Here is a 54986-nt window from a genome sequence, read left to right as displayed (position 1 = left end):
CGGTGCTCACAACTCCACGTGAGGCGCTGTGAGTTAGGGGCGGGGGCGTTAAGGGGCGCCGACGGGATACACGTACGTTCATGAGTTCCGAGACGTCCGACACGCTGGACCAGGCGATGGTGCGCAGCAGCGGTCTCGACACCCTGCTGCGCGACCTGACCGACCGTGCGGTGCAGGAGGTGCCCGGCGCCGCGGCGTGCAGCATCACGGTGAGCCGTGGCGGCCGGCTGCTCACCCTGGCCGGCAGCGACGGCCTGCCCAGCGGCCTGGACCAGCGTCAGTACGAGAACGGCTCGGGCCCCTGCGTCGACGCCGCCGAGACGGGCGCCGAGCAGTACGCCCCCGACCTGGCCGCGGAGTCCCGCTGGCCGGCGTACACGCGGTACGCGCTCTCCGCGGGCGTCCACTGCGTGCTGGCCGTGCCGATCGCCGTGGAGGGCGAGACGGGCGCCGCGATCAACCTCTACGGCGTGCGGGCCGGGACGCTGGACCAGGGCCGGGACGCGGCCCGCGCCTTCGCCGCACGGGCCGGGGACGTGATCAACGTGGCGCTGCGCATCGAACGCCGCCGCCAGTCGGTGGCCGACGTGCGCACCGCGCTGCTCTCCCGCAGCGTCATCGACCAGGCGATCGGCATCCTCATGGCGCAGGAGCGGATCAACGCCCGTGACGCGCTGGAACGGCTGCGCCGCGCCTCGCAGCACCGGAACGTCAAACTCCGGGACCTGTGCGGCCAGTTGGTGGCGAAGGTCTCCGCCCCGGCCTCAGGCGGCCGGAAGTGACTCGCCCTGCACGGCCTGGATGTCCAGCTCCACCCTGAGCGTCGTGCCGATGGCGGCGATGCCCGCCTGGAGGACCTGGTTGTAGTTCATCGCGAAGTCCTCGCGGTGCAGTTCGGTCGTGGCACGGAACGCCGCCCGGGTGCCGCCCCACGGGTCCGGGCCGGTGCCGAGGTAGGCCAGGTCCAGGTCGACCGGCCGTACGACACCGTGCATGCCCAGCTCGCCGTGGACCGTCCACCGGTCGGACCCGGTCGCCGTCAGCCCCGTCGACCGGTAGGTGATCTCGGGGAACCGCTCGACGTCCAGGAAGTCCGGCGACTTCAGGTGCCCGTCGCGCATGCCGTTTCCGGTGTCGACGGACGCGGCCCGGATCACCGCCTCCACACGCGACTTGGTGACGTCGTCCGGGGCGATCTCGATCGAGCCGGAGAACTCCGTGAACCGGCCGTGCACGCTGGAGATGCCCAGGTGCTGCGCCACGGCGGCCACGCTGGAGTGCACCGGGTCGACGGTCCACGGCCCCGGCGGCGGCAGCTCGGTGCCGCCCTGCCGCGCCAGCGTCACCGTGCCGACCTCGGCCCGGCCGCTCGCCGTGACGATCACGCTGGAGGCCGCGGGCGCATAGCCGACGGCGGTGACGATGACGGTGTACGCCCCCGGCTCCAGCGGCGTCGCGTCCCGCACGGCGCCCTCCGCGTCGGCCTCGGCACGCAGCGCCTGCGCACCGGTCATGTCGGCCACGGTGACGACCGCGTGCGACACGGCCCAACCGTCCCGGGTACGGATCCTCGCGGTCAGTCCCATCTCAGCTAACTCCCGTAAAACAGAAACTCGAAATGAAACCGGCCCGTGGCAGGGGCGCGCCTCCGCTCGGAGCGCGCCCACCGCCACGGGCCGGGGCTTGTCCTACTCGCCGGGGTGGGCGAGTTCGATGTCGTGGGCGTCGGTGCCGCGGCCCGTGACCGTCAGGGCGGTGGCCACCGGCGGGTAGCCCGTGGCGATGACGGTGTACTCGCCGCCGTCCAGGTCGGTGAAGGCGTACGCCCCGTCCGTGCCGGTCGTGGCCGAGCCGACGACGTTGCCCGCCTGGTCGACCAGCGTCACCCGGGCGTCGGCCAGCGGGCCGTGCGGGGCGCGGACGACACCCTGGACGCGGGCGCCCGAGTCCAGGTCGATCTCGACCCGGGTGACCCCGGTGCCGCCCACCTCGACGGGCAGGGCGCGCGGCCGGTACCCGGCGGCGTTCACCGCGACGGTCACCGCACCCGGCACCAGCTCGGTGAAGGAGAACTCGCCCTGCTCACCGGTGGCCTGGGTGGCCAGCAGGTCCCCGCGCACGTCGGTCACGATCACCATCGCGTCCTTGACCGGCTGCCCGCTCTCGGCGGCCCGCACCAGGCCGGTCAGCCCGCTGGTGCCGCTGAGCAGGATGTCGTAGGCGACCGGCTCGCCGTTCACCACGACGGTGGACGCCTGCGGCTGGAAGCCGTCGGCGGACGCGATGAGCACGTACGACCCGGCGCCCGGCGCGTCGAGGGCGTAGGAGCCGTCGGCCTGCGCCACGGACCGGCCCAGCTGACGCCCGGCCAGCGAGATCAGCGTGACCGCGGCCCGCGGCACGGGCGCGCTCTCGTTGCCGCGGACGAAGCCGCGGACCGGCACACCGCCCCCGCCGGACGCGGGCTCCTCGGCCCGGGCCGCCGTGGCGACGGCGGCGAGCCGCTGCGTGCCCTCGGGCCCGGTGCCGTCGGCGGCCTCGGTGTCCGCCACGGCCCAGCTCGGCACGGACTTCTCCGCGGCGGGAACCTCGGCGGCCGCCTCGGCGGGAGCCTCCGCGCGGGCGTCGTCGTCCGCCGCCTGCGCCAGTCCGCCCTTCGTCTTCAACGGGACCTCCTTGATGAACAGCGACACCAGCAGTGCGAGCAGGGCCAGCGGGGCCGAGTAGAGGAACACGTCCGCGACACCGTGGCCGTAGGCGCTCTCCACGACGGTGCGGATCGGCGCGGGCATCGCATTCAGGTCGGGGATGCCGCCACCGCCGGTGCCGGCGTGGCCGAGGGCCGCGCCCTTGCCGCCGAGGTCGGCGAGGCCGTCCTTGACGTAGTCGGTGATCTTGTTGCCCAGGACCGCGCCCAGCGCCGAGACGCCCACGGCACCGCCCAGGGACCGGAAGAAGGTCACCGTGGAGCTGGCGGCACCCAGGTCGCCCGGCTCCACCTGGTTCTGCGTGCAGAGCACCAGGTTCTGCATCATCATGCCGATGCCGAGGCCCATCAGCGCCATGAAGATCGCTATGTGCCAGTACTCGGTGTCGTACCGGATCGTGCCCAGCAGCCCGAGCCCGGCCGTCACCAGCACACCGCCGCCGAGCAGCCACCCCTTCCAGCGACCGGTCCGGGTGATGACCTGGCCGGAGACGGTGGAGGAGACGAACAGGCCCGCGATCATCGGGATGGTCATGACGCCGGACATCGTCGGCGACTTGTCCCGGGCCAGCTGGAAGTACTGGCTGAAGAACACGGTCCCCGAGAACATCGCGACACCGACGAACAGCGAGGCCAGGGAGGCCAGCGTGATGGTGCGGTTGCGGAACAGCCGCAGCGGGATGATCGGCTCGCTCGCCTTGGCCTCGACCAGGACGAACAGCGCCAGCAGCACGACGGAGCCGCCGACCATCGCGTACGTCTGCCACGACACCCAGTCGTACTTGTCGCCGGCGAAGGTCACCCAGACCAGCAGCAGGCAGACGGCCGCGGTGATGAAGAAGGCGCCGGCCCAGTCGACCTTGACCTTCCGCTTCACCACGGGCAGGTGCAGGGTCTTCTGGAGCACGATCAGGGCGATCACGGCGAAGGGCACGCCGACGTAGAAGCACCAGCGCCAGCCGAGCCAGTCGGTGTCGGTGATGACACCGCCGACCAGCGGACCGCCGACCATGGCCGTGGCGAAGACGGCGCCCAGGTAGCCGTTGTAGCGCCCGCGCTCACGCGGCGAGATCATCGCCGCCATGATGATCTGGGCCAGCGCGGACAGACCGCCCATGCCGATGCCCTGGACCGCGCGGAACGTGATGAGCGTGCCGGGGTTCTGCGACATGCCGGCCGCCGCCGAACCCAGCACGAAGATCACCAGGGCGAGCTGGATCAGCAGCTTCTTGGAGAACAGGTCGGCGAGCTTGCCCCACAGCGGCGTGGACGCGGTCATCGTCAGCAGGGACGCTGTCACGACCCAGGTGTAGGCGCTCTGGCCGCCACCGAGGTCGCCGATGATCCGGGGCAGGGCGTTGGAGACGATCGTCGACGACAGGATCGCGACGAACATGCCGAGCAGGAGGCCGGTGAGGGCCTCCATGATCTGCCGGTGCGTCATCGGAGCGCCGCCGCCGGGGGAGCCGTGGGAGCCTCCCCCGTGCTTGGCATGAGCCCGCACACCGGCTGGTGTGGTCGTTGCCATGGGCTTCCTTTTCTTACGTGCTTGCGGGTGTACGGGTGGTCTGTGCGACAGCGGGGGGCGCCACGCGGGGTGCGGGGCGGCAGTCGAAGCTCTCCCTCAACCGCGCCATCAGGTCCGTGAGCCGGCCGACGTCCTCGTCGGTCCAGTCGCTCAGGCGCTCGGCGAGGACCTCGGTGGTCCGCCGGGACAGCTCGTCGAGCTGTGTGTGGCCCGCGGGCGTGAGGCGCAGGATGCGGGAGCGCTTGTCCGCGGGGTCGGGGGAGCGTTCGATCCAGCCCCGGGCCACGACGTGCGCGACATGGCGGCTGGTGACCGACATGTCCACCGCGAGCAGCTCGGCGAGCTTGCTCATGCGCATGTCGCCGTGGCGGCCCAGCAGTGTCAGTACGGCCGCCGAGCCGCCGGTGCAGTCGGCCGGCATGATCCGGCCGAGCTCCCGCTTCACGGCGCCGAAGGCACTGAACTGGCGGACCAGCTCTTCGTACTGTGCCCTCTCGGCCATGACACCTCCCGCTTTCGTTGCTTAGGGCAACCATAGGATCTGTTGGTTGCTGAAGGCAAATAAAGAAGGTGAATGCGGCACAAAAAGTTGGCAAAGGCAAGTATTGCGGTAGTAAATGTGCAGGTGGTGAGGATGACGGCAGGGGTCGTGGGGGAGCAAGCGGAAGGCCAACCCCCACTTGGGGAGCCCCGGCGTTTTCGCTAGGGTCTCGGGCCATGGCTAACAACCAGGCCCCCCAGGGCAACCACGACCCCGCCGGCAGCACCCAGATGTTCCGCGCGTTCGTCGACGAGGCGCCGCAGGGGCGGCAGGCCGCGACGACGAGTGGCGGGCCGCGGATCGGTCTCATCCTCGGCGTCGTCGTCGCCGTCGCGGTTGTCGCGGCGGTGGCTTGGCTGGCGCTGGCGTAACGCGTACGGCTCCGCTCCGCTTGGTGTCGGGCCGGGCGTTGCGCGACTCGGCGCTGTCCGGTTGCCCGGCGTTGTCGCTGGGGCCGGGGCGCCCCCTGGGGGTATCTCCCAGGCCCTTAAGGCACTGGGGGAGGCACGACTGCCCGCAGCGGCGGCCTGCGGCAGCTGTGCGGAAGACCGCGCGTCTGCACCCGGCGGCCCACAGCGGCGACTCTGCGGCGGCCTGCGGCCGGGCGGCGCCACCGCGCGCCCGCACGCAGCAACTGCGTGGGAGGCACCCGCGGCTCAGCCGAGGCGCAGCCGCGGGCGCGTACGGCGAGAAGGGGACGTGTCGGGGGTGTCCGCCCGCGGCGGTTGGCGCGTCAACGGACAGTCAGTCGGTCACCCACCCCATCGCGCCGTTCCGAGGACGGACACCCCCGGGCGCGGCCCCGACCCACCACCCGGCGTCAGGCGCAGCCACCACCGGCGGGCAGGCGGCCCACCATCCGCGGGTCGGCGGCGCATCCCCGGTGGGGGAGGGTGCTCATCACGTGCGGGTAGGCGGCCGAGCATCCCGGCGGTCGGCGCCATCACCTACGGGCAGGCGGCGCATCCCCGGCGGGGCAGGGCGCCCATCACCTGCGGGTAGGCGGCCGATCGCCCTGGCGGTCAGCCGCCCAACACTCCAGCGGTCGGCGAGCCATCACTTCCGGGTCGGCGGCGCACCTCCGACGGGTAGGGCGCCCAACACCGGCGGTAGGCGGCCCACCACCTTGGCAATCGGCGGCCCACCACCCCAGCGGCCAGCGAGCGAGCCACCATCCCAGCGGTCAGCGAGCCATCGTTGGCGCGGCCCACTCCTATGGCCAGGGCCCCATCATCTGCGGCTAGGCGGCCCGCCACCGCGGCGGCCAGCGAGCCATCACCTGCGAGTTGGCGCGGCGCACCCCGGCGGGTAGGCCCCATCGCCTGCGGCTAGGCGGCCCGCCACCCCGGCGGTCAGCGGGCCTCCACCGTCGGGTCGGCGAGCCGTCACCCACCCGTGGGTCAGTGAGCCGTCACCCACCCTCAAGTCGGCGAGCCGTCACCCACCCGCAGATCAGTGAGCCGTCGCCCACCCTCAAGTCGGCGAGCCGTCACCCACCCTCGGGTCGGCGAGCCGTCACCCACCCGTGGGTCAGTGAGCCGTCATCCACCCTCGGGTCGGCGAACCGTCGCCCGCCCGCGGATGGGTGAGCCCCCCGCGGGCCGGCGGCGCGGTCAGTCCGAGATGAGGCCTTCCCGGAGCTGTGCCAGTGTCCTCGTCAGCAGGCGGGAGACGTGCATCTGGGAGATGCCGACCTCCTCGCCGATCTGCGACTGGGTCATGTTCGCGAAGAACCGCAGCATGATGATCCGCCGCTCACGGGGCGGCAGTTTGGCCAGCAGCGGCTTCAGGGACTCGCGGTACTCCACGCCCTCCAGCGCGGTGTCCTCGTAGCCCAGACGGTCCGCCAGCGAGCCCTCGCCGCCGTCGTCCTCCGGCGCCGGGGAGTCCAGCGAGGACGCCGTGTACGCGTTCCCCACCGCCAGCCCGTCGACGACGTCCTCCTCGGACACCCCGAGCACGGACGCGAGTTCGGTGACCGTCGGCGAGCGGTCCAGCTTCTGCGAGAGCTCGTCACTGGCCTTCGTCAGCGCCAGCCGCAGCTCCTGAAGCCGGCGCGGCACCCGCACCGACCACGACGTGTCGCGGAAGAACCGCTTGATCTCGCCCACGACGGTTGGCATCGCGAACGTCGGGAACTCGACGCCCCGTTCGCAGTCGAACCGGTCGATCGCCTTGATCAGCCCGATCGTGCCGACCTGGACGATGTCCTCCATCGGCTCGTTGCGGGAGCGGAACCGCGCCGCCGCGTACCGCACCAGCGGCAGGTTGAGCTCGATCAAGGTGTCGCGGACGTACGCACGCTCGGGGCTGTCCTCGTCGAGCGCGGCCAGCCGCAGGAACAGGGAGCGGGACAGGGTGCGGGTGTCGATGGCCCCCGTGGCCGGAAGGACCGGCGCGGGCTCGGTCGCGAGCTCGGCCGGAACGTCGTCGATGGGGCCGAGTGAGTCGAGAGCATGGGGAGCTGTGTCGCTCTCCGCGAGCGTGAGCACCTTCGAGCTGCCCTGTTCTGCGGACATGCCACCCCCTTTGGGTCGCGGGACGGTCGCGGCGAACGCCCCCGTCTGAGGAACGCAGCCTTCACCTGAATACCGGAGCCGAAGCCCCGGCAAACGCGCTTCCCGCAGAATGTCACATGTCGGCAACACGCTGTAGTGACATGTCGACATCTGAGACGCCAATCCGCCCTGCAAACAAGGGGTCTGACGCCTTTTCGGCCCGCAACCGTCGGGAACGGCCCTGAGGAGCGATTCGCTCGCCAGGGTTACCACTCGCAACTGTTTGCGGTTACGCGTCGATCCGGTTCGCGGACCGCAATCGCTGGAAGCTACGCGCCAGTAGCCGCGACACATGCATCTGCGAGACGCCGAGCTCCGCACTGATCTGAGACTGCGTGAGATTGCTGTAGTACCGCAGCAGCAGAATCCGCTGCTCCCTCTCGGGCAGCTGCACGAGCAGATGCCGTACGAGATCCCGGTGCTCCACGCCGTCCAGCGCGGGATCCTCGTAGCCGAGCCGGTCCAGCAGCCCCGGCAGTCCGTCGCCCTCCTGCGCGGCCTCCAGGGAGGTCGCGTGGTACGACCGCCCGGCCTCGATGCAGGACAGCACCTCGTCCTCGGTGATGCGCAGCCGCTCGGCGATCTCGGCCGTGGTGGGGGTGCGCCCGAAGGCGGTCGTGAGGTCCTCGGTCGCGCCGTTGACCTGCACCCACAGCTCATGGAGCCGGCGCGGCACATGGACCGTACGGACGTTGTCGCGAAAGTAGCGCTTGATCTCGCCGATCACCGTCGGCATCGCGAACGTCGGGAACTGCACGCCCCGGTCCGGGTCGAAGCGGTCGATGGCGTTGATGAGCCCGATGGTGCCGACCTGGACGACGTCCTCCATCGGCTCGTTGCGGGAGCGGAACCGGGCGGCGGCGTAGCGCACCAGGGGGAGGTTGGCCTCGATGAGCGCCCCGCGCACCCGGTCGTGCTCGGGCGTCCCCGGCTGGAGTTCCTTGAGCTCCGCGAAGAGGACCTGTGTGAGGGCGCGGGTGTCGGCGCCTCGGCTCCGCTGGGGAGCCGGTTCCGAGGATGGTGCCTGAGGTGCGGTACTGGCCAGCACGGTCAACTCCACCTTGTCATCCGGCAACCTGTCCGTCGGCTCTTCCGTCAAAAGCGGTCATAGCATCACAAGACAGGTGCACTGTGTGCAAGCACCCCATAACTACGTGTTGAGGGATGAAATACCGCATAAATGCGCATGAGCCCCCCGTCGGAGCGACGGGGGGCTCGAAGCGGCGGGCTCAGAACTCGTAGTCGGCGATCACCCACGTGGCGAACTCGCGCCACAGCGCGACACCCGCCTGGTGGTCGGGATGCTCCACGTACCGGCGCAGCGCGTCCGCGTCGTCGAAGGCCGAGTTGATGGCGAAGTCATGGGCGATGGGACGGTCGCTGACGTTCCAGCCGAGCTCCCAGAAGCGGATCCCGGGGACCGTGCCCTCGAGCGAGCGGAAGGCCTCGACGCCCTTCACGACTCGCGGGTCGTCACGCTCGACACCCTCGTTGAGCTTGAAGAGGACCAGGTGGCGGATCATCACTTTCCTCCGTCGGCGACCCACGTGGCGAAGTCGCCGAGGGCCTGGGCGGCGTCCGATATGCCCTGGAACCCTATCTGGACGTAGTCGGCGGCCTTGGCCGGGTCCGTGACGATCACGTACAGCGCGAAGACCACGACGACGTAGACGGCGACCTTCTTCGCGTTCACCGCCATCGCGGCCTCCCCTGTCACTGGTGTCTCATGCGCGCACATGATCGCACGAAGGGTCGGTCACCCGAAGGGGCAGAACGCACGAAGGGCCCCGTCTGACGACGGGGCCCTTCTCAAGCGGTAGCGGAGGGATTTGAACCCTCGGTGACTTGCGCCACACTCGCTTTCGAGGCGAGCTCCTTCGGCCGCTCGGACACGCTACCGAGGGAGACCTTACAGCAAGGTGCCGCGTGCTTTGAAATCGATATGCGGCGACGGTCAGCGACCGCGGAAGAACTCGGTGAGCAGCCCGGCGCACTCCTGAGCGAGCACGCCCTCGATCACCTCGGGCCGGTGGTTGAGCCGCCGGTCGCGGACGAGGTCCCACAGGGATCCGGCCGCGCCGGCCTTGTCGTCGCGGGCGCCGTAGACGAGCCGGTCGACGCGGGACTGCTGGATCGCGCCCGCGCACATCGTGCAGGGCTCCAGCGTCACCACGAGGGTGCAGCCGGCGAGCCGCCACCGCCCGAGCGCGGCCGCGGCCCGCCGCAGGGCGAGGACCTCCGCGTGGGCCGTCGGGTCGCCGCCGGCCTCGCGTTCGTTGTGCCCGGCCGCGAGCACGGTGGTGCCGTCCGGGGCCAGTACGACGGCGCCGACGGGGACGTCCCCGCCCTGGACGGCCTCGGCGGCCTCGTCCAGGGCGAGTCGCATCGCGGGCCGCCAGGGGTCCCGTACCGGATCCGGCGGGTCCGGGATGGTGCGAGCGGTCAGCGGACGGTCTCCAGGGTCTCCGAGGCGCCGAGGGCCTCGGCGATCTCCGTGACGGCGTCCGTCGCCAGCGAGCGCAGTTCCTTCTCGCTCACGCCGAGGTCGTCCAGGATCTGGGCGTCGCCGACCGGGCCGTGCGGCACGGCCTCGCCGGTTCCGGCGACCGGGTCGCCGTCGTCTGCCTCGTCGTCGTCGGAGTCACCGTCCTCGGTGCCGTCGAGGTCGAGGGCGTCCAGGTCGTCCCCGTCGTCCGGATCGCGTCCGAGCAGCTCGTCGGTGAGGAGGATCTCGCCGTAGCTGCTGCGGGCAGCGGCGGCGGCGTCCGAGACGTAGATGCGAGGGTCCTCCTCGCCGTCCACGCGGACCACTCCGAACCAGGCGTCCTCCTGCTCGATGAGCACGAGCACCGTGTCCTCGTCGGGGGAGGCTTCACGGGCCAGGTCGGCCAGATCCGACAGGGTTTCCACATCGTCGAGCTCCGTGTCGCTCGCTTCCCACCCGTCTTCGGTGCGCGCGAGCAGTGCGGCGAAGTACACCGTGACTCTCCCACTGGTCATAGGCGTGCCGGTTGGGGGTCCCCCCGGCGGAGGTTGCGGGCGGGGAGTGCTCGTCCGAGCCCCACCCACTCGGAATCGTGGCAGAAACAAGGCGTTCAGGGGACGTCTTCGGCCCCCTGTGTCCGGCAGTTTTGATCGCACGCTCGTTGCCGCCACCTGCGGATCGTACGCGGCTTTCCCCCGTTCCACGCACGGTCACCTCGGCAACGTCCGCGCGGTTCGTGATCTTCCCCGGGGGTTTCCTCAGCCGTTTCCTACCAGCGGAACGTGCGCATGCGCATCGCGTGCCGCAGCCGGGCCGTCTTGACGCGGCGCGGCTGGACGCGGTCGCGCAGTTCCCGGGCCTCGGCCAGGTCGCGCAGGAACCGGGCGCGCCGCCGACGGCGCTCGGCGTCGGTCTCGCTCGTCGTCCCGCCCAGCATGCGGGGCGCGTCGGACGTGTCCGCCGCGCTGGGCACGTCGGCCTGCTCGGCCCGTTCGGCCCGTTCGGCCCGTTCGGTCCGGGCAGCCTTGCCGGGCCGCGCGGTCCTGCCCGGCCTGCCGCGCCTGCCGGTCTCGTAGCTCTCTCGGTCCGTCGTGGGCCGCGCGCGCCGCGACGGAACGTCTCGGGATTCCCGGTCGGGCATCAGGTTCACCACCCCCAGTCCGTCCTTCCCGCCTTCCCCGGACGGGCGGTTTGACGCCGGCGAATGGGTGACGGGCGGGAGGCGGCCTCGCCGTGCGGCCGGGGTCAGCGGGCCCGGTTACTGTTGTGGACATGCGTCTCCACGTCGTCGACCACCCCCTGGTCGCCCACAAACTCACCGCGTTGCGCGACCAGCGCACCGACTCCGCGACCTTCCGCCGTCTCGCCGACGAGCTGGTCACCCTGCTCGCCTACGAGGCCACGCGCGACGTGCGCACCGAACAGGTCGACATCCGGACGCCGGTGGCCACGACCACGGGCGTCAAGCTGTCCCACCCGCGTCCGCTGGTGGTGCCGATCCTGCGGGCCGGCCTCGGCATGCTGGACGGCATGGTCCGGCTGCTGCCGACCGCCGAGGTGGGCTTCCTCGGCATGATCCGCAACGAGGAGACGCTCCAGGCCTCCACGTACGCCACGCGCATGCCGGAGGACCTGTCCGGACGGCAGGTGTACGTGCTGGACCCGATGCTCGCCACCGGCGGCACGCTGGTCGCGGCGATCCAGGAGCTGATCCGGCGCGGCGCCGACGACGTGACCGCCGTGGTGCTGCTGGCCGCGCCGGAGGGCGTCGAGGTCATGGAGCGCGAGCTGGCGGGCACCCCGGTGACGGTCGTGACCGCGTCGGTCGACGAGCGCCTGAACGAGCACGGCTACATCGTGCCGGGCCTCGGCGACGCCGGGGACCGGATGTACGGGGCGGCCGAGTAGGCATCCGACCCGGCAAGCCGGCCCTGAGCGGTTCGGCAGCCCTTCTCTCCGAGCTGCTCAGCAGCCCTTCTTCGACGACGGCGCCGGCTCGGGCGTGGCCAGCTTGGTCAGAGCCCGGTCGGCGTCCGGCTTCTTCGCCAGCTCCTTGAAGCCGTCACCGATGACGAGGTCGACGGCAGCGCCCTTGCGGGCCGCCTCGGTACGCCGTTCGGCGCCCGGGAGCTGGGCGCCGAGCACCGGCAGCGCGGTGTCGAGGGCGGAGGTGGGGCCGAGCAGCACGCCGGTGCCCTTGACCTTCTTGTCGTACTGCTTGGGCGCGTTGCCCACGTCGCCGATCTTGAAGCCGCGCTTCTTCAGCTCGTCGGCGGTCTTCTTGGCCAGGCCGCTGCGGGTGGTGGCGTTGAGCACGTTGACCGTGATCGCGCGCGGTTCGGGCAGGGGTTCGGCGCTGGGCGAGGGGCTCGCCTTGGTCCGGGCGGCGCAGTCCGTCCCGCCGCCGGCGGCCGAGGCCTTCGTGCCGCCGCCGGTGAAGACGTCGACGAGCTGCCACGTGCCCCAGCCGCCCACGCCGAGCACGGCGGCGGAGGCGACGGCCAGGACGACGAGCCTGCCGCGCCGCCGGGGCCGGCGCATCCGCGGGTACTTGTTTCCCTTGATGCGGTATTTGCCGCCCATGCCGGGGGGAGTCAGCATGCTCATGAGCGCAGCGTAGTGCGCCTGGGCGACGATGCCTACTAGATGATCATTCGACGTCGCCCAGCGGAACCCGAAAGGGCCAACCCGTGACCGGCGGGGCTCAGTCGAGCTCGAGCACGCGCGCGTGCAGCACCTGGCGCTGCTGGAGCGCCGCCCGCACCGCGCGGTGCAGGCCGTCCTCCAGGTAGAGATCGCCCTGCCACTTCACGACGTGCGCGAAGAGGTCGCCGTAGAACGTCGAGTCCTCGGCGAGCAGCGTCTCGAGATCGAGCTGCTGTTTGGTCGTCACGAGCTGATCGAGGCGGACCGGGCGCGGCGCGACGTCCGCCCACTGCCGGGTGCTGTCCCGGCCGTGGTCGGGGTACGGCCGGCCGTTTCCGATGCGCTTGAAGATCACACGGAAAGCCTACCGGGCGGGACCTTCCGGGCGCAGCCGTGGCGGCGGAGTGCGACGCTGAAAAAAACCCCACAAGGCGGTACGTACCGGGCACAGGGGCGTGAATATGCGCTCCTCTTCCACGAGCTGCCCGAGCTGCCCGAGGCCGGCGACGTCGACAGGCCGGGCTGGTCTTCTTCGCCCGAAAGGGGTTGGCGTCCTCTCGGTGGTGCAGCCGTTCGGGGCGGCGGAGGCGCCGGACCGGTCGCCTCCGCCGTCGCGGGTCGGTCAGCCGCGTTCCCTTTCCAGCGGGTGCCGCTGTCGCTCCCGGGTCTCCGGCTCGGGCTCGGGATGGGGCTGGGGCTGGGGCGGCTTGGGCGCGTTGCGGACGGCTTCGGCGCGCAGGAGGGCGCGCAGAACCGCGTAGGGGTCTTCGAGCATGGCTGTGTTCCTCGTTCCGTATTGCTGCGTATTGCTGCGTACGGGCTGATGGACCGGTGTCCGGTCCTGTCAGCAGCGCAGGACCTCGGAACGCAGGGGCCGAGGGTCGTGGCGCGGGCCCGGCGGCACGGGCACGGGAAGCGGCGCGGCGTACGCGGGCCCGGGGCTCGGGAGCGGGGCGGGGCGCAGGGGGACGGCGGCGCGCCGCGTGCCCCGGGCGGGTGGGCGCGGGGCGGCGTCGAGGACGTCGCACTCGACGGCCGTGCTCTCGCCGGAGACGGTGGCCGCCGGGCCTGTGTGCGCCTCGGCGTGCGCGCCGGGCACGAGCAGGGCGAGCAGCAGGACGAGCACCCGCGGCCAGGTGTGCCGGCGGGTGCCGCGGGTGGCCGGCTGCGGTGCGGGTGCGGGGTTCACGGGAGGTCGTTCCCCGTCGCGCGTATGCCGTTCATCCCACCGGCTGCGAGATCCGCTCGCTCGGCGTACGGCGGCCCCGGATGCGCAGGGCCGTGGCGATCTCGGCGGCGCCTACCGCGAGCAACCAGCAGCCGCCGACGAGGGTGAGGACGGCGACGGACTCGAAGGGCGCGTCGATGAGGACGATTCCGGCGACGACGGTGAGGGTGCCGAGGAAGACCTGCCAGCCCCGGGCGGGCATCGCCGGGTCGTGGGCGGCGGCCAGGGTCTGGGTGATGCCGCGGAACAGCCAGCCGATGCCGATCCAGAGGGCGAGCAGCAGGATCGACTGCATGGGGCGGCGGAAGCAGAACAGGCCGAGCAGGATCGAGAGCGTGCCGCTGATGAACGCGAGGACGCGCAGGGCTGTCGTCCGGTGAGTGCCGAAGGCGGAGGCGAGCTGGAGGATGCCGCTGACGAGCAGGTAGAGCCCGAACAGCACCCCGGCGGCGAACAGCGACGCGCCCGGCCAGACCAGGACGAGAAGCCCCAGCACGAGGGAGGTGACCCCGGTGGCCAGCACGGCTTGCCAGGCGGCGTGGGAGAGCTGGTGCAGGGGGCCTGTGAAGGCGGGCTCCGGGTCACGACTGTCTGAGGGCGGGCTCGCGGTGTGCGTGGCGCCCCGGGGTGCGTGCGGGTCGGGTGACTTGGGCGGGGACGGGGGGTGACCGGGCCGTTCGTGGGTGTGCGGGCCGTCCGGGCCCGGGCCCTGGGAGACGTGGGGTTCCAAGCCCTGGGGCGGTCGGGGCACGCCCCCGTGTGCGGGGCCGCGCTCCGGCTCCCAGGGGGAGCGGCTCGGTGGCTCGGTCATGGTCCATGCTCGGACCGGCCGCGAGGGGCTCGCCACCTGGGGCGGGCCGTGCGGTTGATGTCGATTGTCCGGAGTGGGCCGTGCGGCTGGCGCCCCCTGTGGCCGACGCCCCGGGCAGGTCACGGATGTCCGCCGTCCGCGGCGGGCCGTGTCAGCCGGTGCCCGTGTCCCGCAGGGGGCTACTTCCCGGTTGCCTTCGCGGCCTTGGCCGCTGCCTTCATCTCCTGTTTGTGGGCTCGTACCTTGGCCAGCGACTCGGGGCCGGTGATGTCGGCGACCGAGCGGAAGGACTTCGGTTCGCCGTAGGAGCCCGCCGCCTCACGCCAGCCCGTCGGCTGGACGCCGAGCTGCTTGCCGAGGAGGGCGAGGAAGATCTGGGCCTTCTGCTTGCCGAAGCCGGGCAGTTCGGCCAGTCGTTTCAGCAGTTCCTTGCCGGTGGCGGCGTCCTTCCAGACGGCCTCGGCGTCACCGTCGTAGTGCGCGACGAGGTACTGGCAGAGCTGCTGGATCCGCTTGGCCATGGAGCCCGGGTAGCGGTGCACCGCCGGCTTCTGGGAGAGCAGCGCGGCGAAGGCCTCGGGGGCGTGCGAAGCGATCTCGTGCGCGTCCAGGTCGTCCGTGCCGAGCCGCTGGGCGATGGTCGCCGGACCCTTGAACGCCCACTCCATCGGGATCTGCTGGTCCAGCAGCATCCCGACCAGCGCGGCGAGCGGACTGCGCCCGAGCAGCGCGTCGGCCTCGGGGTCCTGGGCGAGGTGAAGAGTGACGTCCATGCCCCGATCATCCCTCGGGGCGGGCCGGGCCGCGTCCGGAGGCCGGCCCGCCCGGGCCTACGACGCCGGCCGCCAGTAGCCCAGCGCGTTCACCCGCTGCTTGGGCAGGCCCAGTTCCTTGCGGACGTAGGCCGCGAGCGACCGGGTCGTCGCCGTGTCGCAGGCGATCCAGACGTACGGGTCCGAGGTGCCCTGGAGCAGGCCGGGAAGGTCCGCCTTCACCTGGTCGACCAGGTGAGCGCCGGAGTCCTGGCGCGGCACCTTGCGCAGCTCGTGCCGGGCGGGGTCGGTGCGGAACGGCAGATCGTCGTCGCCGCCCTCGAACCAGACGGTGGCCTGGGCGGAGCCCAGCGCGTCCAGGAGGGAGTTGATGGCCGGCAGCGAGGCCGGGTCGCCGACGGCGAAGACGTGGGAGGGGGCGGGGTCGGGGTGCTCGAAGCCGGTGCCCTGGACGGTCGCCTCGATGGTGTCGCCGGGCTTCGCCGCCCTGGCCCAGTCGCTCGCGCAGCCCTCGTGCAGGGCGAACTCCAGGCTGAACGTCCCGGCCGCCGGGTCCGGGTCGACCAGGGTGTAGGCCCGCTGGTGGGGCCTGCCCGCGTTGTCGAACCACAGGCGGACCCACATGGTCGGGTGCACGCCGGCCGCCGCGAGCAGACCGCCGTCGGTGAAGCGCAGCCGCCGGTAGTCCGGGGTGACGTCCTCCGCGCCGGTCACGGTGAACACGAAATCCTTCGCGCGCAGCAGCTTGAGGACCGCGCCCTCCCAACCCCGCCCCTGCCCCATCCCGTATTCACCCTTCGCGTACGATTCCGCCACAGCTCTGACTTAGGCAAGGCTAACCTAAAGGAAAGTAGAGGCACAGCGTGGCCACCGAGATCTACCGCGACGCCTGGGGCATTCCGCATCTGCGCGCGGGCAGCGCGGCCGAACTCGCCCACGCCCAGGGCCTCGTCACCGCCCGCGACCGGGCCTGGCAACTGGAGATCGAGCGGCACCGGGCCCAGGGCACCTCGGCGTCCTTCCTCGGCGAGAGCGCCCTGCCCTGGGACCGGTTCGCCAGACGCGCCAGACTCGACGACACCGCCAGACGCTGCTTCGCGGAGCTGGAGAGACGGGACCCCGAGACGGCGGACTGGCTGCGGGCGTACGTCGACGGGGTCAACGGCGGGCTGGCGGCGGGCGCCGACGCGGCCCCCGAGTTCGCCCGCGCCCACCTCAGCCCCGGCACCTGGCACCCCTGGACCCCGCTCGGCGTCTGGCTCGCCACCCACATCCTCTTCGCCGGGTTCCCGGCCAAGCTCTGGCGTGAGCAGGTCGCGGCCCACCTGGGCACGGACGCCATCGGCCTGTTCGCCACCGACGGCCCCGGCACCTCCGGCAGCAACGGTTGGCTGGTGAGCGGCGAACGGACTGTCACCGGGCAGGCGGTCATCGCCGGCGACCCCCACCGCTGGATCGAGGACCCGGGCGTCTACCAGCAGGTCCACCTGTCCTGCCCGGAGTTCGACGTCGTCGGCCTGGCCGTCCCCGGTGTCCCCGGCATCGCCCACTTCGGGCACACCGGCACGGTCGCCTGGGCCATCACCAACGCCATGGCCGACTACCAGGACCTGTACCGGGAGCGGCTGCGGCGCACCGGCGCCGGGGTGGAGGCCCTCGGCCCGGACGGGGTCTGGCGCCGGGCGGCCCGGCACACGGAGGTCGTCGAGGTGGCGGGCGAGGAGCCGGTCGAGGTCGAGGTGATCGAGACCGACCGGGGCCCGGTGGTCATCGGCGGCCCCGAGGGGCTCGACGGCGACCCGTTCGACCCGGCAGATCCGTCCGACGCGCCCGTGGCGATCAGTCTGCGCCACCCGCCCGGCGTCACCGGAGATCTCGGCTTCGGCGCCCTGCTGCCGTTGCTGCGGGCCCGCCGGGTCGCCGACGTGGACCGGGCGTTCGACCGGTGGGCCGAGCCGGTCAACGTCGTCCAGGCGGCCGACACCGAGGGCGGTGTGCTGCACCGCGTCGCCGGGCGGGTGCCGCGGCGCGCCGAGGCCAACCGCCTGCGCCTGGTGCCCGCCTGGGAGCCCGGGCACGAGTGGCAGGGCTGGCACGAGACCCCCCGCGCCGGGCTCACCGACGGCGTCGCCGTCATGGCCAACCAGCGCGGTCCGGCCGAACCCCTCGGTGTCGAGTTCGCCCCGTCCCACCGCCACGACCGCATCGCCGAGCTGCTCGCCGGCAGGGAGCGCTGGTCCGCCGCCGACATGCCCGCTCTCCACACGGACACCCACCTCGCCTCCGCGGCCGCCCTCCTGGACCACGTCCGGAACCTCGACGCCCTCACCCCCGAGGCCTCCGCCCTCCGGGACCGCCTCCTCGCCTGGAACCGCCGCATGGACGCCGACAGCGCCGACGCGGCCCTCTACTCGGCCGTGCGCGGCGCGGTCGTACGGCAACTGGCGGCCCACCCGGCCTTCGCCGCACTCACCGCACCGCCGGCGTATCCGGAGGTGTTCCGGCCCTGGCTCGCCCTCCTCCCGCGCGTGGGCTTCGCCCTCGAACACCTGCTGCGGGCCGAGGAACTGTACGGAATCGACCGCCCGTCGGCCGTCCGGGCGGCGGTCGAGGAGGTGGCCGCCCGGCCGCCCGCCGGTGTCTGGGGCGACACCCACCGGCTCGCCCCCTGGCGGGCCTTGGAGCCGGAGACGCCGTACGACGAACCGGGGCTGTCCGGCGACCACGACTGCGTGCTGTGCACCTCGGGCGTGCCGGGCCTCACCGACCGTGCCGCGCGCGGCCCGGCGGCCCGGTACGTCTGGGACCTGGCCCGGCGCGAGGACAGCCGCTGGGTCGTCCCGTTCGGCGCCTCGGGCGTCCCCGGCTCGCCCCACCACCGCGACCAGCTCCCCCTGTGGCTCGCCGGTGACCTCGTCCCGGTCGTCACCGACTGGACCCTGCTGAAGAAGGAGACCGATGTCTGACCCGTACGCCTCCCGCACGGCCGCCCACGAGCAGGTGACCGACGGCTTCGGCACCGTCCGCGTCCTGCCCCTGGACCCGGAGACCGACGCCGGGACGGTCCACCGCTGGGTGAGCGAGGACCGGGCCGCCTTCTGGGGCATGACCGGCCTGACAGAGCGACAGGTCGCCGAGATCTACGCCCACATGGACACCCTCACCACCCACCACGCCTACCTCGTCGTCCGCGACGGTGAGCCGGTCGCGCTCCTCCAGACCTACGAGCCCGAGGCGGACCGCGTCAGCGAGTGCTACGACGTCCGCCCCGGCGACATCGGCGTCCACCTGCTGGTCGCCCCCGCCGGCCCGGGCGGCGCGCGCTCCGGCTGGACCGCACGGCTGGTGACCGCCGTCGCCCGGTACGTTCTGCTCGGCCTGGACCGCCGGCGGATCGTGGTCGACCCGGACGTCCGCAACGAGAAGGCGATCGCCCGTTTCCTCACCATGGGCTTCACCCCGGGGCCGGTGGTGGTCCTGCCGGAGATCGACCTCCCGGACGTGTACCTGCCCGAGAAGAAGGCCCAGCTCGCCTTCCTCGACCGGGAGATACTCTTCCCCGCGTGACGCCCGACGACCTCATCGCCCACTACGGCCTCGAGCCGATCCCCCGCGAAGGCGGCCTGTTCCGCCAGACCTGGGCCGGCCCCGAGCGCCCGGACGGCAGACCCGAGGGCACGGCGATCGTCGCCCTCCTGACAGCGGGCCCCGACGACTACTCCGCCCTCCACCGCCTGCCGACCGACGAGATCTGGCACTTCTACCTCGGCGATCCCCTGGAGCTCCTCCTGCTCGCCCAGGACGGCAGCACGCGGACGGTGGTCCTCGGACCGGACGTCCTCGGTGGCCAGCACGTCCAGTACACGATCCCGGCAGGCACGTGGATGGGCGGCAGGGTGCACGAGGGCGGTCGGTGGACCCTGTTCGGCTGCACGATGGCCCCCGGCTTCACGTTCGAGGGCTATGAGCACGGGGACGCGGCGGAGCTGACGGCGAGCTATCCGGCAGCGGCTGACAAGATTGCAGAACTGATCCGTCCTTAGGGGCGCGGGGAACTGCGCGACCAGCCCCCACGCACCCGCACCCGCCGAACCACACACACCCACCCCCGGCTGAGCGCTACACATTTCCCATCCGTACATAACCGGGAGCCGTACAGCCCGACCCCGGAGACCCACGTGGAGCGCAATGTCGGACACCCCCGGCGATTCCAAGCCCTGGTGCTGCTCGGCACCGTGCTGGTACTGCTCCTCGCAGGAGCAGTCCCCGCCTCGGCCCACGCCGCCCTCCGCGGCACCGACCCCGACGACGGATCCGTCGTCCAGCGTGCCCCCCGCCACCTCACCCTGACCTTCACGGAGTCCGTCGGCCTGCTCGACGACTCCTTCCGGGTCTTCGGCCCGGACCAGCGCCGCGTGCCCACCGGCGAGGCGCAGCACGCGGACGGCCGCTCCGACACGGCCCGGGTCGCACTGTCCGGGAAACTCGCCCAGGGCACCTACACGGTGGCCTGGCGGGTGGTGTCCGCCGACAGCCACCCGGTCTCCGGCGCCTTCACCTTCTCCGTGGGCAAGCGGTCCGCGACGACCGCGCAGGTCGACACCGGCCCGGACGAGGACCCGCTGACCGGCGGCCTCCACGACGCCGCCCGCTATCTCGCCTACCTCGCCGCCGCGCTGCTCGTCGGCACGGTGGCGTTCGCGCTGCTGTGCCGGCCCGCGGACACGTCCCCGCTGCGCAGACCGCTGGTGGCGGCCTGGTGGACACTGCTCGGCTCGACGGCCGTCCTGCTGCTCCTGCGCGCCCCGTACGAGGCGGGCGCGGGCCCCGCCGCGGCCTTCGACCTCTCCGCCCTCGAACGCACCCTGACCAGCCGCCCTGGCCTGGCCCTGCTCGCCAGGCTGGCCGTCCTGCTGCTGACCGCCGCCTTCCTGCTGCGGCTGTCCGGGCGCCGCGACCACCACCAGCCCGTGATGCGGGCGGCGGGCGCGACCCTGGCCGTCGCCCTGGCCCTGACCTGGGCGGCGGCCGAGCACGCCTCCGCCGGGATCCAGGTGCCGGTGGCGATGACGTCGTCCGTGCTGCACCTGGTGGCGACGGGGGTCTGGCTCGGCGGCCTCGTGGCGCTGCTCCTGACCCTGCGCCGGGCCTCCGTCGACGCCCTGACGGAGGTCGTGCCCCGCTTCTCCCGTATCGCCTTCGCCTCGGTGATCGTCCTGGTCGTCACCGGCTTCTACCAGTCCTGGCGCGGCCTCGGCTCCCTCGCCGCGCTGACCGGCACGCCGTACGGCCGGCTGCTGCTGGCCAAACTGGTCGCGGTGACCGCGCTGTTGCTGGCGGCGGGGTACTCGCGCCGGTGGACGGCCCGCCTCGCGGCCCCGGCGGCCGCCGCCCGGACGGCCGTACCGGAACGGGTCGCGCAGCCGGTCGGCGTGGGGGCGTCGGCACAGGCGGAAGAGCCGGGGGAGCCCGGGGAGTCCGGGGGGTCCGGGGCGTCCGGCGCGACAGGTGATGGCGGGGAGCCCCGGGAACCGCACAAGCCGTCGGGAGCGCCGGAGCCGGCTCCCGGACTCGGCGATGAGGACACCCGGCGGCGCGGCCTGCGTCGCTCCGTCCTCGTCGAAGTCGCCGTCGCCGCCGTGGTGTTGCTGATCACGACACTGCTCACCACCACGCTGCCGGGCCGCGCGCAGGCCGAGGCCGCGCAGCGGCCCCCGGCCGGTGCGCTGCCGCCCACGACCCTCGTCACGGTGCCCTTCGACACGGGCGGAAGCAGCGGCACCCTGTCCGGCCGCGGCACGGTGCAGGTCACCCTGGACCCGGCCCGGGTCGGCGAGAACGGCGTCCAGGCCGTGGTCTACGGCGCCGACAAGGGTCTGGTCGTCGTCCCCGAGGTCCGCATCACGTTCACCCTGCCCTCCCGGAAGGTCGGCCCGATCGACGCCGGGGTCACCGACGTCGGCGGCTACTGGAGCACCAACTCCGTCAACCTGCCCCTCGCCGGGACCTGGACGATGAAGACGACCGTGCGGGTGTCGGACGTGGACCAGGTGACGGTGTCGAAGCAGGTGCGGATCGTGCCCTAGGCACCCTCGGTGCCGCAGCCGGCAGGTCGCCGTCGAGGAGGCGCGTCATGCACTCGGCGGCACGGACGGCGGCGTCCCCGCAGCAGTTGTTGAACAGGACGTGGACCTGTTCGGTCCGCTCGGCCAGCCGGCGCACGCGGGGCAGCCACTCGGCGAGTTCCTCCTCGCCGTACCCGTACCGGAACCGGTCCTCCTTGCTGCCGGTCCCCCAGGCGGTGCTGCGTCCGTGGAACCGTACGACGGACAGCCGGGGCGAGGTGACGGGAGTGACCGGCGGGACGGAGGAGGGCAGGGCCTGCGTCATGTCGACGGCGACCGCGGCCATGCCGTGCCGGGCGAGCAGCGCGCCCGTCGCCTCCTCCCGGCCCGGCTCCCACCACGAGGGATGCCGGAACTCCACGGCGACGGGCCACCCGCGGGTCCGTTCGGCGCACTCCCGGAGGAACGCCTCCGCCCGTTCCCCCGGCCGGAACCACGGCGGGAACTGGAACAGCACGCTCCCGAGCCGCCCGGCCTCCCGCAGCGGCTCGATCCCGGCCGCGAAGCGGGCCCACACCTCGTCGAGCACCGCCGGGTCCCGGTGCTCGGCCGGCAGCCCGTCCGGCATCACCGCCTCCCGGGTGGGATGCCCCGTCAGCAGCGAGAACGCCTTCACGTCGAACACGAACCCGTCCGGTGTCCGCTCGGCCCACAACAGGCTGTTCCGCTCGCTCGGCAGCGCGTAGTACGAGGCGTCGACCTCGACGACCGGGAACCGCTCGGCGTAGTGCCGTAACCGCCCCTCGGCGTCCCGCCGCCCCACCGGGTACCAGCCGCTGCCGACCAGGGCCCGGTCGGTCCAGGAACACGTGCCCACCAGGATCTCGCCCATGGGGGACCGGTTACCCGGGCCGGGCGGCGGCAGGCTTGTCACCGCGCCGGAGACGGAACGGTAAGACCCGTCACAATCGGGGTAATCAGGGGGTAGTGCACATATGTGGAATTACGGCTGATTCCCCCGCGATTTCGCTGCCATTTCCCGGGATTCCCCCGCGAGAGCGAGATGACCGATCATGGAACAGCCCGTCACCGTCGGCCGGGCCACCCGGTCGCCCGGAGCGGAATCGGAGGCCCCCGAAGCCCTCATGGACCTCGGGGACCTCGTCGGTGAGTCCCTCACCGCCCGCGTCACCCTCGACGAGCAGGGCAGGGTGACCGGCTGGAACACGGGCGCCGAGCGGCTCCTCGGATACGCGGCACGGCAGATGACCGGCCGCCGCGCCGCGGATCTGCTGGCCGAGCCGATTCCGGTGCGGGGCGGCCCGCCCGCGCTCGCCGGACTGCCCCGGTGGAACGGCGACGTCGCGCTCAGACACCACGACGGCCGGAAGCTGACCGTCAGGGTCCTCGCCCACCACAGGGCGCCCGGAACCGGCGCCCCCGCCTGGCTCCTCCTCTCCGCCCTGACCCGCGGGCAGCCCCGGCCCGCCCTCGACGAATCCCTCGTGAGCTGGAGCTTCGCCCAGTCCCCGTGCTGCGCCCTGGCGATCTACGACACCCGGCTCCGGCTCAGGCGGGCCAACGAGGGCATGGAGCGGGCCATGGCGCTCACCGAGGAGGAGATGCTGGGCCTGCGCGCGTCCGAGATCGTCGACAACGAGGCGGGTGAGCGGGCGGAGCGGAGCATGGCCCGGGTGCTGCGGACCGGCGAGCCGCAGTACGAGGAGAACTATCTGCGCGCCCCGGGCGAGACCCGTGAGCACGCCTGGTCGGTCTTCGAGTCCGCGCTGCGGGACGCCGAGGACACGATCCGGGGCGTCTGCCTTGCCGCGCACGACATGACGGAGCAGTCCTGGGCCCGCAAGCGGCTCCAGCTCATCGCCGAGGCCGGCCGGCGCATCGGCAGCACGCTCGACGTGACGCGCACGGCCCAGGAACTGACGGACGTGACCGTCCCGGACCTGGCCGACTTCGTCAGCGTCGATCTGCTCGCCGCGCTGGACGACACACCCGAACCGCGCGCCCAGGCCCTCCCGGCGGACGGGCCGGTGCTGCTGCGGCGGGTGGCGCTGCGGTCCGTGACCCCGGGGGCTCCGGAGGCCGTCGTGGCGCCCGGCGAGGTGGACTCGTACCCGGAGGGTTCGGCGCCCTACGAGAGCCTGCGCGCGGGACGGGCCACCCTGCACGAGGTGACCGACACGGCGCTCACGGCGTGGCTCGCACACGACCCCGTCCGTGCCGAGAGGATCCGGGCGTTCGGCATCCACTCGGTGATGACCGTGCCGCTCGTCGCCCGCGGCACCACGCTGGGAGTCGTGTTCTTCGTCCGGCACCGCAACCCCGACACCTTCCGGCACGACGATCTGGTCCTGGCCGGGGAACTGGCGGCCAGGGCCGCGGTCAGCATCGACAACGCCCGCCGCTACACCCGGGAGCGCGCCACGGCCGTCACGCTCCAGCGCAGCCTGCTGCCGCAGCGGCTGCCCCGGCAGGCGGCGGTCGAGGTCGCGTCGCGTTATCTGCCGGCGGGCGGGCACGCCGGCGTCGGCGGCGACTGGTTCGACGTCATCCCCCTCTCCGGGGCGCGGGTGGCCTTGGTCGTCGGCGACGTCGTCGGCCACGGCCTGCACGCCTCCGCGACCATGGGCCGACTGCGCACGGCCGTCCGCACCCTCGCGGACATCGACCTGCCGTGCGACGAGCTCCTCACGCACCTGGACGACCTGGTCGCCCGGCTGAGCGTGGAGGAGGAGGGCGAGGAGGGCGTCGAACCCTTCGGGGACGTGGGCGCGACCTGCCTGTACGCCGTGTACGACCCCGTGTCGCGGCACTGCTGCTTCGCCAGGGCCGGGCATCCGGCGCCGGCCGTCGTGAGCCCCGACGGAAGCGTCGAGCTGACAGAAATCCCGGCCGCGCCCCCGCTCGGCGTGGGCAGCCTCCCCTACGAGGCCACCGAGGTCGTCCTGCCCGAGGGCAGCCTGCTCGTCCTCTACACCAACGGCCTGATCGAGGACCGGGACAGGGACCGGGACCTCGACGCCGGCGTCCACCGGCTGCGGGAGTCCCTCGCCCGCCCGGCGCCCTCGCTGGACGCCCTGTGCGACACCGTGCTCGCCGACCTGCTGCCGCAGCGCCCGGCCGACGACGTGGCCCTGCTCGTCGCCCGCACCCGCGCGCTCGACGCGAGCCAGGTCGCCACCTGGGCCGTGCCGGACGACCCGTCCGCGGTCGCCCAGACCCGCAAGGACGTGGTGGCGCAGCTGGAGAGGTGGGGGCTGTCCGACGCGGTCTTCGTCACCGAGCTGGTCGTCAGCGAACTCGTCACCAACGCCATCCGGCACGCCCAGCCGCCGATCCAGCTCCGCCTGATCCACGACAACACCCTGATCTGCGAGGTCTCCGACGGCGGCAACACCGCTCCCCACCTGCGGCGCGCCCGCACCTACGACGAGGGCGGGCGCGGCCTGCTCCTCGTGGCCCAGCTGACCGGGCGCTGGGGCACGCGCCAGGGCGCCTGGGGCAAGACCATCTGGGCGGAACAGACCATCTCTCTCCAGTGAGGACCCACCGGCCATGACCACACACACTTCCCACCGGGCCGCCGCGGCACCCGTGCAGCGGGCCGCCCAGCTCATGGGCGTCGTCTTCCTCCTGGTCGGCGTGCTGGGCTTCATCCCCGGCATCACCACCGACTACGGCTCGATGGAGTTCGCCTCCCACGAGTCGGGCGCCGAGCTGCTGGGCCTGTTCCAGGTCTCGATCCTGCACAACCTCGTGCACCTGGCCTACGGTCTCGCCGGCCTGGCCCTCGCCCGCACGGCCGGCGGAGCGTACTCGTACCTGCTGGTCGGCGGCGCCGTCTACCTGGTGCTGTGGGTCTACGGCCTGTCCGTCGGCCACGACAGCGACGCCAACTTCGTCCCCCTCAACACGGCCGACGACTGGCTCCACTTCGCGCTGGGCATCGCGATGATCGGCCTGGCTCTGGCCCTCGGCCGCCGCCGTCCGACCCGCACCGGCGCTGAGCGTTAGGCACCCGGACGGGACGGCGTGCAGACCTTTCTCCCCTACCCCGGCTTCCGGGAGTCGGCCCTCGTCCTGGACCGCCGCCGGCTCGGCAAACAGCGGGTCGAGGCGTTGCAGGTGCTGCGCGGCCTGGTCGTACCCGGGTACGGCTGGCGCCACCACCCGGCGGTCCGGATGTGGGCCGGCTACGAGGAGGCACTCGTCCGCTACGGCCTGGAGATCTGCCGCGTCTGGCGCGAACAGGGCCACCAGGACAGCTGCGCGGCCACCCTGGTCGCCGACCTCGCGGCGACCCGCCCGCACGCCCCGGTCCGCGACCAGCACGTCCTGGCGGCCGAGGGCGAACTGCCCCCCTGGCTGGGCGACACCCCCTTCCACCACAGCCACCGCTCGGCCCTCGTCCGCAAGGACCCCGCCACCTACGCGGACCGCTTCCCGGACGTCCCGGACGACCTGCCGTACGTGTGGCCGGCGTCGGACCGGCCCGCACGGGCACTGGTGGAAGGAGCAGCGCCCACCCCGGACGTCACGGATCCCCGCTGACCACCTCGACGAGTCCCCACTGCCCGCCCACCTTCACCGCGGACAGCAGGATCCGCCAGCCGGCCCGGGCCTGGGCGGCGATCTCGGGGCGTACGGGGACCGGGCCCACCACCGGGCAGTCGCCCTCGCCGGACCCCATGTCGTCGTCCCTGAACGTGAGGGACCCGGCGGTCACTTCCCCGATCGTCAGGTACTGGCTGCCGACTTCGCCCTCGATCCGGGACCGGTCGGGCCGGCGCACCAGGTCGTCGTCGCCGAACGCGTCGACGAACTCCTTGAGGGCGGCCCGCTCGTCCATGGTGACGGCGATGTCCGCCAGGTGGTCCCGGGCCGCGTCGGCGTCGATGTACCGTGCGCGGCCAGCCAGTTCAGCAGGTCGGTCACCACACGCTCGGCCACCCGGAGTTCGTCGGCCGAGGCGTGCTCCTTGTGGGGGAGGGTGCTGCTGAAGAAGGCGCCCAGTTCGTCGACGATCCCGGCGGGTGTCATCTCGGCGAACGACGTGTCGTCGTACCAGCCGATACTGAAGTGCAGCGTCGAGATGACCTCGTCGGCGGCCTCGAACGCGTGCATGTCGTCCCACCGCTCGGCCAGGAACCGCGACACCGCGACAGCCAGCGTGGCCTCCTCGCCCTGCGCCTGCGCCCTGACCTCCTCCCCACGGTGCTGGTGGTAGGCCAGTTCGGCGGCCAGGTCGCACGGCACCCCGTCCGCCCGCTCGTCGTCCGCGCCGTACTCATCCACCCATTCGTCGGGCTCGTCCCATTCGACGTGGTGCAGGGCGAGCAGGGGACGCAGCCTCTCCCACAGGTCGGGCTCGTCGGGCGGGCGGCGCTGGGCACGCCTCTCGCGCAGGGTCTCGTCGGCCACGCAGATCCGCACGCGCGACGGCCGGGTCAGCGCCGAGAGCCCTTCCACGACGGCCGTCAACGCCATCTGGTGGGTCGTCACGCCGTTGCCGCTGCCGCTCATCTCGCGATGGTGCGAACCGTAGGTCAGGACCGCGGCCCACCCGCCGTACCCGTCCTCACACCTCCCGGCCGCGTGCAACACGACTTCCCCCGAGGCAAGACCCATCCGCCCTCCCGAAGCGCGCCGAGACGACGCGATGATCTCACCGCGGCGCACCGGGGGGAAGCGCACGCGGAAGGCTCGGCCACCGCGCTCATAATCCACGCTTTCCTGAATTCAGGATTGAATGTACTCTCGTGCCGTGCTGACTGTTGCCCCCGACATCGAAGTGCTGGCCCGCTTCGGCCGCGCGCTCGCCGACCCCATCCGCTGCCGCATCCTGCTCGCGCTGCGCGAGGCCCCGGCCTACCCCGCCGATCTCGCCGACACCCTCGGCATCTCGCGCACCCGGCTGTCCAACCACCTCGCGTGCCTGCGCGACTGCGGACTGGTCGTCACCGTGCCCGACGGCCGCCGCACCCGCTACGAACTGGCCGACGAGCGCCTCGGCCACGCGCTGGACGACCTGCGTGCGGCCGTGGTGGCTGTCGAGACCGACCGCACCTGTGCCGAGGCCGGCGACAAGGGCTGCTGCTGATGACGGCGATATCCCTGGGACCCTCCCCGGCCCGCCGAGACGTACTCGCCCGCCGGATACGCCTGCTGGTCGCGGCCACGATCACCTACAACGTCGTCGAGGCGATCGCCGCCATCACCGCCGGCACGCTCGCCTCCTCGACCGCCCTGATCGGCTTCGGCCTGGACTCGGTCGTCGAGGTCTCCTCCGCCGCCGCGGTGGCCTGGCAGTTCTCCGCCCGTGAGCACGCCGTGCGCGAGGCGCGGGAGAGGACGACCCTGCGGATCATCGCGCTGTCGTTCTTCGCGCTCGCCGCCTACGTCGCTGTCGACGCCGTCCGCGCGCTGACCGGCACGGGGGAGGCGGAACGCTCCGTCCCCGGCATCGTGCTCGCCGCCCTCTCCCTCGCGGTCATGCCGTTCCTGTCGGCAGCCCAACGCCGCGCGGGCCGTGAACTGGGCTCCGCCAGCGCGGTCGCCGACTCCAAGCAGACCCTGCTGTGCACCTACCTCTCGGCGGTGCTCCTGGTCGGCCTGGTCCTCAACGCCACCCTGGGCTGGTCGTGGGCCGACCCCATCGCCGCCCTCGTCATCGCGGCCATCGCCGTCAAGGAAGGCCGGGACGCCTGGCAGGGCAAGGGCTGCTGCGCGCCACCGGCCGCCGCGGCCCCGGTCATCGGCGCCGGGACGGACGGGGCGTGCGGCTGCCGCCCGGGTTGCGACTGCTGTGACTGACCCTCGGCGGAAGCGTCTCGCCCGTGTTTGCCCTACTGCTTGGCCAGGGAATCGGCGTCGGCCTTGACGACGTACACCTCCCAGCGTTCCCGGCCGGGGCCGTGGACCCAGACCTTGTCCTGGAGGGCGTAGCAACAGGTGGTGTCGTCCTCCACGTCGGTGGACAGGCCCGCCTCGCCCAGGCGGGCGGTGGCGGCGTGCACGGCCTCGGTCGTATCGACCTCGACGCCGAGGTGGTCCATGCGGGTCGTCTCGCCCGCGCCTTCGATGAGAACGAGCTTCAGCGGAGGCTCGGCGATGGCGAAGTTGGCGTAGCCGCCGCGGAGTTTGGCGGGCCCGGTGCCGAAGAGCTTCGTGTAGAAGGCCACGGACTCGGCGAGGTCGGGGACGCGGAGGGCGAGCTGTACACGGGACGTCATGGCGAACCTCCTGGAGTGGACGGGGAGTTCAGCAGCCGCCGGAGGCGGTGGTCGGGGCGCCGGTGCCGATCTGCAAGGTGGTGGCCGGGGCGCCGCAGCAGCCGCCGCCCTCGCTGTCCTGGACGGAGTCGGGCTCGTCGAACAGACCGGCCCCGCCGCACACACCCGTCTCCGGCAGGGTCAGCTCCACGCGCTCGGCGGCCTCACGGTCTCCGGCGATCGCGGCGGTGACCGAGCGGACCTGCTCGTAGCCGGTCATCGCGAGGAACGTCGGCGCGCGGCCGTAGGACTTCATGCCGACCAGGTAGACGTCCTGCTCCGGGTGGGAGAGCTCGTTCACGCCGTGCGGATAGACGGTGCCGCAGGAGTGGACGTTGGGGTCGATGAGCGGGGCCAGGGCGGTGGGCGCCTGGAGGCGGTCGTCCAGGCCCAGGCGGAGCTCGGAGAGGAAGGACAGGTCCGGGCGGAGACCGGTCAGGACGATGACCTCGTCGACCGGGTCGAGGCGGCGCCCGTCCTCGGCGGCCAGGACCAGCCGGTCACCGTCCCGCTCGACGGCCTGCGTACGGAACCCGGTGACCGCGTCGGCGTGGCCTGCCTCCACCGCGGCCTTGACGCGCAGGCCGAGGGCGCCGCGAGCGGGCAGCTGGTCGGCCTCGCCGCCGCCGTACGTCGAACCGGTGATGCCGCGGCGCAGGATCCACACCGCGTGCGTGCCCGGCTCCTCCGCCGCCAGGTCGGCGAGGGCGGCGAGGGCGGTGAAGGCGGAGGCGCCGGAACCGACCACGGCGGTGCGCCTGCCCGCGTACCGGGCGCGTACGGCCGGGTCGCCCAGGTCGGGGACGCGGTAGGAGAGGTGTCCGGCGGCGGCCTTCTCGCCGAGGGCGGGCAGACCGTCGGCACCCAGCGGACCGGGGGCGGACCACGTGCCCGAGGCGTCGATGACCGCGCGGGCGCTGATCCGCTCCTCGCGGCCGTCCGCCGACAGGACGTGCACGGCGAAGGGCTGCTCGGCGCGTCCGGCGTCCACGATGCGGTCGCGTCCGGCGCGGGCGACGCCGGTCACGGTGGCGCCGTAGCGGACGTTGTCGCCGAGGACGTCGGCGAGAGGCTGGAGGTAGTCCTCGGCCCAGTCACCGCCGGTGGGGTACGCGGAGCCGTCCGGGCGGGTCCAGCCGGTCGGCGCCAGGAGCTTCTCCGCGGCCGGGTCGGTGACCTCCGACCAGGTCGAGAACAGCCGCACGTGCGCCCAGCCGCGTACGGCCGTGCCGGCCGACGGCCCGGATTCCAGGACCAGCGGTTCAAGGCCGCGCTCGACGAGACGGGCCGCGGCGGCCAGGCCCACGGGGCCTGCCCCGATGACCACGACGGGCAACTGGTCGGTAGTGGACACGCTGCTGATCGGCACGGCCACGAGATTCCCCTTTGATTCGACATCTGTCGATGGCTTGTACGGCCAGCATGGCACTTGCTTCGATGGCCGTCAACATAGACGTCTATCGAATTAGGGGGACCTGGTCCGGTTGGTTCGACGCATGTCAACATAGATGCATGTCGAACACCCAGGCGCTGCCGCTGCTGGAAGCCGATGTCCCCGAGGCCGTGGCGCCGTGCTGCCCGCCCCTCACCGAGCGTCCGTTCACCGCGGATGAGGCCGAAACGGCCGCGCGGATGTTCAAGGCCCTGGGGGACCCCGTGCGGCTGCGGCTGTTCTCGGCGGTGGCCTCGCACGAGGGCGGCGAGGCGTGCGTGTGCGACATCTCCGACGTCGGCGTCTCGCAGCCGACCGTCTCCCACCACCTGAAGAAGCTGAAGGAGGCCGGGCTGCTGACCTCCGAGCGGCGCGGCACCTGGGTCTACTACCGCGTCGAGCCGTCCGTGCTGGCCGCGATGGGCAAGCTGCTGACCAGCACGTCGGCCGCGAGCTGACCGCGCCCTGCGCGAGCGCGCGCTCCAGCCGGTACGTCAGCTCTCCTGCGGTACCGCCGCAAGCCGCCGATCAAGACCCGCATCGAGGCCTTGATCGCCGAGATCGACAGCGAGCGCCGGCGCCGGCGCGGCGACTGAGACCACGCCGGCGGACGCCGTCCTCCTCAGAGACGGAAACCGAGACGACAACGCCGAAGGGCCCCACCGCAAGCGGTGGGGCCCTTCGACATCGTGCCCGGTGAGGCACTGGCGGAGGATACGAGATTCGAACTCGTGAGGGGTTGCCCCCAACACGCTTTCCAAGCGTGCGCCCTAGGCCTCTAGGCGAATCCTCCGCCAGGAACATTACATGACCGAGGGGAGTGCTCGCGAACTCGTTCCCTGCCCCCGACATCAGGTAACCTTGGCGCAGCCCCTCACGCGGCGCTATCTGACTGAACTCCCCCAGGGCCGGAAGGCAGCAAGGGTAGGTTGGCTCTGGCGGGTGCGTGGGGGGCGTTTGCGTTCCGGGCTTCTTGTGGCGGGGTCCGTTGTCAGTGGGCGCCTATAACCTCGTATGCGTGTCGTCTCTCGCTCTGTACCGCCGCTATCGTCCGGAGACCTTCGCCGAGGTCATCGGGCAGCAGCATGTCACCGACCCGTTGCAGCAGGCGCTGCGGAACAACCGGGTCAACCACGCGTACCTGTTCAGCGGGCCGCGCGGCTGTGGCAAGACGACCAGCGCGCGGATCCTGGCGCGGTGTCTGAACTGCGAGCAGGGCCCTACGCCCACGCCGTGCGGCGAGTGCCAGTCGTGTCAGGACCTCGCGCGCAACGGACCCGGTTCCATCGACGTCATCGAGATCGACGCAGCTTCCCACGGTGGCGTGGACGACGCCCGTGACCTGCGCGAAAAGGCCTTCTTCGGGCCCGCGCGCAGCCGGTACAAGATCTACATCATCGACGAGGCCCACATGGTCACGTCGGCCGGCTTCAACGCGCTGCTGAAGGTCGTCGAGGAGCCGCCGGAGCATCTCAAGTTCATCTTCGCGACCACCGAGCCCGAGAAGGTCATCGGGACCATCCGGTCGCGGACCCACCACTATCCGTTCCGGCTCGTCCCGCCCGGGACCCTGCGGGAGTACCTCGCCGAGGTGTGCCAGAAGGAGGCCATCCCGGTCGAGGACGGTGTCCTCCCGCTCGTCGTGCGGGCCGGTGGCGGATCCGTGCGTGACTCCATGTCCGTCATGGACCAGCTGCTGGCCGGTGCCGCCGAGGACGGTGTGACGTATGCCATGGCGACCGCCCTGCTCGGGTACACCGACGGCTCCCTCCTCGACTCGGTCGTCGAGGCCTTCGCCACCGGTGACGGGGCCGCGGCCTTCGAGGTCGTCGACCGTGTGATCGAGGGCGGGAACGATCCCCGCCGCTTCGTCACCGACCTGCTGGAGCGGCTGCGCGACCTGGTGATCCTCGCCGCCGTCCCGGACGCGGCGGAGAAGGGGCTCATCGACGCCCCCGCCGACGTCATCGAGCGGATGCAGGCCCAGGCGGGCACCTTCGGCGCCGCCGAGCTGAGCCGGGCCGCCGACCTCGTCAACGAGGGCTTGACCGAGATGCGCGGCGCCAACTCGCCCCGCCTCCAGCTCGAGCTGATCTGCGCCCGCGTCCTGCTCCCCGCCGCCTACGGCGACGAGCGGTCCGTCATGGCCCGCCTGGACCGGATCGAGCGCGGCGTGAACTTCTCCTCCCAGGGCCCCGCCGGCATGCCTGCCATGGGATACGTGCCGGGGCCCGAGGGACATGGGGCAGCGGCGGCCGGTCCGGTGGCCGCTCCCGTCTCGCCCGGTGGCGGCCCTGCCGCGGCCCGGGCGGCGGTCCGTGCCTCCGGAGCGCCGGGTGGCGCGGGCTCCGGGAGCCCCGGCCCCGCGAGCCCCGGCGGTGGCAGTGGAGGTCATGCGGCGGCCTCGGGCGGGCATGCGCATGCCCCCGCTGCTGCGGGCCAGGGGGCGCAGGAGCCGTCGGCGGCGGGTACGCCCGCTCCCGCCGAGCCCGCACCCACCTCCGCCCCCGCCGACGGCGGGCACGCCCAGCCCGCCCAGGCCCAGCCCGCCCAGCCGCCCCAGACACCACCCGCTCAGGCTCCCGCTCCCTCCGACACCCCCGCAGCCGCCTCCGCCCCGGCCCCCGGCGCCTGGCCCACCGCGGCCTCCGCAGGCAGCGGCCGTCGCCCCGGCGGCTGGCCCACGGCCGCCTCGGGCGCACCCGCACCCGCGTCGACCCCCCCGGCAGCGAGCACGCCCGCTCCGAGCTCCCCGGCACCCAGCACCCCACCGGCGCCGCCCTCGGGCCCGACACCGGCCGCCCCCGCCCCCGGGGGTCTCGACCCCCGCATGCTCTGGCCGAACATCCTGGAAGCCGTCAAGAACCGCCGTCGCTTCACCTGGATCCTGCTCAGCCAGAACGCCCAGGTGACCGGCTTCGACGGCACCACCCTCCAGCTCGGCTTCGTCAACGCCGGCGCGCGCGACAACTTCCTGAGCAGCGGCAGTGAGGACGTACTGCGGCAGGCGCTGGGTGAGCAGTTCAACGTCCAGTGGAAGATCGAGGCGATCGTCGACCCCTCCGGCGGCTCCGCGCCGCAGGCCCCGGGCGGCCCTTCCGGATTCGGAGGCGGCCAGGGCGGTCACGGCGGCGGCACCGGTGGCTACGGCGGCGGTGGCGGCTACAACGCCGGCGGTGGAGGCGGCGGTTACAACACCGGCACCGGCGGCGGTACGGCGACCGCCCAGCGCCCCGCCGCATCCCAGGCGACGGCCTCGTCCGCCCCGCCCCAGCAGTCGAGCGCGCCCGACCGCAGCTCGACCCCGGCCCCCGCGCCCACCGCCCCCGTACCCCAGCCCTCCGCCCCGCCGCCCCGGTCCGTCTCCGTCGAGGACGACATCCCCGAGGACGACGACCCCGACCTCGACGAGTCGGCCCTGTCCGGCCAGGAGCTGATCGTCCGGGAGCTGGGGGCGACGGTGGTGGAGGAGTTCTCGAACGAGCCCTGAGCGGCTTGGCCCCAGGAGGCCGGTGCCGGCCCCGCAAGCCCTGGCCGGGCGGGTCGCCACAACCTCATTCAGAGGAACCTCCAGTCCAAGATCCCCGCCTCCTTCGGCAGCCCGCACAAAGGGAAGCCGCCGCTTCCCGTTAGGCTGACCCCCGTGAAGGTCCTCGTCATCGGCAGCGGCGCCCGCGAACACGCCCTGTGCCACTCCCTGTCCCACGACCCCGACGTCACCGCGCTGCACTGCGCCCCCGGCAACGCCGGCATCGCCGAGGTCGCCGAGCTGCACCAGGTCGACGCCCTGGACGGCGCTGCCGTCACCGCGCTGGCCACGCGGCTCGGCGCGGACCTGGTGGTCGTCGGCCCGGAGGCGCCGCTGGTCGCCGGTGTCGCCGACGCCGTCCGCGAGGCCGGCATCCCGGTCTTCGGCCCGTCCGGGCAGGCCGCCCGGCTCGAGGGCTCGAAGGCCTTCGCGAAGGACGTCATGGCGACGGCCGAGGTGCCCACGGCGCGGTCGTACGTCTGCACGACCCCCGAGGAGGTCGACACGGCCCTCGACGCCTTCGGAGCCCCGTACGTCGTCAAGGACGACGGGCTCGCCGCCGGCAAGGGCGTCGTCGTCACCGACGACCTGGAGGCGGCCAAGGCCCACGCCGCCGCCTGCGAGCGCGTGGTCATCGAGGAGTACCTCGACGGCCCCGAGGTCTCCCTGTTCGCCGTCACCGACGGTGAGACGGTCGTGCCGCTCCAGCCCGCCCAGGACTTCAAGCGCGCGCTGGACGGCGACGAGGGCCCCAACACCGGCGGCATGGGGGCGTACTCCCCGCTGCCGTGGGCCGACCCGAAGCTGGTCGACGAGGTGATGCAGACCGTCCTCCAGCCGACCGTGGACGAGATGAAGCGCCGCGGCACGCCGTTCTCCGGGCTGCTCTACGCCGGACTCGCGATCACCTCCCGCGGCGTACGCGTGATCGAGTTCAACGCACGCTTCGGCGACCCCGAGACCCAGGTCGTCCTGGCCCGGCTGAAGACCCCGCTGGCCGGTCTCCTCATGGCCGCGGCCACGGGCAACCTCGCCCACCTGGAGCCGCTGCGCTGGAGCGACGACGCGGCCGTCACCGTGGTCATCGCCTCGCACAACTACCCCGGCACCCCGCGCACCGGCGACCCGATCACCGGTCTCGACGAGGTCGCCGCGCAGGACGCCCCGCACGCGTACGTGCTGCACGCCGGCACCAAGCGCGACGGTGACGCGATCGTCAGCGCGGGCGGCCGCGTCCTGTCCGTCACGGCCACCGGCAAGGACCTCACCGAGGCCCGCGACCGCGCCTACACGGCCGTCGGCCGCATCCGCCTCGACGGTTCCCAGCACCGCACGGACATCGCCGCGAAGGCGGCAGGGGCGTAACCGGCAGCCCTGCCGCCCCCGGCGACCTGCCGCCACCCGGCACCCCGCCGCCACCCGGTAACCCCGGATCCCGGCGTCACCGCCACCCGGCGTCACCACCACTCGTCAACCCCGCCACCCGGCATCACACCAACGCGGGAAACCGACCCGCTCGGTGAACCTCACAGGCCCCGGATCCGTCTCAGGATCCGGGGCTTGAAGTTTTCGGTATGCCGGGCCCGATCCTCGCTGTCCGTCATCCACCTCTCCCCAAAGCCATTCCATCGAGTGACCGATGGCCTATCCGGCTGACGGGGGGCGGAGCCCCAACTAGGGTGCGGCGCAAGCTTTCCGGCACTTGGCTCACCGGCATTGCGATGTCGGTGGCGGGTGCCACAGTGGGGGAGTGAGCAAGGACAGCGTCAGGTCAACGGGGAGGGGGTGAGGTCGGTCGTGACCGGAATGGGTGTGGAGGCAGGAGCGCAGGCCGCGCGGTCACGGGCGCTCGTCGTGCTGCGCATGCGCAGCCGCGCGCTGGCCGTCGCTCTGCTGCCCGCCGCCGTCGCCGTGATCCTGCTCGCGGGCGCCGCCACCGGCCGCCTCGTCGGCCCCGGCTGGGACGCCGCCCGCTGGATCCTGACGCCGGTCGCGGTTGTCGTGCTGCTCGCCGCCGCGGGTATCGCCCTGGTCGTCGCCCGGGCCCGCCCGGCCATGAGCCCGACCATCCCGGTCACGGAGGAGGCGGCCCCCGACCTGTACCGGTTGATGCGCGATCTCGCCGACCGGCTCGACGTCCCCGCGCCCTCCGCGATAGCGCTCACGCCGGACTGCGACAGCTGGCTGGAGGACCGCACGCACCGCGCCCACGGCCCACCCCCCGCCGAGGAACACGACGACATAGCGGGCGGCGGGAGACATACGCACCGCCGTGACGCGGTCGCGCCGGTCCTCGTCATCGGCTCGCCCTTCCTGTGGTGGATGCGGGTCGGCGAGCTGCGCGCGGTCCTCGCCCCGGTCGTCGCCGGTACGGGCCCCTCGGCGCACCCGGACATAGCCGCCGCCCGGCGCTTCGTCCGGGGTCTGGACGCCGCGGTGGCCGTGGCCTCCTCGCCGCACCGCGGGCCGGTGGCACGAGCCGTGCTGGCCGGTGTCGGCTGGGTCGCCCGGCTTCTGCTGCGCAGTTGCCGAGTGCACGCCGCCGAGATGGAGCGGGGCGTGGCGGCCGCGGCCGCGGAGCGTGCACAGGCTGTGGATTACGGACTGCGGATCGTCGCCCAGGAGCAGGTGGGCCTGGCGTACGCCGGCTGGGACCGGCTGCTGACCCGGGTCGCGCTGCCCGCCTGGCGGATGGGCCGCTGGCCGTCCCGGCTGGACGCCGGTGTGGTGGCGGCGCTCACGGAGCTGTCCCGGCGCGACCGCCTGGCCGAGGGCTTCGCGTCCCGTCTCGGCGAGCGGCCCGCCTGCGATCTGCTGGAGGAGCCGGGCGCGGTCGACGAGGCCGCCTCCCTCCTCGCCGCCCGCCTCTTCCACGGCGGCCCCGCGGGGGCCGGGCCCGACTGGTCGCCGGTGGGCTGGAGCGAGTATCCGGACGAGGTCGTGGACCGCAAGTGGCGCATAGACGCGGCCCGTCTCCACCGCGTCCTGGACGCCATGGGTGTCCGCCCGGCCCCGGGGAGTGCGGCCCCGAACACCGGTGGCCCGACCCTGTCCCGCGTCCTCGACCACCTGACGGGCGAAGCGGATGACCTGACGGGCCGGGCGGACCGTCTGACGGACAGAGCGGACCACCTGACGGACAGAGCCGGAGAAACCCCCTTCACCGCTCGAAGCCCCGAACCACCCCCTGACGACGAAGAAGACCTCTCCGGCACCACCCCCCGCAGCGCCACCCTCGCCGCCCGGCTCAGCGCCGAACTGTCCCGCGAGGAGGCCACCGCGACGCCGAGCCCGTCGGCCACCGCCCCCTTCACCCCGGCCTCCTCGGCCACCGGCTCGCCGGCCACCCCGGACCCCGCCGCCCTCTGGGACGACCGGACCCTCCCCCTCTTCCCCCTCCAGCCCCCGCGGACCGCCCGTGAACTGCTCGCCGATCACCTCACGGCGATGATCTGCTGCGCCGCGATGGACACCGCGGGTGCGACACCGGGCCTGGACTGGCTGGACGGCCCGACCCTCCTCCACAACGGCGAACGCACCGCCGACCTCGCACCCAAGATCCTCACCCTGATCGAGGACGGCGACTCCACGCCCCTGCGGTCCTGGCTGGCCGAGCTGGGGATACGCCCCGAGAAGCCGGTCCGGCTCGTCTGACCGCCGGAGCACCCACTTCCGCTTCTGGCCAATTCGAAACGAACAGTAACGAAGTGCGCGCATTATGTGATGTGCTTGGACCGTTCGCGCGCATGGCAAGGGCTTGCGACATACGACAAACACATAAGCGTGACGCAACCGCACAGCCCCCGGAGCACGGCACAGGCCGCAGAAGACCGCACAGGCGCAGACACCGCACACACCACAGCACGCACCACCACGGGGGCGAAGGGGAGGGGAAGCGACCATGGGTTCGGAGCAGATCCGCCGCTGGGAGTCGGGAGCGCTGGCGCACGCCGTGACGGATCCCTTCGGGCTGGGCCCCGTTCCGTGGCTGCGCGGAAACGTGACGTACTTCGACGACACCGGCCAGGTCGTCCCCTGGTACGTGGACCCGGACCCGGCCCACGCCCCGAAGAAGGGCAGCCGCTCCGGCGGCCCCCGCGCGGCCGACGACGTCCACCGCCAGATCAAGGGCTTCACCTCCACCGGCGCGGTCGCGCCTGGCGAGGCCATCGACTTCCACATCACCGTCGACCCGCCGCAGGAGTTCGGCGTCGACATCTACCGCATCGGCCACTACGGCGGTGACGGCGCCGCGAAGATCACCACGAGCCCGCGCCTGTCCGGCATCGTGCAGCCCCCGCCGCTCACGGCGGACCGTACGGTCTCCTGCCACCACTGGTGGCTGTCCTGGCGGCTCCAGGTCCCGTCGTACTGGAACATCGGGGCGTACGTCGCCGTCCTCACCACCGCCGGCGGCTACCGCTCGCACGTCCCCTTCACGGTCCGCCACGACCAGCCCGCCGACCTGCTCCTCGTCCTGCCCGACATCACCTGGCAGGCGTACAACCTCTACCCGGAGGACGGCCGTACCGGTGCCAGCCTCTACCACGCCTGGGACGAGAAGGGCCGCTTACTGGGCGAGGCCGACGCGGCCACCACGGTCTCCTTCGACCGCCCGTACGCGGGCGCCGGCCTCCCCATGCACATCGGCCACGCCTACGACTTCATCCGCTGGGCCGAGCGCTACGGTTACGACGTCGCCTACGCCACCGCCGGTGACCTGCACGCGGGCCGCGTCGACCCCGCCCGCTACCGCGGCCTGGTCTTCCCGGGCCACGACGAGTACTGGTCGGCCCCGATGCGCGGTGCCGTGGAACTCGCCCGCGACGCCGGCACCTCGCTCGTCTTCCTCTCCGCGAATTCCATGTACTGGCAGGTGGAACTGGGCCCCTCCCCGTCCGGCGTCCCCGACCGCCTGCTGACCTGCCGCAAGCGCAGGGGTCCGGGCAAGCCGGTGCTGTGGCGGGAGATCGACCGGGCGGAGCAGCAGCTCATCGGCATCCAGTACGCCGGGCCCGTCCCCGAGCCGCATCCGCTGATCGTGCGCAACGCCGGCCACTGGCTGTGGGAGGCGACCGGGGCGCACGAGGGGGACGAGATCGAGGGCCTGGTGGTGGGCGAGGCGGACCGCTACTACCCGCGCACCCCGCTGCCCGAGCACGAGGAGCGGGTGCTGCTCGCCCACTCGCCGTACACCGACAAGGAGGGCGCGTCGCGCCACCAGGAGACGTCGCTGTACCGCGCCCCCTCCGGCGCCTGGGTCTTCGCATCCGGAACGTTCGCCTGGACCCCGGCCCTGGACCGGCCCGGCCACGTCGACGCCCGCATCCAGCGGGCGACCGCAAACCTCCTGGACCGCATCTGCAAACGCGACTGACCCACTGTCCGGGATCAGCCCCGCATACGGGAGAATCAACCCCATTGGACAGAACCACGGGGAGGAACCGTGTCCGGATTCGTAGAGAAGCCCGAGCCGATCCAGGTTCCGGGCCTGGTGCACCTGCACACCGGAAAGGTGCGCGAGCTGTACCAGAACGAGGCGGGCGACCTCGTGATGGTCGCCAGCGACCGCATCTCCGCCTTCGACTGGGTGCTGCCGACCGAGATCCCCGACAAGGGCCGGGTCCTCACGCAGCTCTCCCTGTGGTGGTTCGACCAGCTGGCGGACCTGGTCCCCAATCACGTCCTGAGCACGGACCTGCCCGCGGGCGCCCCCGCCGACTGGGCGGGGCGCACGCTCGTCTGCAAGTCGCTCCAGATGGTGCCCGTGGAGTGCGTGGCCCGCGGCTACCTGACCGGCTCGGGCCTGGTCGAGTACAACGAGTCCCGCACGGTCTGCGGCCTCGCCCTCCCGGAGGGCCTGGTCGACGGCAGCGAACTCCCCGCCCCGATCTTCACCCCGGCCACCAAGGCCGCCGTCGGCGAGCACGACGAGAACGTCTCCTACGAGGAGGTCGCCCGCCAGGTCGGCGCCGACACCGCCGCCCGGCTGCGCCAGGCGACCCTCGCCGTCTACTCCCGCGGCCGGGACATCGCCCGCGACCGGGGCATCATCCTCGCGGACACGAAGTTCGAGTTCGGCTTCGACGGCGACTCCCTGGTCCTCGCGGACGAGGTCCTCACCGCGGACTCCTCCCGCTTCTGGCCGGCCGACCAGTGGCAGCCGGGCCGCGCGCAGCCGTCGTACGACAAGCAGTACGTCCGCGACTGGCTGACCTCGGCGGAGTCCGGCTGGGACCGCAAGAGCGAGCAGCCGCCGCCCGCGCTGCCGCAGGAGGTCGTCGAGGCCACTCGCGCCAAATACGTGGAGGCGTACGAGCGCCTGACCGGCACGAGCTGGTCGTAGGACGCCGGACCTAGGACACAGAGAAGCCCCCCGGCCGGAACCGGGGGGCTTCTCGCTGGAGCGAACGACGAGGTTCGAACTCGCGACCTCAACCTTGGCAAGGTTGCGCTCTACCAACTGAGCTACGTTCGCATGCGCCGTGGCGCGAGAACCACTATACCCAACCTCGCTCCCGCGCGAGCCGCACCGCGGCATGCCGGTTCTCCGCCCCGAGCTTCGACACGGCCGACGACAGGTAGTTCCGGACGGTCCCCTGCGACAGCGCGGCCCGCTCGGCGATCTCCGCCACGGGCGCACCGTCGGCGGCGAGTTCCAGCACCTCGGCCTCCCGGGCGGTCAGCGGCGAGTCCCCGGCGGCGATCGCGTCGGCGGCCAACTCCGGGTCGACATACCGGTTCCCGGCGTGCACGGTGCGGATGAGCTCCGCGAGCCGCTGCGCACTCACGGTCTTCGGCACGAACCCCCGCACCCCGGCCTCCAGCGCCCGTTTGAGATGCCCGGGCCGCCCGTGGCTGGTGACGATGAGCACCTTGCAGCCGGGCAGTTCGGTGCGCAGGGATGTGGCGACCTTCACACCGTCGGCGCCGGGCATCTCGAGATCCAGTACGGCGACGTCGGGCTTGTGGGCCCGGGCCATCGCCAGCGCCTCCGGCCCGGTGGCCGCCTCGGCGACGACCATGAGGTCTTCCTCCAGCGACAGCAGCGCGGCGAGCGCCCCCCGGATCAGGTGCTCGTCATCGGCGAGCAGCAGCCGCACGGGCTCGGCGGCCGTCATGGCGTGACCTCACTCACGGTTCGCACAACGGCGACGGACTCGGAACGGGCGGGCACCGACGGCAGCGGAATCTCCGCCGTCAGCCGGAAGAGCCCCTTGCCCGCGGGTCCGGCCTCCAGGGTCCCGTCGATCTCCGCCAGCCGCTCCCGCAGCCCGGCGATCCCGGAGCCGGACGAGCCGGACGAGCCGGAGGGCCCGCCCCCGGCCTCGGTGACCCCGTCGTTCTCCACGGACAACACCACGCGCCCCTCAGACATCCGCAGCCTCACCGCACACCGCCGTGCGTCCCCGTGCCGCAGGACGTTCGTCGCGGCCTCCCGGACCACCCACCCCAGGGCGGACTGCACCGCGACCGGCAGCCCCGCCGCCGTCGCCCCGCCCACCGTGCAGTCGATACCGGCCGCGGTCAGCACGCCCTGCGCACCGGCGAGTTCCGAGGCGAGGTCGGCCTCCCGGTAGCCCCGGACGACCTCGCGGACCTCCCGCTGCGACTCCTGCGCGAGCCGCTGCACCTCGACCATCTGCGCCACGGCTTCCGGCCGGTCCCGCTGGGCGAGCTGCACGGCCAGTTCGCTCTTGAGCGCGATGACGGCGAGGTTCCGCCCCATGACGTCGTGCAGGTCCCGCCCGAACCTCAGCCGCTCCTCGGCGACGGCGAGCCGGGCCCGGGTCTCGCGGGCCTCGTCGAGTTCGTAGACGATGTTGAGCAGCCACACCGAGACGACGGCCGTGAAGGCGAGGATCCCGCCGCCGAACAGCACCATCGTCGACGCGAAGAGCGATTCGCCCACCGGGGCACCCCGAGTGAACGCCACGACGAAAGAGCCCGCGGCGAAGGCTGCGGGGATCGCGAACACGCGCCGCCGCCCGCGTACGCCGAGCGCGATGATGCCGGTCCCGATGACGATGACGGCCCCGAACGTCCCGCCCGCAGCGGCGTCCACGCTCTCGCGGTCCGGTCCGCCGTCCGCGATGCCCATCGCGGAGAGGCCGACCGCGGAGGTGACGGCGGCCAGCGTCCACAACAGCCGGACGGGCTGGGGCCGCCTGCCGCGCGTCCAGTCCAGTGCCCGCGACACGGTGACGAAGCAGACCCCGACGTGCACAGCCACCGTCAGCAGCAGCACGGCCCCGGGCCACACCCCCACCGGGACAGCCATGATCCCGATCGTGACGAACTCGACCACCGCGAAGGAGTGGAACGACCACCGGGTGTACGTCTCGACCTTCTCCGGCTTGCTCTGCCGCCGCCACCACCTGCCCGGCCCGCGCATCAGCCCGTCACTCCCCCTCCGGTCAACGCCGCGGTTCCCAGCGGAACCACCGTCGTACAGCAAACACGGCGATGACGATCCAGGCCACCGCCGTCGCGACGGCGCCCAGCGCCTCGTACGCCGACAGGTCGCCGGTCCAGCCGCCGCGCACCAGGGTGACGACGGGCGTCAGCGGCAGCAGTTCGCAGACGGAGGCCACCCGGTCGGGCAACAGCTCCAGCGGGAAGAGCATGCCGGAGCCCATCATCGAGACGATCATCAGCGGCATGGGCGTGACCTGGGCGCTCTCGCCGGTCCGGGTGAAACTCGCGGTGGCGGCGGCGAGCGCGGCGCACATCACGAGCCCCAACAGCAGGCCGACGACGGCCAGATGGGGCGCGGACGGCGCGGACAGATCCAGCAGGGCCGAGCAGGCCACCGCCAGCACCAGGCATTGCACGAGCCCGGTGAGAACGGCCGGCAGCGCTGAACCGGCCAGGATCTCGACGTCCCGCAGCTCACCGGTGCGCAGCCGCTTGAGGACGAGTTCCTCACGCCGGACGACGAGGGCGCCGACGAGCACCGAGTAGACGGCGAACAGCAGGGAGAAGCCGACCGAGGCGGGCAGCACCAGGGTGCCGGTGTTCAGCCCGACTTCGGCGAGGTCCATCTCCTTGGACAGCTGCGATGTGCTGACCGGCAGCACCAGCGGTGCGAACAGCGCGGCGACGAGCGCGCCCTTGGTCCGCCCGAGCAGGGTCATCTCGGCACGGGCGAGAGCCGTCATCCGGCTCAGTGGAGTAGTCATCGCCGGCGTCGGCCGGGTCGTCGTGCGGGTGGCGCTCATGCCGCGTACTCCTTCGTCGTCGTGGCCCGCTCGCCGGAGGCCTCCCGGGCGATCCCGAGGAACGCCTCCTCCAAGGAGGCCGACCGCACGTCCAGGCGGCGCAGTTCCACCTGGGCCTGCGCGGCCCACATCAGCAGCCCGGTGGCCGTCCGCTGCAGTTCATGGGTGCGGAGCCGGATGATCCGGCCGTCGGTCTCGTGTCCGGTCACGCCCAGCTCGCCGAGCGGCGGGAGATCGCCGGCGAAGTAACCCTCGGGCAGCTCGAAGGAGATCCGCGAGGGTTCGGCGGCGGTCACCTCGGCCGGGGTCCCGGTGTTGGCGATGCGTCCCTCGTGCATGATCGCCAGCCGGTCGGCGAGGTTCTCCGCCTCCTCCAGGTAGTGCGTGGTCAGCAGCACCGTCGTACCGCCGTCGCGCAGCGCGCTCACCAGCTCCCAGGTGTCGCGGCGGCCCTCCGCGTCGAGGCCGGTGGTCGGCTCGTCCAGGAAGAGCACTTCGGGGTCGCCGAGCAGGGCGAGCGCCAGATCCAGCCGGCGCCGCTGGCCGCCGGACAACTGCTTGACCCGGGTGCCGGCCTTCGACTCCAGCCCGACCAGCGCCAGGACCTCCGCCGGTGGCCTGGCCCCGCTCACACACCCCGCCCACATCCGCGCGGTCTCCGCGACGGTCAGCTCGGACGGGAAGCCGCCTTCCTGGAGCATCACGCCGGTGCGGGGCCGTACGAGGGCCCGGTCGGTGTACGGGTCGTGCCCGAGGACCCGCACCCGGCCGTCGGCCGGTGCCGCGAGTCCCTCCAGCACTTCCACGGTCGACGTCTTGCCCGCGCCGTTGGTGCCCAGCAGGGCGAAGATCTCCCCGCGCCGTACGGAAAAGCTGATTCCGCTTACCGCCTCGAACCCGCCCCCGTACACACGCCGCAGGTCAGTGACCTCAATCACGTGTTCGTGTCCGTTGTTTTCCATGCCCTCAGCGTCCCGGCCGCGCGGCCCCGGGAGCAGTGCGCGCTGTCATCACTCGGCATGACAAATGTCAGAAGCAGGGATCAAGAACGGGGGACGGAAACACGAAGAAGACCCCGGTCCATCAGGACCGGGGTCTCATTCCCGAGCGGACGACGAGGCTCGAACTCGCGACCTCAACCTTGGCAAGGTTGCGCTCTACCAACTGAGCTACGTCCGCATTTGCTCCCGACCGGCTCTCACCGATCGGTGCGGGCACCAGCCTACCTGATCCACAAGAGTGGTCGGTACTGGCGATGCAGAGCGGGTGACAGGAATCGCACACTGCGCCTTCCCCCTGGAAGGGGGATGTTCTACTACTGAACTACACCCGCATGTTTCCGTGAGCTGGGCCTTTCGGCCTCGCCCCTCGGCGTGCTCCAGACTCTAGCTGATCAGCCGGGGTGCTGCGCAAGTCGGTTGCCGCGAGGGGCGGGTGACCGGTCGTCCGCCCGGCCTCACCGGGCCGTCACTGCGCGGCGGTGAACGCCTCGTAGACCCTCTTGGGGATGCGCCCGCGCGCGGGGACCTCCATCTTGTGCGCCTGGGCCCAGGCCCGCACGGCCGACGGGTCGGGGGCGACCTCCGTCTGCCGGTAGGCCCTGCCCGAGCGGGACCGCTTGCGGCCGGCCTCCACGTAGGGCGCGAGCGCCTTCCGCAGTTCACCGGCATTGACTTCGTTCAGGTCGATCTCGTACGACTTGCCGTCCAGTCCGAAGGCGATCGTTTCCGCCGCTTCCGAGCCGTCGATGTCGTCAAAGAGAGTGACCACGACCTTCTGCGCCACGAATATCGGTCCCTTCCTGCGGCACTTGCCAATTCATTTCTACAGTGCCTGACAATGCAATGTGAAACCCGACTAAATCTGTCCGCGTGTCCGAGCGCAATAGGTTTCGGGTGTCGACCCGGAATCTTTCCCGGAAATTTTCGTGTGTGGGCCGGTCGATGCAGGATCGTGATGACCGTCACGTAGATTCCTACAAGTCGACGCGCGTAGAAATTTTGTGCGGGTAGTCTGAAGGAACCTGCTCAGCACCACACACCGGGAGTGCCAGTGGCACGCGTCGTAGTCGACGTCATGCTCAAGCCGGAGATCCTCGACCCCCAGGGCCAGGCGGTGCAGCGCGCACTGCCGCGGCTGGGTTTCGAAGGGATCTCGGACGTCCGCCAGGGAAAGCGTTTCGAACTGGAAGTTGACGGGCCGGTCGACGAGGCCGCCCTCGCCCGCATTCACGATCTTGCGGAGTCGTTCCTCGCGAACACCGTGATCGAGGACTTCACGGTCCGGGTCGAGGAAGTCGCGGAGGCCGTGAAGTGACCGCTCGTATTGGCGTCGTCACTTTCCCCGGCAGTCTGGACGACCGGGACACCCAGCGCGCGATCCGGCTCGCGGGCGCCGAGCCGGTCGCCCTGTGGCACAAGGACAAGGACCTCAAGCAGGTCGACGCCGTGGTGCTGTGCGGTGGATTCTCCTACGGCGACTATCTGCGCGCCGGGGCCATCGCCCGTTTCTCGCCGGTCATGGAGCCGCTGATCGAGCAGGCGAAGGCCGGCCTCCCGGTCCTCGGCATCTGCAACGGCTTCCAGATCCTCACCGAGGCCCATCTGCTGCCCGGCACGATGCTGCGCAACAACCACCTGCACTTCATCTGCCGTGACCAGAAGCTGCGCGTGGAGAACGCCGAGACGGCCTGGACCAGCGATTACACCGCCGGCCAGGAGATCCACATCCCGCTGAAGAACATCGACGGGCAGTACGTCGCCGACCAGCACACGCTGGACACGCTGGAGTCCGAGGGCCGGGTCGCCTTCCGGTACCTGGACGTCAACCCCAACGGCTCGAACAACGACATCGCGGGTGTCGCCAACGAGGCCGGCAACGTCGTGGGCCTCATGCCGCACCCCGAGCACGCCGTCGAGCCGCTGATCGGTACCGGTCGTACCGACGGTCTCCCGTTCTTCACCTCGATCCTCAAGAAGCTGGTCAACGCATGAGCCGGACGCCTCTGGACACGGTCGAGCACGCGGCCGCGACCCCCGACGTCGAGCTGCCCTGGGCCGAACTGGGCCTGAAGAAGGACGAGTACGAGCGCGTGGTCGAGATCCTCGGCCGCCGGCCCACCGGTGCCGAGCTCGCCATGTACTCGGTGATGTGGTCGGAGCACTGCTCGTACAAGAGCAGCAAGGTGCACCTGCGCCAGTTCGGCGAGAAGGCACCCGAGAACGACGCCATGCTCGTCGGCATCGGCGAGAACGCCGGTGTGGTCGACGTCGGCCAGGGTTACGCGGTCACCTTCAAGGTCGAGTCGCACAACCACCCGTCGTACGTCGAGCCCTACCAGGGCGCGGCCACCGGTGTCGGCGGCATCGTCCGCGACATCATCGCCATGGGCGCCCGCCCGGTCGCGGTCGTCGACCCGCTGCGCTTCGGCGCCGCCGACCACCCCGACACCAAGCGCGTCCTGCCGGGTGTCGTCGCGGGCATCGGCGGCTACGGCAACTGCCTGGGCCTGCCCAACATCGGCGGCGAGGTCGTCTTCGACTCCTGCTACCAGGGCAACCCGCTGGTCAACGCCGGGTGCATCGGCGTGATGCGGCACGAGGACATCCACCTCGCGAAGGCGTCCGGCGCCGGCAACAAGGTCATCCTGTACGGGGCCCGGACCGGCGGCGACGGCATCGGCGGCGCCTCGATCCTGGCCTCCGAGACCTTCGACGACGCCAAGCCCTCGAAGCGCCCGGCCGTCCAGGTCGGCGACCCCTTCCAGGAGAAGCTCCTCATCGAGTGCACCCTGGAGGCCTTCCGGGAGAAGCTCGTCGTCGGCATCCAGGACCTCGGCGCGGCCGGCCTGTCCTGCGCCACCTCCGAGCTCGCCTCGAACGGCTCCGGCGGCATGCGCGTGACGCTGGACGACGTCCCCCTGCGCGACTCGACGCTCTCGCCCGAGGAGATCCTCATGAGCGAGTCGCAGGAGCGCATGTGCGCGGTCGTCGAGCCGGGGAAGGTCGACCGCTTCCTGGAGATCTGCGAGAAGTGGGACGTCATCGCCACCGTCATCGGTGAGGTGACCGACGGCGACCGCCTGGAGATCTACTGGCACGGCGGCAAGATCGTCGATGTCGACCCGCGCACGGTGGCCCACGAGGGCCCGGTCTACGAGCGCCCGTACGCCCGCCCGTCCTGGCAGGACGCCCTCCAGGCGGACGACGCGAACAAGCTCCCGCGCCCGGCGACGAGCGAGGAGCTGAAGGACCAGGTCCTGAAGCTCGTCGGCTCCCCGAACCAGGCCTCCAAGTCCTGGATCACGAGCCAGTACGACCACTTCGTGCAGGGCAACACGGTCCTCGCCCAGCCCGAGGACTCCGGCATGATCCGGATCGACGAGGAGACCGGCCTCGGCGTGGCCCTGGCCACGGACGGCAACGGCCGGTACGCCAAGCTCGACCCGTACACGGGCGCGCAGCTGGCCCTCGCCGAGGCCTACCGCAACGTCGCGACCACCGGCGCCAAGCCGCTGGCCGTCTCCGACTGCCTGAACTTCGGCTCCCCCGAGGACCCGGCGGTGATGTGGCAGTTCGCGGAGGCCGTGCGCGGTCTGGCGGACGCCTGCCAGCAGCTCGGCACGCCGGTCACCGGCGGCAACGTGTCCCTCTACAACCAGACGGGCGAGGCGGCCATCCACCCGACCCCGGTCGTCGCGGTCCTGGGCGTCATCGACGACGTCGCCCGCCGCACCCCGGTCGCCTTCCAGGAGGAGGGCCAGCTGCTGTACCTCCTCGGCGACACGCGTGAGGAGTTCGGCGGCTCGGCCTGGTCGCAGGTCGTCCACGACCACCTCGGCGGCCTCCCCCCGAAGGTCGACCTGGAGCGCGAGCGCCTGCTCGCCGAGATCCTGATCGCCGCCTCCCGCGACGGCATGATCGACTCCGCGCACGACCTGTCCGACGGCGGTCTGATCCAGGCGGTCGTCGAGTCGGCGCTGCTCGGCGGCAAGGGCGCCCGCCTGATCGTCCCGGACGGTCTGGACGCCTTCACCTTCCTCTTCTCGGAGTCGGCGGGCCGCGCGGTCGTGGCCGTGCCGCGCTCGGAGGAGGTCCGCTTCAACGACATGTGCGGCGCGCGGGGCCTGCCGGCCACCCGCATCGGTGTCGTGGACGGCGACTCGGTGGACGTCCAGGGCGAGTTCACCCTCTCCCTGACCGAACTGCGCGAGATCCACGAGGGGACGATCCCGGCGCTGCTGGCGTAGCGCCCGAGGCAGCACGAGGAGGCCCCGCCTGTCCTGGTGACCGGCGGGGCCTCCGCATGTCCTGGGCCCGTTCACCGCTGCACATCCGGCAGATGGAGGGTCCCGGCCCGCGGTGAGCGTCCTAGGCTGACGCCATGCCCCCGGCCAAGAAGCGCACCCGCAGCTACGACCCAGCCAAGATCCGCACGGCCGTGTCCGCCCAGTTCGGGAACGTACGGCAGGCCGTCCGCGCCCTCGGCGCCGAGCAGTTGGCGCGTCCGACGCGGCTCGGTGACTGGACGGTCAGGGAGCTGGCGGCGCACGTGACGCTGGCCGTGGAGAGCGTCAGCCGCAACCTCGACCGCGAGGAGCCGGCGAAGGCGGAGCTCGCCCTCCTCGACTGGCCCTTCGCCACCGCCGCCCGTGCCGCCGGCATCGCCGACGACACCCGGCGGCTCGCCGAGGCCCATCCCGACCTCGACGCCCTCTACGCCGACGTCGGGGAACGCCTGACCCAGAAGCTGGCGGACGCCCCCGGCACCCGCCTGCTCGCCACGCGCACGGGCGCCATGACCCTCGCCGACTACCTCGTCACCCGCACCGTCGAACTCGTCGTCCACACCGACGACCTCAACGCCGCCGTCCCGGGCCTGGACATCCCCTACGACCGTCAGGCCCTCGCCGCCTGCACCCGGCTGCTCGCCGACGCGCTGGCCGCCAAGGCACCCGGCGGCTCGACGGAGGTACGGGTTCCGCCGTTCGCGGTCGTGCAGTGCGTGGAAGGCCCGAGGCACACCCGGGGCACCCCGCCCAACGTCGTGGAGACGGACCCGCTGACCTGGATCCGGCTGGCGACCGGGCGGCTGGCCTGGGCGCAGGCCCTTCAGGACGCTCGCGTCAGCGCCGGCGGGGAGCGGGCGGATCTGTCCGCCTTCCTGCCGCTGATGGGATGACCGGCGGCACAGGAGGGAACCGGCGCCATAAGGGGAACCGATCCCCCCGGGTCCCCCGTCGAAGTGGCATGGACAGGCAGAAGCAGCGCATGACCCTGACGGCCGCCGCCATGCTCGTCCCGCTCATGGCGGCCTGCGGCAACGAGAAGGCGGACAGCGGCAGCGGTTCGGTCCGTGCCGAGAAGCCGGTGACGGGCGTGCGGTGGAGCGTGGACAGCGTCACCGCGGACGGCCGGACCCACAAGGCCCCGACCGGCGCCCACGTGACCATCGACAAGGGCCGGGCCGAGGGCAGCTACGGCTGCAACAACTTCGGCGCCGAGGCCACCGTCGACGGCGACCGCATCCGGCTCAGCAAGACCATGTCCACGGAGATGGCCTGCGAGAACAAGCCCATGGAGTTCGAGGAGACGCTCGCCCGCACCCTCTCCGACCGGGAGTTCAGGGCCCGGGTGGACGGCGACCGCCTCACCCTCACCACCGACCAGGGGGACACCGTCCGCCTGACCGAGGCCGAGGACGCCCCGCTCAGCGGCACCAAGTGGACCGTCACGACCCCTCGGACCGACGGCCGTGCCCACCTCACCTTCGACGAGAAGAAGGGCACCGTCTCGGGCAGCCTCGGCTGCAACAAGGTGAACGCCGAGGCCACCGTCCGCGACGGCGATATCACCCTCGGCCGCCCGTCCACGACCCGAATGATGTGCGAAGACTCACTCATGTCCGACGAGAAGGCCCTGCTGCGACTTTTCGACGGGAAGCTGAAGTACGGAGTGGATCATCAAACTCTGACGCTGACCAGCGAAAACGGCACGAGTGTGCGAGCCGTCGCCGAGCAGTGATCCACTGAAAAGTCCGGTATCCCCAATTCGGACCAGTGGGCGACCTCGCCTACACTCGGTTGCGTGCCACGTGGTGACGGACGACTCAACCACGACCTGCTCCCCGGTGAGAAGGGCCCCCAGGACGCTTGCGGCGTCTTCGGTGTCTGGGCTCCGGGCGAAGAGGTCGCCAAGCTCACGTACTTCGGGCTCTACGCCCTCCAGCATCGAGGCCAGGAATCCGCGGGAATCGCGGTCAGCAACGGCTCACAGATCCTCGTCTTCAAGGACATGGGCCTGGTCTCCCAGGTCTTCGACGAGACCTCCCTCGGTTCGCTCCAGGGTCACATCGCGGTCGGTCACGCCCGCTACTCGACCACCGGTGCCTCCGTGTGGGAGAACGCCCAGCCGACGTTCCGCGCGACCGCGCACGGTTCCATCGCGCTCGGCCACAACGGCAACCTCGTCAACACCGCCCAGCTCGCCGAGATGGTCGCCGACCTGCCCAAGCAGGAGGGCGGCCGCACGCCGCGCGTGGCGGCCACCAACGACACCGACCTGCTCACCGCGCTCCTCGCGGCCCAGGTCGACGAGGACGGCAAGCCGCTGACCATCGAGGAAGCGGCCGGCCAGGTCCTTCCGCAGGTGCGCGGCGCCTTCAGCCTCGTCTTCATGGACGAGAACACCCTCTACGCGGCCCGCGACCCGCAGGGCATCCGCCCCCTGGTCCTCGGCCGTCTCGAGCGCGGCTGGGTCGTGGCCTCGGAGTCCGCGGCCCTGGACATCTGCGGCGCCTCCTACGTCCGCGAGATCGAGCCGGGCGAGTTCGTCGCCATCGACGAGAACGGCCTGCGCACGTCCCGGTTCGCGGAAGCGAAGCCCAAGGGCTGTGTCTTCGAGTACGTGTACCTGGCCCGCCCGGACACCGACATCGCCGGCCGGAACGTCTACCTCTCCCGCGTGGAGATGGGCCGCAAGCTCGCGAAGGAAGCCCCGGTCGAGGCCGACCTGGTCATAGCGACCCCGGAGTCCGGCACCCCGGCGGCCATCGGTTACGCCGAGGCCTCCGGCATCCCCTTCGGCGCCGGTCTGGTGAAGAACGCCTACGTCGGCCGTACGTTCATCCAGCCCTCGCAGACCATCCGCCAGCTGGGCATCCGCCTGAAGCTGAACCCGCTGAAGGAAGTCATCAAGGGCAAGCGCCTGGTCGTCGTCGACGACTCGATCGTGCGCGGCAACACCCAGCGGGCCCTGGTCCGCATGCTCCGCGAGGCGGGCGCCGCCGAGGTCCACATCCGGATCTCCTCGCCGCCCGTGAAGTGGCCCTGCTTCTTCGGCATCGACTTCGCCACCCGCGCCGAGCTCATCGCCAACGGCATGACGATCGACGAGATCGGCACCTCCCTGGGCGCCGACTCCCTGGCCTACATCTCCATCGACGGCATGATCGAGGCGACCACCATCGCCAAGCCGAACCTGTGCCGCGCCTGCTTCGACGGCGAGTACCCGATGGAGCTCCCCGACCCCGAGCTGCTCGGCAAGCAGCTCCTGGAGACGGAGCTGGCCGCCGGCCCGGCCGCCACGGCCGCCGCCGACGCGATCCGCCGCCCGTAGGCAGCCCGCAATACCTGCTGTACGACACGAAGGTTCTCATTAGCCATGTCTGAGACAACTGGTGCCAGCTACGCAGCCGCGGGCGTCGACATCGAAGCGGGCGACCGCGCCGTCGAGCTGATGAAGGAGTGGGTGAAGAAGGCCCAGCGCCCCGAGGTCCTCGGCGGCCTCGGCGGCTTCGCCGGCCTCTTCGACGCCTCCGCCCTGAAGAACTACGAGCGGCCCCTGCTCGCCTCCGCCACGGACGGCGTCGGCACCAAGGTCGACATCGCCCGCCAGCTCGGCGTCTACGACACGATCGGCCACGACCTGGTCGCCATGGTCATGGACGACATCGTGGTGTGCGGCGCCGAGCCGCTGTTCATGACCGACTACATCTGCGTCGGCAAGGTCCACCCCGAGCGTGTCGCCGCCATCGTCAAGGGCATCGCCGAGGGCTGTGTGCTGGCCGGCTGCGCCCTGGTCGGCGGTGAGACGGCCGAGCATCCGGGCCTGCTGGGCGAGGACGACTTCGACGTCGCCGGCGCCGGCACGGGCGTCGTGGAGGCCGACCGGCTGCTCGGCGCGGATCGTATCCGTACGGGTGACGCGGTGATCGCCATGGCGTCCTCCGGTCTTCACTCGAACGGGTACTCCCTCGTCCGGCACGTCCTGCTGAACCAGGCGGGCCTGGCCCTGGACACCCACATCGAAGAGTTCGGCCGCACCCTCGGCGAGGAGCTGCTGGAGCCGACGAAGATCTACTCGCTGGACTGCCTGGCCCTGATGCGCACCACCGAGGTGCACGCCTTCAGCCATGTCACCGGCGGCGGACTCGCGGCCAACCTCGCCCGGGTCGTCCCCGACGAGCTGCACGCGATCGTCGACCGCTCCACCTGGACCCCGGGTCCGGTCTTCGACCTCGTCGGCCGGACGGGGAACGTCGAGCGCCTGGAGCTGGAGAAGACCCTGAACATGGGCGTCGGCATGATCGCGATCGTGCCGCAGGAGTCCACGGACGTGGCCCTGGCGACCCTGGCCGACCGCGGCGTGGACGCCTGGGTGGCAGGCGAGATCACGGACCGGGGCGAGCACACCACCGGTGCCGCCCTGATCGGTGACTACGCGAACTGAGGCACGGAGGGCCGTGACCCTGCGGGCAGCACAGAACCCGGTCGGTGACCGAAGTCACCGACCGGGTGAGTGCTCAGTGCAGGGTCAAGCGCCGCGACGGTGTTGCGAGGACTGATCGTCCTCGTCTTCATCGTCGTCCTCGTAGAGGTCGGCGTACCGTGCGTACAGGTCGTCGTCCTGATCATCGTCCTCGAACGGCCCGCCGTTAGGCGGCTGCGGATTCGAAGGCGATGCACCCAGCTCCTCGGCCAGGCGTGAGAGGTCAGTCCCACCGCTGTTGTACTTCAGCTGGCGGGCGACCTTCGTCTGCTTGGCCTTGGCCCGGCCGCGCCCCATGGCTCGACCCCCTCAACGACGGGGCTCGACGGCCCCAGAGTCTTGACACGCGTTCATGGTCCGGCACGGACTCTCCGCGGAGAGACCGGTCCGTAGGGCTTCCACGGTACCTGAGCCCGCGCCCATACGGTACGTCGCCCGCATGACGTGCCCGCGCCCAGGACCTTCGAGGCGCCCCGTCCTCGCTGGTCAACCGCGATTTTAACCACTTATCGGCGGTCGACCCGCCGGTAGAAGTGAGAGTTCTCTCTAACTGCCCACCGACGGGTACCGGCCAAACGTACGAGAGGGCTCCCGGATCAGCGCGCCCGGCGGGCCGCGGCCGCGTCGTGCATGCGCTGCTCGGCGATCCGGTCGGCTGCGGCAGCCGGCGGAATGCCGTCTTCCTTCGCACGTGCGAATATGGCCAGCGTGGTGTCGAAGATCTTCGCCGCCTTCGCCTTGCACCGCTCGAAGTCGAAGCCGTGCAGCTCGTCGGCCACCTGGATGACGCCGCCGGCGTTCACCACGTAGTCCGGCGCGTAGAGGATCCCGCGGTCGGCGAGGTCCTTCTCCACGCCCGGGTGGGCGAGCTGGTTGTTGGCGGCGCCGCAGACCACCTCGGCGGTCAGCACGGGCACGGTGTCGTCGTCCAGTGCCCCGCCCAGCGCGCAGGGGGCGTAGATGCCCAGGCCGTCGATGCGGATCAGCTCGGCGGTGTCCTTCACGGCCATGACGTCCCGGTGCCGCTCGGTGATCCGCCGTACGGCGTCCTCGCGCACGTCCGTGACGAAGACCTCGGCGCCCTCCTTCACCAGGTGCTCCACCAGGTGGTGGCCGACCTTGCCGACGCCGGCGATGCCGACCCGCTTCGCGCGCAGCGAGGGGTCGCCCCACAGGTGCTGCGCGGAGGCCCGCATGCCCTGGTAGACGCCGTAGGCGGTGAGGACGGAGGAGTCACCGGCGCCGCCGTTCTCCGGGGAGCGGCCGGTGGTCCAGCGGCACTCGCGGGCCACGACGTCCATGTCGGCGACGTATGTGCCGACGTCGCAGGCGGTGACGTACCGGCCGCCGAGGGAGGCGACGAACCGGCCGTAGGCGAGGAGCAGCTCCTCGGTCTTGATCCGCTCCGGGTCACCGATGATCACGGCTTTGCCGCCACCGTGGTCGAGACCGGCCATGGCGTTCTTGTACGACATCCCGCGGGCGAGGTTCAGCGCGTCGGCGACGGCCTCGGCCTCGTTCGCGTACGGGTAGAAGCGCGTACCGCCGAGCGCGGGGCCCAGGGCGGTGGAGTGGATGGCGATGACGGCCTTGAGGCCGCTCGCGCGGTCCTGGCAGAGCACGACTTGCTCATGACCGCCCTGGTCCGAGTGGAACAGGGTGTGCAGTACATCAGCAGGTGCGCCGGTTACGTCGGTCACTGTGGTGACTCCTGAGTAAGTTGCGGCGGGTGGAGACCAGCTCCCGTGCGGGTGGCGGGGACTGTGAGCACGAGATTAGAGCCTGGTGCGCCCGCCGGCCGCACCGTGCTCAGGATCACCTCCGACCGGAGTACAGCCGTGCGACGATTTGCATAGATTTCCCGCGCTTTTGTGAGTGGTCCCGCAGGTTTTCGCGACGATGGGCGGGGGAGGGAGCAGGCGTGCCCAAGGTGTCCTCGGTGATCGTCCCCTACGCGACCTATCTGCGCGTGTACGAACCGCTGGCCGCCTTCCCGGAGCCGGAGCGCAGTCACTGGGCCCGCTACGCGCGCCGTCCCGACCGTCCCTCGTACCAGGACGAACTCCGGCGTGCCCTGGCCGACTTGGCGCCCACCCCGCCGGTCCTGGTGCCGGTGCACGAGAGCCAGGACGCCTTCGTGCTGGACGTCGACGGCGTCGTCTGCGTCTGCCCCTGGCGCACCCGGCTGCGCGGCTGGCAGGCCCTGGAAGAGCTCTCCGAGGAGCTCCCGCCGCCCGTCCTGGACGCGGTCCTGCCGCCTTTCCTGCGCCACCAGGCGGCCCAGGACTACGAGCGCTGGCTGGGGGAGAACCCGGACGCCCGGCCGTGGATCCGTACGGCGACCTGGCAGGTGCCGATCAACTGGTTCGTGCTGGTCGCCGACGAGGAGCGCGAGTACGACAAGGG

General features: G+C 72.0%; 56 protein-coding genes, 5 tRNA genes and 1 other RNA gene (2 of these 62 cut by a window edge). 28 read left to right on the top strand and 34 right to left on the bottom strand.

Going from position 1 to position 54986, the window contains the following annotated elements; translation table 11 throughout:
- Positions 1-22 carry the 3' end of an ANTAR domain-containing protein gene (locus CP976_RS21375; RefSeq protein ID WP_150481822.1) on the top strand. The gene continues 701 nt to the left of window position 1, outside the view, so only the last 22 of its 723 coding nucleotides appear in the window; its start codon lies off the left edge, out of view; its stop codon occupies positions 20-22.
- Between the two features lie 58 nt (positions 23-80).
- Positions 81-782 (top strand): GAF and ANTAR domain-containing protein, encoded by a 702-nt coding sequence (locus CP976_RS21370; protein ID WP_150481821.1) that lies wholly within the window; start codon positions 81-83, stop codon positions 780-782.
- Here the strand turns inward: CP976_RS21370 and CP976_RS21365 are convergent.
- The 3 genes from CP976_RS21365 to CP976_RS21355 form a co-directional block, all read right to left on the bottom strand.
- Positions 765-1586 (bottom strand): YceI family protein, encoded by an 822-nt coding sequence (locus tag CP976_RS21365; protein ID WP_150481820.1) that lies wholly within the window; start codon positions 1584-1586, stop codon positions 765-767. The two genes, CP976_RS21370 and CP976_RS21365, sit on opposite strands and share 18 nt — an antisense overlap.
- A 102-nt stretch (positions 1587-1688) precedes the next feature.
- On the bottom strand, positions 1689-4151 hold the full coding sequence (locus CP976_RS21360) for an MFS transporter (protein WP_167537569.1): 2463 nt from the start codon (positions 4149-4151) through the stop codon (positions 1689-1691).
- A 97-nt stretch (positions 4152-4248) separates the two neighbouring features.
- On the bottom strand, positions 4249-4737 hold the full coding sequence (locus CP976_RS21355) for a MarR family winged helix-turn-helix transcriptional regulator (RefSeq protein ID WP_150481818.1): 489 nt from the start codon (positions 4735-4737) through the stop codon (positions 4249-4251).
- A 215-nt stretch (positions 4738-4952) separates the two neighbouring features.
- Between CP976_RS21355 and CP976_RS21350 the strand changes: the two genes are divergently transcribed.
- Positions 4953-5147 carry a hypothetical protein gene (locus tag CP976_RS21350; RefSeq protein ID WP_150481817.1) on the top strand — a complete coding sequence of 65 codons (195 nt, stop codon included), beginning with the start codon at positions 4953-4955 and terminating at the stop codon, positions 5145-5147.
- 1242 nt (positions 5148-6389) lie between these two features.
- Here the strand turns inward: CP976_RS21350 and CP976_RS21345 are convergent.
- The 8 genes from CP976_RS21345 to CP976_RS21310 all read right to left on the bottom strand — a co-directional run bounded on the left by CP976_RS21345 (position 6390) and on the right by CP976_RS21310 (position 10960).
- Positions 6390-7295, bottom strand: a complete 906-nt coding sequence (locus CP976_RS21345; protein WP_086854429.1) for an RNA polymerase sigma factor SigF — start codon at positions 7293-7295, stop codon at positions 6390-6392.
- A 268-nt stretch (positions 7296-7563) separates the two neighbouring features.
- Positions 7564-8382, bottom strand: coding sequence for an RNA polymerase sigma factor SigF (locus CP976_RS21340; protein WP_373304859.1), 819 nt, complete (start codon positions 8380-8382; stop codon positions 7564-7566).
- 181 nt (positions 8383-8563) lie between these two features.
- The gene (locus CP976_RS21335; RefSeq protein WP_086854430.1) at positions 8564-8857 is read right to left on the bottom strand and encodes a Dabb family protein; all 294 of its coding nucleotides are present in this window, start codon (positions 8855-8857) and stop codon (positions 8564-8566) included.
- Positions 8857-9033 carry a hypothetical protein gene (locus tag CP976_RS21330; RefSeq protein WP_086854431.1) on the bottom strand — a complete coding sequence of 59 codons (177 nt, stop codon included), beginning with the start codon at positions 9031-9033 and terminating at the stop codon, positions 8857-8859. The genes CP976_RS21335 and CP976_RS21330 overlap by 1 nt, the downstream gene beginning before the upstream one ends.
- Before the next feature lie 115 nt (positions 9034-9148).
- Positions 9149-9233: transfer RNA gene (locus CP976_RS21325), tRNA-Ser, on the bottom strand.
- Positions 9234-9288: 55 nt separating this feature from the next.
- Entirely contained in the window at positions 9289-9720 is a 432-nt protein-coding gene (gene tadA / locus CP976_RS21320; RefSeq protein WP_150481815.1) for a tRNA adenosine(34) deaminase TadA, read from the bottom strand.
- 56 nt (positions 9721-9776) lie between these two features.
- Positions 9777-10313 (bottom strand): tRNA adenosine deaminase-associated protein, encoded by a 537-nt coding sequence (locus tag CP976_RS21315; RefSeq protein ID WP_086601934.1) that lies wholly within the window; start codon positions 10311-10313, stop codon positions 9777-9779.
- A 275-nt stretch (positions 10314-10588) separates the two neighbouring features.
- A complete protein-coding gene (locus CP976_RS21310; protein WP_150481814.1) occupies positions 10589-10960 on the bottom strand; it encodes a hypothetical protein in 372 nt (123 codons plus the stop codon).
- Between the two features lie 131 nt (positions 10961-11091).
- Between CP976_RS21310 and upp the strand changes: the two genes are divergently transcribed.
- Entirely contained in the window at positions 11092-11727 is a 636-nt protein-coding gene (gene upp, locus CP976_RS21305; protein WP_086601954.1) for a uracil phosphoribosyltransferase, read from the top strand.
- A gap of 57 nt (positions 11728-11784) precedes the next feature.
- Here the strand turns inward: upp and CP976_RS21300 are convergent, their stop codons facing one another.
- From CP976_RS21300 to CP976_RS21275, 7 genes are all read right to left on the bottom strand, one after another.
- The gene (locus tag CP976_RS21300) at positions 11785-12402 is read right to left on the bottom strand and encodes a LytR C-terminal domain-containing protein (protein WP_150485435.1); all 618 of its coding nucleotides are present in this window, start codon (positions 12400-12402) and stop codon (positions 11785-11787) included.
- 121 nt (positions 12403-12523) lie between these two features.
- The gene (locus CP976_RS21295) at positions 12524-12820 is read right to left on the bottom strand and encodes a type II toxin-antitoxin system VapB family antitoxin (protein WP_003991361.1); all 297 of its coding nucleotides are present in this window, start codon (positions 12818-12820) and stop codon (positions 12524-12526) included.
- A gap of 267 nt (positions 12821-13087) precedes the next feature.
- Positions 13088-13240: a hypothetical protein gene (locus CP976_RS42980; protein WP_167537380.1), complete on the bottom strand. Its 153-nt coding sequence runs from the start codon at positions 13238-13240 to the stop codon at positions 13088-13090.
- A 69-nt stretch (positions 13241-13309) separates the two neighbouring features.
- The gene (locus CP976_RS21290; RefSeq protein ID WP_229875486.1) at positions 13310-13654 is read right to left on the bottom strand and encodes a hypothetical protein; all 345 of its coding nucleotides are present in this window, start codon (positions 13652-13654) and stop codon (positions 13310-13312) included.
- 31 nt (positions 13655-13685) lie between these two features.
- Positions 13686-14504 carry an HdeD family acid-resistance protein gene (locus CP976_RS21285; RefSeq protein WP_150481813.1) on the bottom strand — a complete coding sequence of 273 codons (819 nt, stop codon included), beginning with the start codon at positions 14502-14504 and terminating at the stop codon, positions 13686-13688.
- 179 nt (positions 14505-14683) lie between these two features.
- Entirely contained in the window at positions 14684-15277 is a 594-nt protein-coding gene (locus CP976_RS21280) for an HhH-GPD-type base excision DNA repair protein (RefSeq protein WP_150481812.1), read from the bottom strand.
- Positions 15278-15334: 57 nt separating this feature from the next.
- A complete protein-coding gene (locus CP976_RS21275; protein WP_150481811.1) occupies positions 15335-16060 on the bottom strand; it encodes a siderophore-interacting protein in 726 nt (241 codons plus the stop codon).
- Between the two features lie 80 nt (positions 16061-16140).
- Here CP976_RS21275 and CP976_RS21270 point away from each other — a divergent pair, with 80 nt between their 5' ends.
- From CP976_RS21270 to CP976_RS21255, 4 genes are all read left to right on the top strand, one after another.
- Complete coding sequence (locus tag CP976_RS21270; protein WP_150481810.1) at positions 16141-18243, top strand: penicillin acylase family protein; 2103 nt, start codon at positions 16141-16143, stop codon at positions 18241-18243.
- On the top strand, positions 18236-18844 hold the full coding sequence (locus CP976_RS21265; protein WP_150481809.1) for a GNAT family N-acetyltransferase: 609 nt from the start codon (positions 18236-18238) through the stop codon (positions 18842-18844). The genes CP976_RS21270 and CP976_RS21265 overlap by 8 nt, the downstream gene beginning before the upstream one ends.
- Positions 18841-19320 carry a cupin domain-containing protein gene (locus CP976_RS21260; RefSeq protein WP_150481808.1) on the top strand — a complete coding sequence of 160 codons (480 nt, stop codon included), beginning with the start codon at positions 18841-18843 and terminating at the stop codon, positions 19318-19320. The genes CP976_RS21265 and CP976_RS21260 overlap by 4 nt, the downstream gene beginning before the upstream one ends.
- 177 nt (positions 19321-19497) lie before the next feature.
- Positions 19498-21363 carry a copper resistance CopC/CopD family protein gene (locus tag CP976_RS21255; protein WP_150485433.1) on the top strand — a complete coding sequence of 622 codons (1866 nt, stop codon included), beginning with the start codon at positions 19498-19500 and terminating at the stop codon, positions 21361-21363.
- Here the strand turns inward: CP976_RS21255 and CP976_RS21250 are convergent.
- Entirely contained in the window at positions 21263-22234 is a 972-nt protein-coding gene (locus CP976_RS21250; protein WP_150481807.1) for a DUF72 domain-containing protein, read from the bottom strand. The two genes, CP976_RS21255 and CP976_RS21250, sit on opposite strands and share 101 nt — an antisense overlap.
- A gap of 181 nt (positions 22235-22415) precedes the next feature.
- On the opposite strand from CP976_RS21250, the gene CP976_RS21245 reads away from it, so the two are divergent.
- The 3 genes from CP976_RS21245 to CP976_RS21235 are packed head-to-tail and all read left to right on the top strand — an operon-like array spanning position 22416 to position 25911.
- Positions 22416-24902 (top strand): SpoIIE family protein phosphatase, encoded by a 2487-nt coding sequence (locus CP976_RS21245; RefSeq protein ID WP_150481806.1) that lies wholly within the window; start codon positions 22416-22418, stop codon positions 24900-24902.
- Between the two features lie 13 nt (positions 24903-24915).
- Complete coding sequence (locus tag CP976_RS21240; RefSeq protein ID WP_150481805.1) at positions 24916-25374, top strand: DUF4383 domain-containing protein; 459 nt, start codon at positions 24916-24918, stop codon at positions 25372-25374.
- Between the two features lie 18 nt (positions 25375-25392).
- Positions 25393-25911 (top strand): MSMEG_6728 family protein, encoded by a 519-nt coding sequence (locus tag CP976_RS21235; RefSeq protein WP_150481804.1) that lies wholly within the window; start codon positions 25393-25395, stop codon positions 25909-25911.
- On the opposite strand, the gene CP976_RS21230 is transcribed toward CP976_RS21235, so the two are convergent.
- Positions 25895-26086, bottom strand: a complete 192-nt coding sequence (locus CP976_RS21230) for a hypothetical protein (protein WP_150481803.1) — start codon at positions 26084-26086, stop codon at positions 25895-25897. The two genes, CP976_RS21235 and CP976_RS21230, sit on opposite strands and share 17 nt — an antisense overlap.
- Before the next feature lie 11 nt (positions 26087-26097).
- Positions 26098-26883, bottom strand: coding sequence for a ribonuclease H family protein (locus CP976_RS21225; RefSeq protein ID WP_150481802.1), 786 nt, complete (start codon positions 26881-26883; stop codon positions 26098-26100).
- Positions 26884-27124: 241 nt separating this feature from the next.
- On the opposite strand from CP976_RS21225, the gene CP976_RS21220 reads away from it, so the two are divergent.
- On the top strand, positions 27125-27460 hold the full coding sequence (locus tag CP976_RS21220) for an ArsR/SmtB family transcription factor (protein WP_150481801.1): 336 nt from the start codon (positions 27125-27127) through the stop codon (positions 27458-27460).
- A complete protein-coding gene (locus tag CP976_RS21215) occupies positions 27460-28173 on the top strand; it encodes a cation efflux transmembrane domain-containing protein (RefSeq protein ID WP_150481800.1) in 714 nt (237 codons plus the stop codon). The genes CP976_RS21220 and CP976_RS21215 overlap by 1 nt, the downstream gene beginning before the upstream one ends.
- Before the next feature lie 32 nt (positions 28174-28205).
- Here CP976_RS21215 and CP976_RS21210 read toward each other — a convergent pair whose 3' ends face one another.
- The gene (locus CP976_RS21210; RefSeq protein ID WP_150481799.1) at positions 28206-28592 is read right to left on the bottom strand and encodes an ArsI/CadI family heavy metal resistance metalloenzyme; all 387 of its coding nucleotides are present in this window, start codon (positions 28590-28592) and stop codon (positions 28206-28208) included.
- Positions 28593-28620: 28 nt separating this feature from the next.
- Positions 28621-30000: an NAD(P)-binding domain-containing protein gene (locus CP976_RS21205; protein ID WP_190146874.1), complete on the bottom strand. Its 1380-nt coding sequence runs from the start codon at positions 29998-30000 to the stop codon at positions 28621-28623.
- A gap of 143 nt (positions 30001-30143) precedes the next feature.
- On the opposite strand from CP976_RS21205, the gene CP976_RS21200 reads away from it, so the two are divergent.
- On the top strand, positions 30144-30521 hold the full coding sequence (locus tag CP976_RS21200; protein ID WP_086847476.1) for an ArsR/SmtB family transcription factor: 378 nt from the start codon (positions 30144-30146) through the stop codon (positions 30519-30521).
- Positions 30522-30768: 247 nt separating this feature from the next.
- Here CP976_RS21200 and CP976_RS21195 read toward each other — a convergent pair.
- Positions 30769-30856 (bottom strand) — tRNA-Ser (locus CP976_RS21195).
- A gap of 72 nt (positions 30857-30928) precedes the next feature.
- Here CP976_RS21195 and ffs point away from each other — a divergent pair.
- The 6 genes from ffs to CP976_RS21160 all read left to right on the top strand — a co-directional run bounded on the left by ffs (position 30929) and on the right by CP976_RS21160 (position 39938).
- Positions 30929-31027: signal recognition particle sRNA small type (gene ffs / locus CP976_RS21190), an RNA gene on the top strand.
- 54 nt (positions 31028-31081) lie between these two features.
- Positions 31082-33553, top strand: a complete 2472-nt coding sequence (locus CP976_RS21185; RefSeq protein ID WP_150481798.1) for a DNA polymerase III subunit gamma and tau — start codon at positions 31082-31084, stop codon at positions 33551-33553.
- A 153-nt stretch (positions 33554-33706) separates the two neighbouring features.
- A complete protein-coding gene (gene purD, locus CP976_RS21180) occupies positions 33707-34957 on the top strand; it encodes a phosphoribosylamine--glycine ligase (protein ID WP_150481797.1) in 1251 nt (416 codons plus the stop codon).
- A 441-nt stretch (positions 34958-35398) separates the two neighbouring features.
- Positions 35399-37246, top strand: coding sequence for a M48 family metalloprotease (locus tag CP976_RS21175; protein ID WP_190146875.1), 1848 nt, complete (start codon positions 35399-35401; stop codon positions 37244-37246).
- A gap of 247 nt (positions 37247-37493) precedes the next feature.
- Positions 37494-38969 carry a N,N-dimethylformamidase beta subunit family domain-containing protein gene (locus tag CP976_RS21165; RefSeq protein WP_150481795.1) on the top strand — a complete coding sequence of 492 codons (1476 nt, stop codon included), beginning with the start codon at positions 37494-37496 and terminating at the stop codon, positions 38967-38969.
- 69 nt (positions 38970-39038) lie between these two features.
- Complete coding sequence (locus CP976_RS21160; RefSeq protein WP_150481794.1) at positions 39039-39938, top strand: phosphoribosylaminoimidazolesuccinocarboxamide synthase; 900 nt, start codon at positions 39039-39041, stop codon at positions 39936-39938.
- 56 nt (positions 39939-39994) lie between these two features.
- On the opposite strand, the gene CP976_RS21155 is transcribed toward CP976_RS21160, so the two are convergent.
- From CP976_RS21155 to CP976_RS21120, 8 genes are all read right to left on the bottom strand, one after another.
- Positions 39995-40070, bottom strand: a tRNA-Gly gene (locus tag CP976_RS21155).
- 22 nt (positions 40071-40092) lie between these two features.
- A complete protein-coding gene (locus CP976_RS21150) occupies positions 40093-40713 on the bottom strand; it encodes a response regulator transcription factor (RefSeq protein WP_150481793.1) in 621 nt (206 codons plus the stop codon).
- Positions 40710-41987 carry a sensor histidine kinase gene (locus CP976_RS21145; protein WP_150481792.1) on the bottom strand — a complete coding sequence of 426 codons (1278 nt, stop codon included), beginning with the start codon at positions 41985-41987 and terminating at the stop codon, positions 40710-40712. The genes CP976_RS21150 and CP976_RS21145 overlap by 4 nt, the downstream gene beginning before the upstream one ends.
- A gap of 22 nt (positions 41988-42009) precedes the next feature.
- Complete coding sequence (locus CP976_RS21140; RefSeq protein WP_150481791.1) at positions 42010-42813, bottom strand: ABC transporter permease; 804 nt, start codon at positions 42811-42813, stop codon at positions 42010-42012.
- Positions 42810-43775: an ABC transporter ATP-binding protein gene (locus CP976_RS21135; protein WP_150481790.1), complete on the bottom strand. Its 966-nt coding sequence runs from the start codon at positions 43773-43775 to the stop codon at positions 42810-42812. The genes CP976_RS21140 and CP976_RS21135 overlap by 4 nt, the downstream gene beginning before the upstream one ends.
- A gap of 144 nt (positions 43776-43919) precedes the next feature.
- Positions 43920-43992: transfer RNA gene (locus CP976_RS21130), tRNA-Gly, on the bottom strand.
- 82 nt (positions 43993-44074) lie between these two features.
- Positions 44075-44146 (bottom strand) — tRNA-Gly (locus CP976_RS21125).
- Between the two features lie 134 nt (positions 44147-44280).
- The gene (locus tag CP976_RS21120; protein WP_086601717.1) at positions 44281-44598 is read right to left on the bottom strand and encodes a histone-like nucleoid-structuring protein Lsr2; all 318 of its coding nucleotides are present in this window, start codon (positions 44596-44598) and stop codon (positions 44281-44283) included.
- Positions 44599-44865: 267 nt separating this feature from the next.
- On the opposite strand from CP976_RS21120, the gene purS reads away from it, so the two are divergent.
- The 7 genes from purS (at position 44866) to purM (ending at position 52541) form a co-directional block, all read left to right on the top strand.
- Complete coding sequence (gene purS, locus CP976_RS21115; protein WP_010045045.1) at positions 44866-45129, top strand: phosphoribosylformylglycinamidine synthase subunit PurS; 264 nt, start codon at positions 44866-44868, stop codon at positions 45127-45129.
- On the top strand, positions 45126-45806 hold the full coding sequence (purQ, locus tag CP976_RS21110) for a phosphoribosylformylglycinamidine synthase subunit PurQ (protein ID WP_150481789.1): 681 nt from the start codon (positions 45126-45128) through the stop codon (positions 45804-45806). Before purS ends, purQ begins: the two co-directional genes overlap by 4 nt.
- Positions 45803-48061: a phosphoribosylformylglycinamidine synthase subunit PurL gene (gene purL, locus CP976_RS21105; protein WP_150481788.1), complete on the top strand. Its 2259-nt coding sequence runs from the start codon at positions 45803-45805 to the stop codon at positions 48059-48061. The genes purQ and purL overlap by 4 nt, the downstream gene beginning before the upstream one ends.
- A gap of 134 nt (positions 48062-48195) precedes the next feature.
- Positions 48196-48993 carry a maleylpyruvate isomerase family mycothiol-dependent enzyme gene (locus CP976_RS21100; RefSeq protein ID WP_150481787.1) on the top strand — a complete coding sequence of 266 codons (798 nt, stop codon included), beginning with the start codon at positions 48196-48198 and terminating at the stop codon, positions 48991-48993.
- A gap of 68 nt (positions 48994-49061) precedes the next feature.
- Positions 49062-49835: an META domain-containing protein gene (locus CP976_RS21095; protein WP_150481786.1), complete on the top strand. Its 774-nt coding sequence runs from the start codon at positions 49062-49064 to the stop codon at positions 49833-49835.
- Between the two features lie 63 nt (positions 49836-49898).
- Positions 49899-51428 (top strand): amidophosphoribosyltransferase, encoded by a 1530-nt coding sequence (purF, locus tag CP976_RS21090; protein WP_150481785.1) that lies wholly within the window; start codon positions 49899-49901, stop codon positions 51426-51428.
- A 45-nt stretch (positions 51429-51473) separates the two neighbouring features.
- A complete protein-coding gene (purM, locus tag CP976_RS21085; RefSeq protein ID WP_150481784.1) occupies positions 51474-52541 on the top strand; it encodes a phosphoribosylformylglycinamidine cyclo-ligase in 1068 nt (355 codons plus the stop codon).
- Between the two features lie 84 nt (positions 52542-52625).
- On the opposite strand, the gene CP976_RS21080 is transcribed toward purM, so the two are convergent.
- Both CP976_RS21080 and CP976_RS21075 read right to left on the bottom strand, forming a co-directional pair.
- A complete protein-coding gene (locus tag CP976_RS21080) occupies positions 52626-52877 on the bottom strand; it encodes a DUF3073 domain-containing protein (RefSeq protein WP_020277200.1) in 252 nt (83 codons plus the stop codon).
- 299 nt (positions 52878-53176) lie between these two features.
- The gene (locus tag CP976_RS21075; RefSeq protein ID WP_150481783.1) at positions 53177-54280 is read right to left on the bottom strand and encodes a Leu/Phe/Val dehydrogenase; all 1104 of its coding nucleotides are present in this window, start codon (positions 54278-54280) and stop codon (positions 53177-53179) included.
- A gap of 221 nt (positions 54281-54501) precedes the next feature.
- Between CP976_RS21075 and CP976_RS21070 the strand changes: the two genes are divergently transcribed.
- Positions 54502-54986, top strand: partial view of a DUF8083 family protein gene (locus CP976_RS21070; protein WP_150481782.1) — the 5' portion only. The gene runs 361 nt beyond the window's last position; only the first 485 of its 846 coding nucleotides appear in the window; the start codon lies at positions 54502-54504; the stop codon falls past the right edge of the window.

The sequence above is a fragment of the Streptomyces coeruleorubidus genome (assembly GCF_008705135.1).
Lineage (GTDB): Bacteria > Actinomycetota > Actinomycetes > Streptomycetales > Streptomycetaceae > Streptomyces > Streptomyces coeruleofuscus.
The sequence above is the reverse complement of the archived record's forward strand: the minus strand, read 5'-3'. Positions and strand labels throughout refer to the sequence as shown.

Coding starts and splice junctions, on each gene's coding strand:
- CP976_RS21370 (WP_150481821.1), top strand. CDS start 81: ATGAGTTCCGAGACGTCCGACACGCTGGACCAGGCGATGGTGCGCAGC.
- CP976_RS21365 (WP_150481820.1), bottom strand. CDS start 1,586: ATGGGACTGACCGCGAGGATCCGTACCCGGGACGGTTGGGCCGTGTCG.
- CP976_RS21360 (WP_167537569.1), bottom strand. CDS start 4,151: ATGACGCACCGGCAGATCATGGAGGCCCTCACCGGCCTCCTGCTCGGC.
- CP976_RS21355 (WP_150481818.1), bottom strand. CDS start 4,737: ATGGCCGAGAGGGCACAGTACGAAGAGCTGGTCCGCCAGTTCAGTGCC.
- CP976_RS21350 (WP_150481817.1), top strand. CDS start 4,953: ATGGCTAACAACCAGGCCCCCCAGGGCAACCACGACCCCGCCGGCAGC.
- CP976_RS21345 (WP_086854429.1), bottom strand. CDS start 7,295: ATGTCCGCAGAACAGGGCAGCTCGAAGGTGCTCACGCTCGCGGAGAGC.
- CP976_RS21335 (WP_086854430.1), bottom strand. CDS start 8,857: ATGATCCGCCACCTGGTCCTCTTCAAGCTCAACGAGGGTGTCGAGCGT.
- CP976_RS21330 (WP_086854431.1), bottom strand. CDS start 9,033: ATGGCGGTGAACGCGAAGAAGGTCGCCGTCTACGTCGTCGTGGTCTTC.
- tadA (WP_150481815.1), bottom strand. CDS start 9,720: ATGCGACTCGCCCTGGACGAGGCCGCCGAGGCCGTCCAGGGCGGGGAC.
- CP976_RS21310 (WP_150481814.1), bottom strand. CDS start 10,960: ATGCCCGACCGGGAATCCCGAGACGTTCCGTCGCGGCGCGCGCGGCCC.
- upp (WP_086601954.1), top strand. CDS start 11,092: ATGCGTCTCCACGTCGTCGACCACCCCCTGGTCGCCCACAAACTCACC.
- CP976_RS21300 (WP_150485435.1), bottom strand. CDS start 12,402: ATGGGCGGCAAATACCGCATCAAGGGAAACAAGTACCCGCGGATGCGC.
- CP976_RS42980 (WP_167537380.1), bottom strand. CDS start 13,240: ATGCTCGAAGACCCCTACGCGGTTCTGCGCGCCCTCCTGCGCGCCGAA.
- CP976_RS21285 (WP_150481813.1), bottom strand. CDS start 14,504: ATGACCGAGCCACCGAGCCGCTCCCCCTGGGAGCCGGAGCGCGGCCCC.
- CP976_RS21280 (WP_150481812.1), bottom strand. CDS start 15,277: ATGGACGTCACTCTTCACCTCGCCCAGGACCCCGAGGCCGACGCGCTG.
- CP976_RS21275 (WP_150481811.1), bottom strand. CDS start 16,060: ATGGGGCAGGGGCGGGGTTGGGAGGGCGCGGTCCTCAAGCTGCTGCGC.
- CP976_RS21265 (WP_150481809.1), top strand. CDS start 18,236: ATGTCTGACCCGTACGCCTCCCGCACGGCCGCCCACGAGCAGGTGACC.
- CP976_RS21250 (WP_150481807.1), bottom strand. CDS start 22,234: ATGGGCGAGATCCTGGTGGGCACGTGTTCCTGGACCGACCGGGCCCTG.
- CP976_RS21245 (WP_150481806.1), top strand. CDS start 22,416: ATGGAACAGCCCGTCACCGTCGGCCGGGCCACCCGGTCGCCCGGAGCG.
- CP976_RS21240 (WP_150481805.1), top strand. CDS start 24,916: ATGACCACACACACTTCCCACCGGGCCGCCGCGGCACCCGTGCAGCGG.
- CP976_RS21225 (WP_150481802.1), bottom strand. CDS start 26,883: ATGAGCGGCAGCGGCAACGGCGTGACGACCCACCAGATGGCGTTGACG.
- CP976_RS21215 (WP_150481800.1), top strand. CDS start 27,460: ATGACGGCGATATCCCTGGGACCCTCCCCGGCCCGCCGAGACGTACTC.
- CP976_RS21210 (WP_150481799.1), bottom strand. CDS start 28,592: ATGACGTCCCGTGTACAGCTCGCCCTCCGCGTCCCCGACCTCGCCGAG.
- CP976_RS21200 (WP_086847476.1), top strand. CDS start 30,144: ATGTCGAACACCCAGGCGCTGCCGCTGCTGGAAGCCGATGTCCCCGAG.
- CP976_RS21175 (WP_190146875.1), top strand. CDS start 35,399: ATGGGTGTGGAGGCAGGAGCGCAGGCCGCGCGGTCACGGGCGCTCGTC.
- CP976_RS21165 (WP_150481795.1), top strand. CDS start 37,494: ATGGGTTCGGAGCAGATCCGCCGCTGGGAGTCGGGAGCGCTGGCGCAC.
- CP976_RS21150 (WP_150481793.1), bottom strand. CDS start 40,713: ATGACGGCCGCCGAGCCCGTGCGGCTGCTGCTCGCCGATGACGAGCAC.
- CP976_RS21145 (WP_150481792.1), bottom strand. CDS start 41,987: ATGCGCGGGCCGGGCAGGTGGTGGCGGCGGCAGAGCAAGCCGGAGAAG.
- CP976_RS21140 (WP_150481791.1), bottom strand. CDS start 42,813: ATGAGCGCCACCCGCACGACGACCCGGCCGACGCCGGCGATGACTACT.
- CP976_RS21135 (WP_150481790.1), bottom strand. CDS start 43,775: ATGGAAAACAACGGACACGAACACGTGATTGAGGTCACTGACCTGCGG.
- purL (WP_150481788.1), top strand. CDS start 45,803: ATGAGCCGGACGCCTCTGGACACGGTCGAGCACGCGGCCGCGACCCCC.
- CP976_RS21100 (WP_150481787.1), top strand. CDS start 48,196: ATGCCCCCGGCCAAGAAGCGCACCCGCAGCTACGACCCAGCCAAGATC.
- CP976_RS21095 (WP_150481786.1), top strand. CDS start 49,062: ATGGACAGGCAGAAGCAGCGCATGACCCTGACGGCCGCCGCCATGCTC.
- purM (WP_150481784.1), top strand. CDS start 51,474: ATGTCTGAGACAACTGGTGCCAGCTACGCAGCCGCGGGCGTCGACATC.
- CP976_RS21080 (WP_020277200.1), bottom strand. CDS start 52,877: ATGGGGCGCGGCCGGGCCAAGGCCAAGCAGACGAAGGTCGCCCGCCAG.